Here is a 56,225-nt window from a genome sequence, read left to right as displayed (position 1 = left end):
GATGCCGTTTTGGCGTGGGCATCCGCAAGGCGGATCGCCGGGATCCGCACCCACCAGTCGGTCTGCACGGCCGCGAGAAGCTCTCCGGGAGAAACGCCGGGATAATGGGACCGGTACTCCCGGAGGGCCGTCCCGACCGGGAGCCCGTACACGGCCATCGGCGGAAAGCCGCCAATGCCATCGGAACTCGTCAGGTCGTGTTCCGTGACCTTGTCGATCACCCCGGTGATGGCCAGGAACAGCTTCCAGTCCTCCGTATTGGTGCCGACAATAACGTCGACCTTCGCCCCGGCGCCGGCAGCGATCCGGTCGATAGGGCGCCTGGGGATGACTTCGCCGTCGATTGCCGGTTGCCAGGGCATCAGGCTGGCCGCAACGTCGTGTCCCCACCGCTCCGGGTCCGGGCGGGCGAGGAGATCCGCCTTTAATTCCGCCTGCGCAGCGAGGAGCCGCGGCACGGGGACCGCCGCAATTGCCTCCCGGGTCTGCGGCACCCGCAGCTTCTCCGCGAGGGCCCGCCCGATTCTTTGCGCGGTCTCTGCGGGGATCACGTGGTGGGCGGCCCCGCTTTGCAGGATGGCCCGCCGGAACAAACCCTCGGCGCGGGGGATCGAGAGTAAAACGCCGATGCTCATGGCGCCCGCAGACTCACCAAAGACGGTGACGTTGCCGGGATCACCGCCGAAGGCAGCGATGTTTCCGCGGACCCACTCCAGGGCCGCCACCTGGTCGAGGAGGCCCACGTTGGCATGGCCGTCTCCGAGGTCGAGGAACCCGTCGGCCCCGACGCGCCAGTTGATCACCACACAGACCACGCCGTCCCGCGCGAAGTTCCTGCCGTTGTAGGCCGCCGTCGAGCCGAATTCAAACGCGCCGCCCTGAATCCAGACCATCACGGGAAGGCCGGCGGCACCTGGGTCGGGCGTCCAGACGTTCAGGTTCAGGCAGTCCTCACCGGCCAGTGCAGTGTCCCAATCCGAGCCCGCGCTTTCCGGCGGAGCAACCTGGGGAGGGGACGCGCCGTATCTCGTGGCATCGCGTACCCCGCTCCACGGCTGGACCGGCTGCGGCGGCCGCAGCCGGTTGGCGCCCGAAGTTGTCGCCGCGTAGGGAATGCCCAGGAAGCTGTGTACGCCCTCGGCAACGTTGCCGAGCAGCTGGCCATGCAGGGTCTTGACGAGAGTGTTCATGCCTACCACCTCACGGACGTAGTTGTCCCTGCGGAATACGGGTCCGGCCCTAGGCCCACCTTGCCAGCACGCCGTGGTGCTGCTGAAGGGCCGAAGGTCACCCATTGGCGAAAGGGGGCGTGAATGGCCCGCGGATTGGGCCATCGCCGCCCTCGTCGTCGGCCCGGGAGGAATCCCCCGGCCCCGCGGTCAGGAGCGGGCAACACCGGCAAAGGCCGCGCCAGTCCCTGCCCGCCACATCAAGCCGATGTAGGCGAGGTCGAAGATGCTGCAGAGGGCGCCCACGCCCAGGATGAGCGGCGAGTGGCCGTACCAGCCGAACGCGATCGTGGGAGCCAGGGTTCCGATCCACTTGGCGTTGGCGATCAACAGGGACTGACCGCGGGGACCCCCGCGGGCGACGAACATGGCGATGAACAGTCCGGACATCAGCAGGTTCTGCAGGAACGCCGAGTAGCGCGGCGCGACCTCCCAGCCGAATTCCGTGACAAACAAGAGCTGGACGGCGAAGGCGGTGGCTCCAAGGAGCACCGCCCAGCTCACGAAGAGCTGCCGGGTCACCCAGGCGGGGAGCTCGGCCCGGCCGAACCTGAAGAACGTGTAGAGGATGGCGACGTCCGCCAGCGCCCACACAATGTTGATGACACCCTGGACGGACAGCCGGGTAGCAGCCGAGTGCGACGCGTAGATGGCTTCCCACGCGAAGTTCAGCGCCAGGGCTGCGGCGGGGATGGCGTAGGTCCTGTCCCGGAATCCGCTCCGGATCGCGGCCACGTACACCACCGTCCATGCGATGCCGCTGACGACGGTGAGGAACAGAATCACCCGGAAACTACACCCGGCCCAGGGACTCGATGTCCTCGAGGAAGTCCTGGTGGACCTCCTTGCTGACCGTGGTCCTGGTGTCGGCTATGGCGTCAAGGTAGTCCTGGGTGGAGGGGCCCTTGCGGACCGCCTCGCGGACTGACACGTCGCCCCGGGACGCCGCGCCGCCGTCGTCGTACACCGCCTTTTCCAGCGCGCGCTGGGAGGCGCTCCGGGCCGCGTACTCGATATCTGCGGGAGAGAAGCCCTCGGTGCGGTCCACCAGCAGCTCCACGTCCACGTCGTCCACCACAGGGGCGGGGATGAAGCGCTGCCACATGGCCTCGCGGGCCTGCCTGTCGGGGAGCCCGATGGGGATCACGTAGTCGAACCTCCCATGGCGCAGGAAGGCGGTGTCCAGGGCGCGGATGAAGTTGGTGGCGCAGACCAGGAGCCGGCCGGGCTGTTCGCGGAAGGCCGGGATGATCTTAAGCAACTCGTTGGTGACGCCCTGGAGCGGCGACGGCGGTTCGCCCGAGCGCTGCGAGGCGATCTCTTCCACCTCGTCGATGAACACCACGGCGTGCTCCAGTTCGGCGATCTCCAGGAAGGTCTCGCGCAGCGCGCCGGCCAGGCCCTTGGGGTCGGCGGCCAGCCGCGAGGGGAACACCTCCACGAAGGGCCATTCGAGGCGGGAGGCAATCGCCTTCGCAAAGGTCGTCTTGCCGGTGCCGGGAGGACCAAAGAGGACCACGGCGCGTGGCGGCACCACACCGTATTCATCGGCAAGGTCGGCCTCGGCCAGGGGGAGCACCAGACGGCGTTCCAGGAGTTCCTTCTCGCGCCGCATGCCGGCCACGTTCTCCCAGAGATCGCGCGCCAGGATACGGCCGCCGAGGAGGCTGAGGGGCTCCAGTTCCTGGCGCTGGACGGGGATCTTGCGTTCGAAGTAGCGCAGGTTCTTTTTGAGCACGAAGCCGCGGCTGAGGAACGCCTCCACCCGGGTTTCGGATTCGGGCATCAGCGCGGAGAGCTTGTTGAGCCCGTGCGGGGCCATCCGGTTTTCGACGGCGGCCAGAAGGGAGGTGCCGATCCCGCGGCCACGGTACTCCGGGAGGGTGGCCAGGAACACGATCCAGCCTTGGTCGTGGGCAGCGCGTCCGACGGCGGCCCCCACCACCTGCTCGCCCTGCACCGCCACCACTGCATGGTCCTTTTCGCAGGAGGCGAGCACTTCGGAAAGGGCGTAGACGGGCTCGACATTGGTGGCCTTGAGGGATTCCCAGAGGTGCAGGATGCCGTCAAGGTCGGCCGAATGAAAGTCCCTGATCCGCCAGGTGGTCATGAGGTTTCTCCTGTGTGGTTCGTCGTTGAGCCAGCATGAACGTCTGTGCTGAGCATATGCGAACCGACCCCCGCCGGGGGTTGCGGCGGCGTTGCATTACGGCCGTCGCCTCCCCAACCCGGCGCGAACGGACACTTGCGGCCCGTCAATCCGGGGATTTTCGGGCCGCAAGTGTCGGATCGCGCTTTTGGGTGGGCGCGCGGGCAGCAGCGGGGCAGCCTTCGTTGCGATTAGTCGGCGATCCCGGTGATCGCCATGGCCGCCCCGCTGCAGTCTGTAGGGCTGCGGGTCTGTGCGGCGTCAGCCCACGTAGCCGAAGGTCCGGTTCCAGACGGCCTGGTCCTCCTTGCCATAGCGGGCCAGGTCCTCGGGCAGGCCGCGGTGGGGCAGGCCGGAGTCTATGGCCGGAAGCTGGGTGCCCATCACCTTCGGTGCGGGTGCCGCTGAGTCAGCCGGATATTCGCCGATCTGGGCGAACACGCTGGCGCCGCGCTTACTGAGGTTCCAGTTCATAAACACCTGGGCGGCTGCGGGATGCTGGGCCTTTGGGGTCATGCCCAGGAAGTAGTCGTAGAGCGCGAAACCTTCCTTCGGGACGACGAACTTCACTGGCGCGTTGTTATTCGCCGCGATGTTCACGCTGCTGACCACGGCAGTGGCCACCTGGATTTCGCCGCGGGACAGGCTCTCCTGCTGGGCGCCGGAGGAATCGAAGATCCGTGGCTGCTGGGCGGCGTAGCGCTGTAGGTAATTGTCGCCCAGCGCATCACGCTGGAAGCGGACCAATGATGCGGAGCTTCCGCCGGCTCCAACCTGGGTGGTGCCGATCTTGCCCTTCCACTTGGGGTCCAGCAGGTCCTGCCACGACTTCGGCGCATCGGCCTCGCTGACCAGAGCCGTGTTGTAGGCGAAGGTGAAGGCGGGATCGAACACCCGGTAGAACTTCCCGGCGTCGTATTTCACCGTGTCATCCAGCTGGGCGTAGTTGGGGACCTTGTGCGCGCTGAAGGCGCCCGCCTTGTTCATGGCGGAAACGGAGGAGAACTCGGAGGTCCGGATGACGTCCGCGCCGAGCTTCCCGGCGCCCTGCTCGCTGAGCACCCGCTCCAGCAGCCGGTTGGGCACCAGCCGGACCAGGTTCACCTTGATGCCGGTGTCCTGCGTGAAGGCCTTGATGACTTCCTTTTCGCTGTTCTCCACATAGCCGCTGTAGAGGCTGATGGAGCCCTCCGCCTTCGCCTTGGCGAACAGTTCGCCGTCGGCGACAGTCTGCCCGTCGATCACGAGGCCCGACGCCGTGGAAAGGGAGTCGGCCTTGCTCACCAGCGTGACGGTTTTCGGCGCGCTGCAGGCACCGGCGGTGATTGCCAGCGCGGCGGCGGCGAGGACCGACGTCGCGGTCTTGAGGATGTTTTTCATCGTGCTTCTCCGTTGGTTGCGCGGGCTCCGAGGGCCTTCGCGATCACGACCAGGGCAAGGATGACCAGTATGTAGAGCAGGCTGGTCGAGGCTGCGGAGCGGAGCGCGCCGTTGTCATAGTTGTCGAAGACGACGATCGCCAGCAGCCGGGTGTTCGAGGTGAATAGGAAGAGCGCCGCGGACAGTTCGCGCATGGCCAGCATCAGCAGCAACAGGATGGTGGACATCACGCCGGTCTTCATCAGCGGAAGTGTCACGTAGGAAACCGCGCGGGCCCGGCTGGAGCCCAGCAGCACGGCGCTGTCCTCAAGATCCTTGTCCACCTGCAGGATACTGGCGGTGATGCCCCGGTATCCCTGGGGGAGGTAGATGGCAATGAAGGCGATGATCAGCACCACGATGGTTCCGTAGACCGGCAGCGGCAGGACCAGCCACGTCCACAGCAGGCCCAGGCCCATCACGATGGCGGGAACGGCCAAGGGAAGCATGGCCACGAACTCCAGACTCTTCCGGCCCGGAACCTTCGTCCGGTAGACGAGGTAACTGAGGTAGAAGGCAAGCGCGGCACCCAGGATGGCCACGCACACGGCCACCAGCACGCTGTTCCGGGCGGCGTCCAGGAAGGTCGCCGACTGCAGGGTCTGGAAGAGAGACCAGAAGGACAACGCATCATCTTGGAAGAGCTGACCGAGGTTCGAAACGTAGGGCGACGACTGCAAAGAGGCCAGCAGCAGGGCGAGGACCGGCAGCACGATGGCGAGGGCAAAGTACGCCAGAGCAAACGCCAGGCCCACACCGCGCAGCTTGCCGATGTCCATCAGCCGGGGCTTCATGCCCTTGCCGGACACGGTAGTGAAATTGCGCTTCAACACCACGCGCTGCTGGAGGGCGGTGACGGCGATCAGCACCACGGTGAGCACGACGGCGACCGCCGCGGCCTCGTTGCCCCTCGCCGGGGCGGAGTTCATGAGCCGGTAGATGAAGGTGGGCAGGGTTTCGATCTGGCCCGGGGTTCCGATCATCTGGGCCACTGGAAAGTTCTCCATCGTCAGGGCGAAGATCAGCACGCCGGAGCCGAGGATGGCCGGGGTGACCAGCGGGAACGTCACGGTCCGCAGGATTTTGCCCAGCGAGCCGCCGTGGACACTAGCGGCTTCCTCCAGGTCCGGGTTCATAAGAGTCATGGCGCCGTGGATCAGCAGAAAGGCGTAGGGCGCGTAATACAGCGCCAGCACAAAGATCAGGCCGGGCAACGTGTAGATGTTGAACAGATTGCCCAGGCCGGCGCCGCGGGTCAGCAGGTTCAAATACCCGGTGGCCGGTCCGGCGAGCAGCGACCAGGCGAGGGCGCCCACCAGCGAGGGCAGGAACATCGGGGCTATGCCGATGAAGTAGATGACCGCCTTGCCCCAGATGTTGGTCCGGGCAGCAAGGAAGGCGAGGGTGGCGCCAATGAACATTGCCAGCACGGAGGATGAGGTGGCCACGAGCAGGGAGTTGCCCAGGGCCGTCAGCGACTGGTGCGAGGTGAGGACCCTGAAATTGTCCAGCGTCAGCCCGCTGAGGCCAATGGACCCTGGCCGGGGCGTGGAGCTGCTGAAAGCGGAGAAGAGGATGAGTGCCATGGGCATCAGGATCAGCACGGCCAGCAGGGCAAGCATCAGCCACGTGGGCATCGACCTGCGGAACTGCTGACGGAACTGCTTGCCGAACTCCTGGCCGGACCGCTGCCGCCGCTGTTGTCGGGGGTCGTTGCCGGCAGGGATGTCCAAGCGCGGGGGCCGTTGCGTGGCGGGGGCGGACATCAGGCGACCTCCGCCGGCAGGATCTGGACGTCGGACGGGCTGGCCGTGACCCAGACCTGGTTGCCGGTCCCCGCTGCCGGGCAGTCGCGGCGCGAGACCAGCGCCTCAATGGAGGGCCCGCCGTCGAGCTCTATCAGGTAGCGCACGTTCGAGCCCTGGTAGCTGGCCACCCTGACCTGTCCGGGCCAGTTGTTCTGCCCGGCGGCCGAGCGTTGAGTGGAGATGATGACGTCCTCGGGCCGGATGCAGGCCTTGAGGGCATCGCCGTCCTGCGTGTACTCAGTGGTGGAGAGCTCCAGCCGGTGATCGACCATCTTATAGGTGCCGGGGTGGCCGTTCTTCTGCACGGGGAAGATGTTGGTGACTCCGAGGAAGTCCGCGATCGAGGCGCTCGCCGGGTTCTCGTAGATTTCGCCGGGGCTTCCTACCTGGGCCAGCCTGCCGTTCTGCATCAAGGCAATCCGGTCGGCCAAGGCCAAGGCCTCGCCCTGGTCGTGGGTCACGTAGACGCAGGTCAGGTTGAGCTTTTGCTGCAGGGCGCGCAGTTCAATCCTCAGGTGGTCCCGGAGGCGGGCGTCCAGGTTGGAGAGCGGCTCATCCAGCAGCAGGACACTGGGCCGCATGACAAGGCTGCGGGCCAAGGCAACGCGCTGCATCTGGCCGCCGGAGAGGAGGCTGGCGCCGCGGCTCTGGAAACCGTCCAGACCCACCAGTTGCAGCGCCTCGTCGACGCGTTCGGCGATCTCCTTCTTGCCCAGCTTCTTCATTTCAAGCGGAAAAGCGACGTTCTCGAAGATGGTTCGGTGCGGCCAGACGGCGTAGGACTGGAACACCATGCCCACGTTGCGTTTGTGCGAGGGAATGTTGATGTTTTTCTCGCTGTCGAAGACCACTTGGTCCCCGATGGTGATCCGGCCGCGGACGGGGGTTTCCAGCCCGGCGATGCAGCGCATGGTGCTGGTCTTGCCGCAGCCCGACTTTCCGAGCAGTACAAGGGAGTGGCCGTCCTCAATCTCGGCGTTGACGCCTTTGACGGCGTAATGATCGCCATATTTCAGGTCGATGTTCTCCAGTGTGACTTTCATGTTCGACTCCTTTGTCTGTGTCTATTTTGCGCCGGTCAGGCGCTGGTCCGCGCGGTTGCTGCTTCGCGGCTGAAGATGATGGATTCGCTGATGATCCGGGCGGCGCGTTCGAGTCCGATCCGCATGGTGCCCCCGAAAGGGTCCACCGTGGACGCTGTGCCGATGACGCCCGCGGCCGTGCCAATCCGGAGGTGGGTGACGCCGTCGGCCGCCTGCCGGCTGCCGCCCCGCACCATCGCAGTGTTAACCACGGTTCCGGGGGTGAGCGCCGCCGTTGCGATTCCGACGGCGGACGTGAGTCCGATGGCCGGATGCGGCGTGTGCATCGAGAGTGTGCGGACGGAGACGTCGTAGCTTGAACCGCTGATGTGCTGGCCCCCCGTGGTGACGAAGTCCTTGGGTGGCCCGACAATACCCACTTTGGGCACGGCGTGATCCACGGGGGATCCCGCGGTCCGTAGGCCCATCCGTACCGCCGCGGCGTTCCGGATCGTGGTCAGGAGCGGGACCAATGCGCTGAGCTCCGCCAGGCCTTCTGTGCCGGTGAGGCCAAGACTTCCTGCGTCCACCAGCACCATGGGTGCTCCGGCGTCGATCATCGACACCAGAAAGTGCTGCCCTTCGACGGCCAGTTCCTCCCGGGCGTGCCTGGTGGGAAGCGCGCTGCCGGTGGTGGCGCCCGCTGCGTCGAGGAACGCCAGGGTGACGGGCACCCCGGTGGCCAGGGTTCCGGGAACCCGGGCGTTCCCGAAGGCGGGCAGTTTCCCGCCGGGGGTGGCGACGTCGGCTTCGAGCCGGGTGCCGGTGTTCAGGTTGCGCATCCGCACCAGGGTGGTGCCAGGCGTGGGCTCCACAAAGCCGTGGCTGACGGCGTACAGTGCGATCGCCGTGGCGCAGTTGCCGCAGTTGCTGCCCCATTCGACCCGGCTGTCGCCAATGCCCACCTGGGCGAACAGGTAGTCCACATCGACGTCCTCCGCAGTGGCGGCCGAGACCACCGCAGCTTTGGAGGTGGTGGAGGTGGCGCCGCCCACGCCGTCGATCTGCCGGGGGTCGGCGGCGTTGAAGGTATCGATCAGGATGGCTTCGATCAGGTCCCTCGACGCCGGGACATCCTGGCTGTTGAACAGCCAGCATTTGCTTGTTCCACCCCTGACCAGGGTTGCTGGGATTCTCAATGTTTTCTCGCTTCGAAAATAGTAGTGGTCCGAGGTCCATCACGGCGCCTGTGTGGCCTCGGTCATATCCACTTTCGGGGCTGGAAGAGTTGAGCACAATGTTGGTTTTCTTTGCATGGCTTAACTTGAACTACACTCTTAGCCATGGAACTTGATGTCCGCCGCCTCTTCCTGCTGGCCGAAATTGCCGAATATGGGTCCCTCACCGGGGCCGCGGAGGCGATGATGTACACCACATCCGCAGTGTCGCAGCAGATGCGCCGGCTTGAGGCGGAGGCTGGCCAGACGCTGTTTGAACGGCACGCCCGCGGGGTGGTCCTGACGGATGCGGGGGCGGCCCTGGTGGCACGGGCCCAGGCAATCAGGCGCGAACTTGCCGGCGCCCAGTCCGACCTGGAAGCGCTGAGCGGGCTCCGGGCGGGGAGCCTGCGGATCGGCTCCTTCCCCACGGCGTCAGCGTCCATCCTGCCGCTGGTCCTGACGCAGTTTGCGCGGGAGCACCCCGCCGTTGCCGTGTCCGTCAAGAGCGCCTTGCGGGACCCGCTCCGGGAGTTGCTGCTGATGCGGGAGGTGGAATTGGCGCTCCTGTGGGAGTACGACTGGAGCCCGTTCAAGGACGAAGAGATCAAAACCGAAAAACTGGTGGACGACCCCACAGTGCTGGTGGTGGCCGCCGGTAGCGACGTGGGCCGCGGCGGCCCCGTGGATCTCAGCTCGCTGGCGTCCGCCCGCTGGATCATCCGCGCGGACGGGCACCCGGTGGCCGACGTCCTCACCAGGAGCTGTCATGCCGCCGGCTTCGCACCCGACATTTCCTACGACGCGCACGACTATCAGGAGGCTCAGGCCATGGTGGCCGCGGGCCTGGGTGTGGCCCTGGCGCCGCGGTTGTCGCTGACCAACCTGCGCGACGACGTCAGGCTGGTGCCGCTGGATCCGCGGATACCCGTGCCTGTCCGGCGGATCCTCCTGGGGCAGCTGAAAGGCCGGAAGCCGACGCCGGCCATGCTGGGTTTCCAGCAGACCCTGCGTGAAGCCGCCCGCGCCATGCCCCAGGCGTTCGGACGCCCGGGGCAGCTCGGCTCGGTCAGCTAGCCTCCTGCCGGCCCCCGGTGGCCGCCGCAGTGCAGTTAAACGGCGCGAACGGGCACTTGAGGCCCGTCCAGGAGGGCCCTACGAGGTAAGCGCCGTGGCCACCAGGTTCTTCATGTCCTTGATTTTCGGCATCAGTCTCCTCTCGCGGGTGACCTCAGATCCCCAGCGCAGCCAGGCTGTGCTGCAGGGTCTCCGCGGAATGGTGCAGGGAGGCGATTTCGCCGTCGTCCATGGGGGTGTCCAGCACGCTGCGCACGCCGCCGCGTCCCACGATGCTCGGCAGGGAGAGGGCCACCCCGGAGATGCCGTACTGGCCGTCGAGCACGGTGGAGACGGGAAGCACGGCGTTCTCGTCCCGGAGCAGGGCCTCCACGATCCGGGCCCCGGACAGCCCGATCGCGTAGTTGGTGGCACCCTTGCCCGCGATGACCTTGTAGGCAGCCTGCATCACTTCGCGGGAGGTTTCGGCGAGGTATTCGGCCGTGAAAACCAGTTCGCCATCCGTCTTCCATTGCCGGATGGGCACGGGGCCGAGGGTTGCACCGGACCAGACGGGGAACTCGGTGTCGCCGTGCTCGCCCACCATGCTGGCGTGGACGCTGGCCACGGCCACGCCGGCGCGTCGCGCCAGCAGCCAGCGGAGGCGGGAAGTGTCCAGCACCGTGCCCGAGGAAAAGACGCGCGACGGCGGCAGCCCGGTGATCTTCTGCGCGGCCACGGTCAGCACGTCGCACGGGTTGGTCACGAGCACGTAGACGGCATCGGGTGCTTCCCTGAGCAAATCGGGCATGAGCTGTTCGAGAATACGGACGTTGGTGGAGGCCAGGTCCAGCCGGGTCTGGCCGGGCGCCTGTTTCGCGCCGGCGGTGATCACCACCACGTCAGCGCCTTCCACGGCGGAGATGTGGCCTCCGCCGGTGACTGTGGCTGAGGCGGCCGCGAACTGGGTTCCGTGTGCCAGGTCCAGCACCTCGGCGTCGGCCTTGGCGGCGTTGACATCGAACAAGGCCACGTTGCTGGCCGAACCCCGGATGAGGGCCGCGTAGGCCAGCGACGTTCCTACGCTACCGGCCCCGACGACCGCCAGTTTGGATCCTGACATGAGCTTCCTCTTCCCCGGCCCCGGAGCTCCAAGACCCGCGTTAATGGTGCGCTTGCCGCAATCCCTTTCATGCTACGACGACGGTCTGGCGGGGACCAGAAGAACCGGACCCAAGGTGCCGCCGTCGTGATTTAATTCGCGCGAACGGACACTTAAGCCCCACGCGCGAACGGACACTTAAGCCCCACGCGCGAACGGACACTTAAGACCCATGAATCCGCAGATTTCCTAGGTCTCAAGTGTCCGCTCGCGCTAAATGGAGGGGCTGGCGTGCCCCGGTAACGCTGATGGCAGCTAGTCGCGGGCCTTCGCGCCCGGGCCGGGACGGTTGGCCACCAGCGGGTACGGGCCGGTGAAGCCGTCGCGGACCGCGGCGAGTTCCATGACCCGGTCGCGGCAGAGCCGCCAGCCGAGCATCAACAGCGGGATGATGATCACCAGGGAGCCGATGGTCCACGTGCCCACGGGGGAGTCGAAGGCCATGAGGACGAGCACCGCCAGCAGGAACGCGAGCGTGATCCAGCCCGTGAAAGGGGCACCCGGCATCCGGAAGGCCGGGCGCAGCAGCTCGCCGCGCTTGGCCAGCCGTGCCAGTTGCATCTGGCACATAACGATCACGGCCCAGGTGCTGATAATGCCCAGGGAGGCGACATTCAGCACGATCTCAAACGCCTCGGCGGGCACCAGAGCATTGAGGACGACGCCGAGAACCGCAACGGCCGCGGTCAAGGCGATGCCACCGTACGGCACACCGGCCTTGTTCATCCGCGCAGCGAACTTCGGGGCGGAGCCGGTGACCGACATGGAGCGCATGATGCGGCCCGTGGAGTAAAGGCCTGCATTGAGTGAGGACAGCGCCGCGGTGAGGACCACCAGGTTCATGATGGCGTCCACGCCCTCCACTCCAATGGAGCCGAAGAAGGTCACGAACGGGCTGACCCCGGCCTTGTAGGAAGTGTAGGGGAGCAGCAGGGAAAGCAGCACCAGGGAGCCGACATAGAACACGGCGATCCGCACGATCACGGTGTTGATGGCCTTGGGCATGATCTTTTCCGGATTCTCGGTCTCACCCGCGGCAGTGCCGATCAGTTCGATCGAGGCGTAGGCGAACACCACGCCCTGCATCACCACGACGGCGGGCAGCAGGCCGTTCGGGAACATGCCGCCGTTGTCCGCAATCAGGCTGAATCCGACTTCCTGGCCAGCCACCGGGGTGCCGAAGATGACGAAGTAGATGCCCACGAGCAGGAAGGAGGCCAGCGCCACCACTTTGATGAGCGCGAACCAGAACTCGAGTTCACCGAAGACCTTGACCGAGATCAGGTTCAAGCAGAGCACCAGGACAAGGGCCGTGAGCGCCCAGGTCCACTGCGGCACATCCGCGATGGGGGCCCAGTATTTTTTGAAGAAGTTCATGTAAAGCGCGACGGCGGTGATGTCCACGATTGCCGTCATGGCCCAGTTCAGCCAGTAGAGCCAGCCGGTGACGAACGCGGCCTTCTCGCCGAAGAATTCCCGGGCATAGGAAACGAACGAGCCGGAGGAGGGCCGGTGCATGACCAGTTCACCGAGGGCCCGGAGGATCATGAAGGCGAAGAATCCACAGATGGCATAGCTGATGATGAGGGCCGGGCCTGCCGTGGCGAGGCGGCCGCCGGCACCCATGAAGAGCCCGGTGCCGATGGCGCCGCCGATTGCGATCATCTGGACCTGGCGGGGCTTGAGGCCCTTGTGGTACCCCTCGTCCTCGCGGTGGAGGGTGGCTTCGGAGGCGTGGGCATGCGCCGGAATAGTGTGGTCGGAGATGGCCGGGTGCTGTGTGGCCGCTTGTTGCTGTGACATAGAGGTCCTTACTTGCTCAGGTTGGCCAGGCGTTGGGGGCTGAGGAGGTCTTCGAGTTGCTCGGCGGTGAGCAGGCCGTGTTCGAGGACGAGTTCGGCGACGCCCTTGCCGGTGGCGAGGGCTTCCTGGGCGATGGCGGTTGCAGTGGCGTAGCCAAGGTGCGGGTTCAGTGCGGTGACCAGGCCGATGGATTGTTCCACGGTGAGGCGGAGGTGTTCGGTGTTGGCGGTGATGCCCCGGATGCAGCGTGCGGTGAGGGTGCGGCAGGCGGCTTCGAGGTGGGAGATGCTCTTGTGGAGGCTGTGGACGATGATGGGTTCGAAAGCGTTGAGCTGGAGTTGTCCGGCTTCGGCGGCCATGGTGATGGTGACGTCGTTGCCGATGACTTCGTAGGCGACCTGGCTGACCACTTCGGGGATGACGGGGTTGATCTTCCCGGGCATGATGGAGGAGCCGGACTGCACGGCGGGGAGGTTGATTTCGCCGAAGCCGGCGCGGGGGCCGGAGGAGAGCAGGCGCAGGTCGTTGCAGATCTTGGACAGTTTCACGGCGACGCGTTTGAGGACTCCGGAGAGGTGCACGAACGCGCCGACGTCCTGGGTGGCCTCGATCAGGTCCGCGGCGGTGACCAGCGGCAGGCCGGTGATCTGGGCCAGGTGGCGGCAGGCGGCCTTGGCGTATCCGGCCGGGGCGTTCAGGCCGGTGCCGATCGCGGTGGCGCCGAGGTTGATTTCGTGGATGAGCAGGTCCGCTTCGGCCAGGCGGAGCCGGTCCTCGCCGATGGTGACGGCGTAGGTGCCGAATTCCTGGCCCAGGGTCATGGGCACGGCGTCCTGGAGCTGGGTGCGGCCCATCTTGACCACGGTGCGGAATTCCACGGCCTTGGCCGCGAAGGCTTCTTCGAGTTCGGTGAGTGCCTGGAGCAGTTCCCGGGCGGCGAAGATGGTGCCCAGTTTCACGGCGGTGGGGTAGACGTCGTTGGTGGACTGGCTGAGGTTGACGTGGTCGTTCGGGTGCAGCCGGGTGTACTCGCCCTTGGGGTGGCCCAGGATTTCCAGGGCGCGGTTGGCGATGACCTCGTTGGCGTTCATGTTCGAGGAGGTTCCGGCGCCGCCCTGGATGACGTCCACGACGAAGTGTTCGCTGAGTTTGCCGTTCATGACGTCGGTGCAGGCGTCCTCGATGGCGCGGGCCCGTTCGGGGTCCAGGAGTCCGAGTTCGTGGTTGGTGCGCGCCGCGGCCTGTTTCACGGCGGCCAGGCCGCGGACCAGGTGCATGTTCGAGGAGAGCGGCTGGCCGGTGATGGGGAAGTTTTCCACCGCGCGCAGGGTGTGGACGCCCCAGTAGGCGTCGGCGGGGACATCGCGGTCCCCAAGGAGGTCGTGTTCGGAGCGGAACGCTGCGGGCTGGTCGGGGGCGGTCATGGGGGTCCTCACGGGGCTTCGTTGACGGGCGTGGACAGGAAATTGAGGGCTTGGAAGGCGCCGACGGTCCGGCCTCCGCCGAGCACCGCGCCGCTGGCGATCGACGCCAGCGGCGCGGTATCGACGTCGAGCGCCTCCAATGCACAGACGGTGACGGGCATACGGGCCCGGTCTCCGCCGTCGGAAATCTTGATTGCGACGGCGCGGCCATCCGGCAGGCCCACCAGTTGGACGCCTTCAAAGCCGTCCTTCGCCACCATGCCGGGGGCGAGCCGCATGAGTTCGGTGACGTCGCGGTGCTCGCCTGCCACCATGTCCGGGTGCCGCTGCATGGCCAGTCCGACGGCGGCTTCCGCGGTCATCGTGGCAGCCGGCCCGTCCGCTTCGATGGCCGCAGCCCGGGCGATCAGGCCAAACGCGCGGGCCATGCCCCGCAGTGTCAGGGCGAACAACGGCGTTCCGCAGCCGTCCGTGCTCAGACCCAGGGGCTGTTCGCCGGTGAGCCCCGTGACGGTTTGCGCCACAAGCCGCTGCAGGGGGTGTCCGGGTTCCAGGTAGCCCTTGACCGGCCAACCGTTGATGACGCAGGTGGCAGCCATGGAAGCGTGCTTCCCCGAACAGTTCTGGGTCAGCTGTGTGGCGGTCCCGCCCGCACGGAGCCATTCCTCGCGCTCGGCCGTGCCGTAAGGGAGGTCGGTGCTGTTTTCCAGAACGTCCGGGGCCAGTCCGTGCATTTCCAGGATCCGACGGGCGCCGAGCACATGCCGGTCCGCGCCGGAGTGGCTGGCCGCAGTCAGGGCCAGCAGATCGGCGGGAAGATCGAGCCCGCCCCGCACCATGGCGACGGCCTGCAGCGGCTTAAGCGCCGAGCGCGGGTAGAAGGGGGCCAGCGGATCGCCTGCGGCGAACAGGGTCCGGGTGCCTGTGGCGTCCTGGGCCGTGGCGATCAGCGAGCCGTAATGGATGCTTTCCACCAGTCCGTCGCGGGTCTGCGCGGCGAGGGGAACATGCTGCGGAAGGCTCTGGGTGGCCGGCAGGAGGGCGTTGTCGGCTAGGGCGGGGAAAGGCATGGAGTCCTTGGGTGGTGGTTCGGACGGATTGAGTGCTGAGTAGTGGGGGAGGCCAGGGGCTGTGCTGAGTTAGGGGCTCAGGATGGAATCGAGGGCCGCGCCCACGGCATGGAGGTGCTCCCTCATGGCGGCGCGGGCCTCTTCGGCATTGCCTGCCTCGATGGCGGCCAGGATCCGCTGGTGTTCATGGTCGGAGGCGAACTGTCGGTCCGCCACCATATTGAGGGTTTCGGACTGGTGCGCCAGCGCATCGCGGATATCGGAGACCACGTTTTCGAAGACCTTGTTTCGGCTGGCGCGGGCGATCGCCGCGTGGAAGCTGGAATCCAGGCTGACCCAGGATTCGGGATCGTCCTCGGCGACCATGGCGGCCACGATCTCCCGCAGCGCTTCAAGTTCCTCGGGTGTGCGCCGTTCCGCGGCGAGGCCGGCCGCGGGGACTTCGATGTGCGGACGGGCCTCGGTGAGGTCCAGGGCGGAGTACTGGCCGAGCACCAGGTCCTTGGCCACATGGCTGGCCACAACGAACGTGCCGCGGCCGGTTTTGGTGGTGGTCAGCCCGAGGGCGTTGCAGGAGCGCAGCGCCTCGCGGACCACCGAGCGGCTCACGCCGTAGCGCTGCGCGAGTGTTGCCTCCGAGCTCAGCTTGGCGCCCACCTCCAGGACGCCGCGTTCAATGTCGCCGCGGAGCGCATTGAAGACGGCCTCGGCGGCGCTGAGGCGGGCCAGCGGCATGCGGCCTGCCGAGGGCGGGTTCGCCGGCAGATCCGCCGGCACGCCGGACGGCGCACCCTCAGGAGCGCTCGAAGGCACTGACGGAGCGCTGGCAGGTGCCGAAACATGCTGTCCGGCTGTCCGGCTGTCTGACAGGTTCATTCAAAAAGTATGGCCCGTGTCACACCGCTCTGTCAATGCCGGCCGGTCACTGCGCTTCAAGTGGCGCATTTGAGGGTTGAATTTACGCGGAATCACGCCGCAGGCAGCTCCAGGCTGAGTACCGTCCCGTGCGGTCCGGTTTCGGCAACGGTCACGTCGCCCCCGTATCGGAGGGCCGCGTCCTTGACCAGGGCGAGGCCAATGCCGTAGCTGTGCCGCGCGGCCTCATGACCGGACGGCCTTCCGCGCGCAAACCTTTCGAAGACGCGGTCCGGGTCGATGTCCGTGATGCCGCCGCCCGTATCCCGGACAGTGATGCGCACCTTACGCCCGGGCCGGCCGACGGCGATGCTGATTCGGCCGGCATCGGGAGTGTGCGAGATGGCATTTTCCACCAGGGCGGTGACCATCCGCCGCAGCAGGTGCGCCGGGACCGCGACCATGCCGGGGTCCGTCCCTGAATATTCCAACTCGATTCCCGCCCCGCTGGCCAACAGCCTCAGGTCATCCGTCACGGCAGACACTAGTGGTCCGGCGGAGACTGTCTCCTCGGCGTCCCTGGGTGCGGGCGCGGACATCAGCAGCAGGTCATCGACCAGTTCGGAGAGACCGGCGCTGTCCTCGCGGAGCAGAGCCAGGGTGCTTGCCGCCGGGCTGTCCGGCCCGGCCTTCCGCTGGGCGAGCTGCAACCGGGCATCCAGAACGGCCAGGGGGGTGCGCAGTTCGTGGCTGGCGTCCTGGACAAAGCGCCGCTGGACCGCCAGCGCCTCGCCAAGCGGTTTCACGGCGCTCCTGGCACTGATAAGCCCGGCGCCGGCGGCCAGCAGCACCCCCAGGATGCCGCCAAGGACCAGGGCCAGCAGTCCGTCGGCCTCGTCGATGTAGATCCTGCCGGCGCCCGCGGGGTGTTCGGCGAGTTCGGCAGGCTGGGACCGGTGGACCGCAAACAGCATCAGCGCCAGGATAACCATGGCAACGCTGGCGGCGCACACGGCGGCTATCTGGGCACTGACTTTGCGGGTGGCGGTGCGCAGGATCAACCGGTCGGCGTCGGATGGATTCATGATGGTTCTCCGAGCTGGTAGCCGGTGCCGTGCACCGTGCGGATGATGTCGCGGCCTGCTTTCCTGCGCAGGTAATGCACGTAGATGTCGACGGCGCCGGGCTGGTCGCCCTCGGTGAACGCCTTGCTGATGAGCTCCGCCCGGGAAAAGACACGCTCGGGTTCGGCGGCCAGCACTTGGAGCAGCGCCCCTTCCCGGGGGGAAAGTGACACGCGCTCGCCGTACGGTGAGAGCAGCTGCCGGCTGGCGGCGTCGTACGTCCAGTCGCCCAGCTCCAGGACCTCCGGCGGCGCCGCGTAGGTGCGGGTAAGGGCGCGGAGTCTCGCAGCCAGCTCCGCGGCGTCGAACGGCTTCACCAGGTAGTCGTTGGCTCCGGCGTCGAGGCCGTCCACCTTGTCCTGCACCGTGCCCAGGGCCGTGAGGATGAGAACCGGGGTGCTCACGCCCTTGCCGCGGAGGGCCGTGATAAGCGCCGCGCCGTCCAGGAGCGGCAGCCCGCGGTCGATCACCATGGCGTCCCAGTCCTGCGTCAGGCCCAGATGCAGGCCCTGTTGCCCGTCGCGGGAAAGGGTCACGTCGAAGTCATCCCCGATCAGCTCGACGATGAGGGGGCCGAGCTGCCGGTCATCTTCCACCAGCAGCACGCGCTTTTTCTGGTTCGCGTCCATTCCCTCCATTGTGCCAATAGGAGGGGCCAACAGGAGGGGCCGGCACGGAGGACGCCACCAGGGGGGCCGTCGGTTGGTGTGCCTAGGAAGTCGGTGTGGGAATCGGGCCGAAGCGGGCGAGGATGGGGATCCGGGCCAGGAGCAACAGCCCGTAGTTGTTCCACAGGCCGGTGATCAGCGCGGCCCCGGTGAGGGAGGTGAGGAACGACGCCGCCACGTCGGTGGGGTAGTGGACGCCCAGATAGAGCCGGGAGAGGGCCACCGTCAGGGCAACCACCGTGCCCGCCACGAGCGTCGGCCACTGCCAGCGGGTGCCGCGGGCCAGGAGGAACACTGCGATGGCAAGTGCGACGGCCAGGGCGGTATGCCCGCTGGGGAAACTGTCGGTGCCGGGCTCGGGTGTCAGGGGGTCGAAGAGTGCGGCTGCGTCAGGCCGGTGCCGGGCCACGAGCAATTTGAAGACCTCGCTGCTGACCCACGCGGCGGCCGCCACAGCTCCCGTGGCCACGGCATTGACCGGGCTGCGGCGGACAAACAGGAGGAAGAGGCACAGCGCGGCGATCATCACCACTCCGCCAACCGGGCTGAACACCGTGTTGATAAAGAGTGCGAGTCCGGTCAATGCCGGTGTGTGGTCATGGCTCAACGCTGCGTCCACGGTGAAATCGGCGGCCGTGAGCGCGGGCATGGATGCCAGTGTCAGCCCCGCGGCAACAATCAGGGCGGCGGAGAGCAGCGGGAGCATGATCCAGTGGCGAAGCTGCGGGAGCCTGGCCATGCGGGTGCGGCCCGTTGTGCCCTCTAGTCCTGGTTCCGTCCTGATCACAGGCTGTTCCTCCACATTCGTCTTTTTGCGGCGCCGTCCATGCGGCGCCTGATTTAAGTTTGGAAGACGGAGGTCAAGAATTCTCTAAGAATTTATTCAGGGGGAACCCGCAGCCGAAAACTTCCGGTACGTTCGTGCCGAAATTGGCTCTGGTTACGGGCTGGATCATGGGAATAGACTGGCAGGGAGCATGAAGCGGCACGATCGTGCCTCTTCGTGGATTCGCCACCGTGGCCGGGCCCGCCGGGCTTGTCCGCACAAGGACCGGGAGGGTGCCATGGCTGACGCGTTTGCTGACCGGGCGGCCGCCGCCGTCCGCGCCCGCCGCCGCTCCCTGCAGCTGAGCCAGCGGGACTTGGCGGAACTGGCCGGGGTGTCCGAGCGCTTTGTGCGGTTCGTGGAGCAGGGAAAGCGCAGCATCCAGTTGGACTCCCTGATCGCCGTACTGGAAACACTGGGACTGGAGCTGCAACTGGCAACACGGACGCGTCCGTCGCCCCGCAACCTGGACGGCAGCCCCGGGCCCGGACCTGCGCCCGGACCTGCGCCAGGCGCCCTGCCAGGGCCGGTGCCAGGGCCGGATGCCGGACAGCCGCGGAGCCGGACATGAGGCACCGGGTGGCGGACATCTACAAGGCCGGGGTGCTTGCCGCACGGCTGGAGCGGCACGACGGCGGCACCAAATTCAGTTACTTGCCCAGCTATCTGGCGGCGGGCGGTCCGGCGGTGGCAAGTTCCCTGCCGCTGACCGCCGAACCGGTGCTGTCCGCGGCCGGGGCCGCACCGCCCTATTTCACCGGGCTGTTGCCCGAGGGCCGAAGGCTGAACGCGTTGCGCCGCACGGTGAAAACCAGCGTCGATGATGAGCTGTCGCTGTTGATTGCCGCTGGCGCGAACCCGGTGGGCGATGTGCAGATTGTGGGCCACGGCGAAAAACTCGATCCGGACGAGCATGCCGTGGAGCTGGATCCTGGAACGCCAGTGGACTTCGACGCGCTGCTCGGCGATACCGGGCTGATCGACCCCGTGGCGCTGGCGGGCGTGCAGGACAAGATGTCTGCGGGCATGATTTCCATGCCCGTGGCCAGCGCCGGGCGGCGGTTCATCCTCAAGCTCAATGCGCCGGAATTCCCCCATGTGGTGGAGAACGAGTTCGTGATGTTCCGGTATGCGGCCAGGCTGCGGATCCCGCTGAGCCGGGTTCAGCTGATCCGTGATGTGGAGGGCCGGCCGGGACTGCTGGTGGAGCGCTTCGACCGCGTGCCACTGGCCGGAGATGCCGCGGCCAGCCTTCCTCCGCACGCGGTTCGGCGCCTGGCTGTCGAGGACGGCGCGCAGGTGCTGGGATTGTATCCGGCGGACAAATACAACGTGAGCTACGGGCAGGTGTGCCACGCGTTGGCGGATTACTGTGCGGCGCAGCTGCCGGCGCTGCGGAACCTGGCCATCCAGGCCGCCTATGCGTGGCTCAGCGGCAATGGCGATCTGCATGCGAAGAACGTCTCCATGGTCCAGCAGCCCTCGGGGGAGTGGAGCATCGCCCCGGTCTACGACATCCCCTCCACCGTGGTCTACGGCGACAAAACGCTCGCCCTCACGCTGGACGGCAAGCGCACAGGGATTTCGCGCCGCCATTTCCTGGGCTGGGCCATGGGCCTGGGGCTGACGGAGCGTGCTGCCGTCCAACTCCTGGAGCTGGCGCTGAAGGCGACGGGCCCGCTGGTGGCGGATTTGGAGGCGGGAACGGCCTTTGCATCGACCACCATGTCCGCTTCAACCAGGACCGGTTCAAGGAACGACGACGGCGCCTCGCCGTTTTCGGCGATGGTCACCAGGTCCTGGCTCAAGGAACTCAGGCACCGGCGCAGGCTGCTCGAGGGTTAAATTCCGGGGCGGCGGCCGGCGCTCCCGTGTGCGGACGGCACTGTGGTGGGATCCGCCGTCGGGCGTTACCTGGTGTTGGTGCTAGCTGAGGTGCTGGATACCCGCGCGCTGCATGGCGTCCTTGTAGATCTCCACGCTCTTGCTTAGCAGTTCTTCCTGCTTGTTGGCAGAGACGGCGAAGGCACGGCCGCCGAGTGCGCTTGCCTTGTAGACCTTGATGCCGTGGTTTTTCAAGGACTGATGGTAGGTCTTCTCGAAAAGAGTCAGGAAAGTTTGCGCGTCGGCGCCATGGGCGATGATCGCCGATACGCGGCGGTTGATCTTCAGGAACTGGCGGAAGGGCCGGAGCCCGTCGGTCTTCTCCTGGACGTTCAGGGCGGAGGGCAGTTCCGGATCGCGCACCCACGGGTAGGCGTTCCACGGCATAACGTAGCGGGGGTCGAGCTCCACGATCTCGTAGATGGACGTGGCCCGGCGCGCGGCCTCATCATCGTTGAAGTGCGAGACGAAGCCCGATTCGGTGCCCTTCCCGGGGCTGACATGGAGGCTGACGATGCGGCACTCGTCCTCATCATGGACGGGGTCGATGTAGGGGACAACGGACCCCGGCTTCTTCTCCATGAGTTCGTCGCAAAGCCTGGTTACAGCAGCGATGTTCGGTTCCTGCAGCAGGGCCTTTTTTTCGTCCCAGTCAATCGTCACGATTTCTCCCTCAGCGCACGGCGTCCAGAATCAGGCGTCTGGTTCCACTCTACGCTTTTGACGCGTGTGGTGTTTCGGAGGGACTCTCGCGGAACGGTGTTCCGGCGTGGTGGCAAGAGGCTCCGGACCCCTAGCGGCGGCGCAGGTCCGGGCGTACGCTTAAAGCGCCTGCAGGTAACCATCAGATGACGCCGGGTTGTTCAGGACATGAGAATGTCCGAGCCTTCTCTTAGCGAGATCGCGAAGGTACCTGCAGGTTCTGCGTTTAACGGCCGACGTTTGACGGCCGGGGATAACGTCCCGCCGGTGCGGCCGTGAAGGGAAGATTCCGGCCGCCGCGGTCCGCATTGGATGCACCCCGGGACGCCCGCCTCCACGGAAGAAATTACCGAAGAAATACGGAAGAAATTGGCCCTTGCGGGACCGGAAGACTAGGCGTATTAGTAGTTATACGTTCTTCGAAAGAAGGACGGGAACGAACAACAGGGGAGACCCGGAACACACCGTGGATCTGATCCAGGGTGGCCTGTCGGTGACGAGGCAGGAAGCGCCGGGGTTCCCGCAAGTTCGGGAGATGATGTTCGTCATAACGGAATCAAAAAGTCGAAGCCCCTCCAGCTTTTGCTGATGGGGCTTCCCCTTTGCCGCCGCTGAACCGCGCGTTGCCGTCCGCGTGGAAGCGCCGCCGCCCTTGGCACGCGAAAATAGGGTTGTCAGAGTCTAAGCAACCCAAGGAACCCATTGCCGTTCAACATGACCTCACTCAAAGACGACGGATTCACCGGATTCCGGACTTTCGCTGCCCTTGAGATCAACCGGATCCCGCAGCGTCCGGGGATCTTCGCGGTACTGCGGCCCGACGGCTTCGAGCCACGGTTCCTTGCCCGCAGCACGGCGGGGATCTTCAAGAAAAAAGTGCCCACGCTGGCCCCGGAGGCCCTGGCGGCCGAATGGGTGGAGGGCGCCGATGTCCTCTACATCGGCAAGGCCGGCCCCGGAAGCAAAGGCAACCGGGGGCTCCGCCGGCAGATCCAGGAGTTTTTCGACTTCGGTCAAGGCAAGCCCCCGGGCCACTGGGACGGGCGGCTGATCTGGCAGCTGGCGGATGCCGATTTTCTCATTGTGGCGTGGAAAGAGCTGCCCGCCGAGCAGCTGACCCTGGCCGAGGCCAGCTACCACGCCGGGTTCCGCCAGGAGTACGGCCGGCTGCCGTTCGCCAACCTGGTGCAGGCCCGAACCAAGGGCAACTGAGCCATCCGAGGGGAACCCGGGGCCAGGGAAGGGGCCGGGTAACCATTGGTTGGCCGGCCGTCCTCGTCAGATGGTGCGCGGGGCGCGGGCCAGGTTCTCCGTGAGCTCGGCCGCGTTCTGGCGGACGACGTAGGCCGGCCGGTCCCGCTCCACACGCCAGCTCTCGGACAGGGGTCCGATGTTCACCGTGTCGAAGCCGAACTCGTCGTACAGCTTGGCCACCAGCTGGCTTGCCTCGGCATAGTTGCTGGCCGTGGCAAGCGCCCGTCGGTTGGGGGTGCCTGCGGGGGTTCCGTCGGAGGTGATCTGCGCGGCCATGATGTGGTTGAAGCCTTTGGCCACCTTGGACTCTGGCAGGTGCTCCTGCAGCAGCCCCGAAGTGGTGGCTTCCCCGCTGTCCAGGGCCGGGAAGTGGCCGTCGCGCTCCCAGTAGTAGTTGTTCGTGTCGATCACGATCTTGCCGGCGAGCGGCTCCACGGGAATGTCCCCTATGCTCCGGAGCGGGACGGCGACGACGGCGAAATCACCGGCCGCTGCCGCTTCGGCCGGAGTGGCGGCCCGCGCCTTTGGGCCCAGTTCCGCCACGAGCCCCGCCAGCGTTTCCGGTCCCCGGGAGTTGCTGATGACGACCTCGTAGCCGAGCTGCACCGCCTTACGGGCTACTTGGCTTCCAATGTGTCCTGCACCGATGATTCCAATTGTTGTCATATCCGCCCCAACACCATCGCGGCCCGGGATATTTCGCCGGCCCTCGTCCATGCGGAAACAGCCGGGAGCAGCGCCGCCGTCGTCATTCCTTATTCGGCCCGGGACAATGCCGGGTCCGTGTGCCGGAAACGGCCCGCAACAAGGGTGGCGGCAACAGGCATGCTGGCAAAGACGGCATCCGGCACCGCCAACGGATCGCCGTCCAGGACCACGATGTCCGCGGGGTCCCCGATCTTGATACGGGTGCGTCCGCGGGCCGAGGCCGTCAGCGCCTCCGCCCGCGTGATCGCCTGCTCCGGGTGCCACGGGCCCCGGCCATCGGCGCCGGCCCTGGTGGTGGCCGCCGACATAGCGGTCCAAGGGTCCAGCTGGGCTACCGGTGCGTCCGACCCCAGCGCGAGAGTGGCTCCGGCGTCCAGCAAAGAGCGCAGGGCGAACGCCCTGGTGGTGCGTCCGCTCCAGTTGGCTTCGGCTGCATCACGGTCATCGAGCGCATGGGCGGGCTGGACACTTGCGGTCACTCCCAGCTGGCCGAAGCGTGCAAAGTCCTCCTCCCGCACGAACTGGGCATGTTCGATCCGCCCTCGGATACCGGCGGCGGCGAACGCATCCAGCGCAACCCGGTTGGCGGCGTCGCCGATGGCGTGGACCGCTGGGACCAACCCACCCTGCTTGGCTTCGGCCAGCAGTGCCAGCAGTTCCGCCTCACTGACTGTGAGCAGTCCCCTTCCTCCGTCCGGATAGGGACTGACGCAAAATGCCGTCCGGGTGTTGAGGGATCCATCGATGAGCACCTTCAGCGGGCCCACCTTCAGGAGCCCCTCGCCGCCGGGCACGTCCTGTCCGGTCCGCAGGCCCAGCACCCGCGCGCGCCCGAGGTCCTGCGCATAGATGCCGGCGTCCACCCGAAAGGAGCGGAATCCCCCGGCAATCCGCCGAAGCCAGGGATCCCTGTTCCAGCTCATCTCGAAATCGACGATGCCGACGATTCCGCGGGCTGCCGCGTCCTTGGCTGCCGCGAGGACCTTCGCATCAACGATGTCCTCCGGCAGTTGGCCCAGCTCGCGGGTAAGGTCAAACGCCGCCTCCTCCTTGAGTAGGCCGCTCGCGTCCAGGCGCACGCCGTAGCGCTCGCCTGCGGCGCTGTTGAGCCACACACAGTGAAGGTCGTGGCTGATGAGCGCGGCGGGAAGGCCCTGCGTTGCGTCGTCGAGCATTTCAAGGGTGGGCTGGTCTACCCAGACAGCGTCCCGGAACCCCACGCCCACCAGGGTGCCGGCGCACTCGGTGGCGGCGCCTGCCTCGGTGCCGGCAATCCGGGCGCGCACCGCCGCGGCGGCCTCCCGCGCCGACCGGGCCGCCGAGAGGTCCATCCTGCTGGCCGTCAACGCCCACTGCGTCATGTGCACATGCTCGTCCCAGAGACCCGGAATGACGTGGCGCCCCTCCAGATGAACCACGTCCCCGTTACGGGCAGGGCCGGCGGCGCTTATCGCCACAATGCGGCCGTCCCTGATGTGGATGTTTGAGCATGCGGCATCGCCCGGCTGCCTGACTGAGGCGAGCACGACGTCGGATGGGGCGGGATCAGCCGCGGCGTTGAACATACGAAACAGGCTAGGGGCGGAACGGCGAAGCAACAATTCGCCAAGTCGGCACCCGCCCCCGGCCGACACGGGTCTTAGGCGTCGCTAGGGCAGGACCTGGCAGAGATCAATAACGGTCTCTTCGGGCGGCGACGAGAACCCGCCCTCAATCCCTGCCTGCATCCGTGGAAGGAGGATGCCGTCGCGGAATTTCTCCCAACTCTCCTTCGAATCATGGACGGCCATGACGGTCCAACCACCGGCGGACGGGCCTGCGGCGTGGAAGATCTGCCCCTCCGGTAGGAGCCCTTTCCCCGGGTGAACCGCGGCAAGTGAGGCCTCGTATTGCTCCTTTGTGCCTCCCGGAAGAAGTGCACAATTCCGTAGGCTGTGGAATCCATTTCTGCTCCTTGGACAGTGGGACGTGGCTAGTCCTAGGCTCCGTGCCCTGCCATGTCAAGAGCGCGCGCAATCGGCCACCGCCCCAGCCGGGAGCAAATCCACACACGGGACTTTGGTCCCTTACCCCTGCTGCCGGCACCCGTCATTCTTGATGTGAGGCGTTTCACTCATGCGATTGGCGCATGCTCCTTGGGGGAGGGAAAAGCCCGCAGCAACACCACTGGTCTCGCTAAACCTTTGGGGAAGGGGAAGGCGCTAGGTGCTTCCCTGACTAGGCAGGAGATCCCGGACCGCATGAATCACCACTATCGAACCGTTCTGACTACACGTAACCCGGTCCTCTCCCATCATGGGGCCCGCACCCTTCCAGCCCGTGAAATTACGGATCACCGCCTCAAAGTGGTGGTCCGTATCGATGCGGACCTGGAAACAGCGCGCATTGAAGTGCGCGGAGTGCTTACCGGTGCCAACCTCCGCGCGCTGTACGTGATCGCACGGCGCACGATCTCGCTCATGCACGACATGGAAATCATCATCGATCTGGGCCGTGCCCGGGTAACGGATGCCGCCCTGGAGCAGCTCCGAGAGTGCGCCCGCCTTTCCAAGCTGGCATCCGGCGTCGACTCAACAGAAGTGCCGTGCCGCCTAAGCATCGTGGACCCGGCCATGACCCACAGACTCAAGGAGTCCGCATGAAAGCACTCGTGTACGGCGGTCCCGGCGAAAAGTCCTGGACAGACGTTCCGGATCCCAAGATCCAGAATCCCAGCGACGTCCTTGTCAAAGTGGACACCACCACCATCTGCGGGACCGACCTGCACATTCTCAAGGGCGACGTTCCCGCCGTCCAGAAGGGCCGGATCCTGGGCCATGAAGGAGTGGGGACCATCACGGAGGTCGGCTCCTCGGTGACCAGCCTCCACGTGGGCGACCGCGTGATCATCTCCTGCATCAAGTCATGCGGACACTGCGCCAACTGCAAGACCGGCCTCTACTCACACTGCATGGGGGACGAGGGCCAGGCCGGAATCGGCTGGGTCTTCGGCCATCTGATTGACGGCACTCAGGCCGAATATGTCCGGGTTCCCTACGCCGAAAACTCGCTGCATCTACTCCCCGAGGGCGTCAGCGACGACCAGGCTGTCATGCTTTCGGACATCCTGCCCACCGGCTTCGAGATCGGCGTGCAGTACGGACGGGTCAAGCCCGGCGACACCGTGGCCGTGATCGGGGCGGGCCCGGTGGGGCTGGCCGCCATAACCACGGCCGGGCTGTACGGCGCAGCCACCATTGTTGCCGTGGACCTGGACGCCAACCGCCTGGAGAAGGCCAAGGAATTCGGCGCAACCAATGTTGTCCTTTCGGGCGACGCCGACTGGAAGGAGCAGGTGCTGGCGCTGACCGACGGTCAGGGCGTGGACGTCGCCATTGAGGCCGTGGGGATACCCGCCACCTTCAACATGTGCACGGCCATTGTCCGGCCCGGTGGGAATGTGGCCAACGTGGGAGTGCACGGAAAATCCGTGGAACTTCACGTGGAAGACCTCTGGATCCAGAACATCAACATCAGCATGGGCCTGGTCAACGCCAACACCACGCCGATGCTGCTCAAGCTGGTGGCGCAGAAGAAGGTGCCGGCGGAGAAGTTCGCCACCCATCACTTCACCTTCGACCAGATCCTGGACGCCTATGACACTTTCTCGCGCGCGGCGGAAACCAAGGCACTGAAGGTTGTGATCACGGCGTGAAAGCCCTGGTGGTCTATGACTCCGCCTACGGGAACACCCGTTCGGTGGCCGAAGCGATCGCCGGCTCCCTCGGGCCGCTACAGGCAGAGGCCGTTCCCGTCACGGAGTTCAAGCTGCCCGACCTCGCGGAGAATGACCTGCTGGTGGTGGGAAGTCCCATTAATGGCTGGCGCCCGACGCCGAAGATCACCGAACTGCTATCGGCCCTCGCTGATGGCCGTCTCAAGGGTGTCAGGGCCGCTGCGTTCGACACCCGCGTGAAGCTCTTCATCCACGGCGACGCCGCGAAAAAAATGACCGCGTCGCTCAAAGCCGGTGGCGCCGAAATCGTCTCGAAGCCGATGGCGTTCTACGTGAAGGGCACTGAGGGGCCGCTGCGCAGCGGCGAACTCGATAAGGCCGCCACTTGGGCCAAGGACCTGCTCGCGAGGGTGGGCGCGTAGGTCAGGACGGCACCTGCTGGCACCCGGCAAGCAAGAAGAAAGGACTGCGGCCATGAAGCCAGGCCGGATAGTCATGCTGGTGCTTGGCACTCTTGCTGCCCTCGCGGGGCTGGGGCTGCTCACCGGCGCCGGCGCCGTGGGCTGGGCAAACTTCCAGCAGCGCGACAACGGGTATTTCACAACACCCACGGAACGCTACGACGTGGACTCCCACGCCATCACCTCGGCCGGCATGAACGTCATGGTGGACAAGGAACTGCCGTCCGGTCTTCCCGCCGACAGCGCCGCCAGGATCCTGCTTCGAGGAACGTCGGCGTCGGGCAAGGACCTTTTTATCGGCATCGGTCCCCAGGCCGACGTGGCCAAGTATCTTACAGACGTCCGCCACTCCGAGCTCACGGCCGTGGACTTCACCCCCTTCCGGGCCACCTACCTGGAAATGCCCGGAACCAAGGTGCCAGGAAAGCCCGCCGATCAGACCTTCTGGTCAGCCTCGGCTCAGGGGCCCGGAACCCAGCAGATTGAGTGGGACCTGCGGCCGGGAACGTGGAGCATTGTGGTGATGAACGCCGACGCCGGGACCCCGGTTGCGGTGGACCTGCAGGCGGGCGTCCGCTCGGATCTGCTGTTGCCGGTTTTCGTGGGGCTGCTGATTGGCGGCGTTGCCCTCCTGGTCATTGGTGTTCCTCTGATCGTGGCCGGTGCCGCGGGGCTGGGCCGCCATGGGCCTCCGCCGCATTACCCCGCCGGTTTGCCCCCTCCCCCGCCTGCGCCGCCGGCAACAGCTTGGACGGCCGGTCCACCGCCGGCCGCAGACCGGTCCCCATACCCGGTGAGACTTACTGGCTACCTCGACCCCGGGCTGTCGCGCGGCATGTGGCTGGTCAAGTGGTTCCTGGCGATTCCGCACTACATCGTCCTGCTGTTCCTCTGGTTCGCCCTCATCGTGACCACCATCGTTGCCGGCTTCGCGATCCTGTTTACGGGACGCTACCCGCGCTCGCTGTTCAACTTCAATGTGGGCGTGATTCGCTGGAACTGGCGGGTGGCCTTCTATGCACTCGCGGCGATCGGGACAGACCGGTATCCGCCGTTCACGCTCGCCCGCACGGACTATCCGGCCGACTTCGATGTCGACTACCCGGAGCAGTTGTCCCGTGGGCTGGTGCTGGTCAAATCGTGGCTTCTGGCCATCCCGCATCTCTTGATCGTTGCCGCATTCACGGGCTCGGCACGTACTTGGGGAACCAGCGGCGGCCGATGGGTGGATGACACGTGGGTGGCCTACCGGGACAACGGGGGAATCTCGCTGATCGGGCTGCTGGTGATCATTGCCGGATTCATCCTGCTCTTCACGGGCCGCTTCAACGCAGGCCTTTTCGACCTGCTCATGGGCCTGAACCGCTGGACCCACCGCGTCATCGCCTACGTGGCCCTGATGCGGGACGAATACCCGCCGTTCCGGCTCGATATGGGGCCGGCGGATCCGGGAGATGCCCTGCCCGTACCCTACCCTCCGCCGCCGGTGAGCCCGGGGCCGGAGCAAGGAATGACCGGGCCGCCTCTTTCCTAGCCGGCGCCGCCGGCCGCGGAACTCTTGCCACCTGCCGGGCACAAGAACATCATGGAGGGAACTCACCACTCCAGGGCAGGAGGCCCGGAATGCTACTGGAAGACGGAACCGTGGGCAGGGCAGCCGGGGAGACCGGTCTGCTGCGAGGACGAACCGCCCTGGTTTACGGCGCCGGCGGACCGATCGGCGGAGCGGTCGCGAGAGCGTTTGCGGAGGAAGGCGCCGCGGTATACCTGGCCGGCCGGAGTCAGGACCCGCTCGAAAAGGTAGCGCGGGACATCCGGGACGCGGGCGGGGCCGCGGAGACTGCCGTCGTTGACGCCCTGGACGAGGCCCAAGTCAACGCCTTCGTGGACCATGTGGCGAAAAAGACCCGTCGAATCGATATCTCCTTCAACCTGATCTCCTACGGAGACGTCCAGCAGCCGCTAATGGAAATCGCCGTGGAGGACTTCTCGAGGCCCGTCAACAACGCCACTCTTACCCACTTCCTCACCACCCGCGCGGCGGCGCGGCATATGATCAAGCAGCGCGCGGGCGTCGTGCTGATGTTTGGCGGCTCCGGACCGCAAACGCTGCCCGGGCTGGGCGGCTTCAAGATTGCCTTGGACGCAATGGAGGGCCAACGCCGGCAATGGGCTCTTGAACTGGGCAAGCAGGGCGTCCGTGTGGTCACCATGGTGACGGGCGGCATTATCGAAACCATTCCGTGGCAGACCGAGGGGCGTGACGAAATTGTGCAGGAAATCAACCGATCCGCCCATCTGAACAGGACGGCCACCCTCGCCGACGTGGGCAATGTTGCCGTGTTCGTCGCCTCCGACCGGGCCGGCGCCATCACCGACGCCACCGTCAACATCTCCTGCGGCGCCATTGTGGATTACTGAACGGACCGCGTCTGGATGGTGCGTCTGCGGCCGGCCGCCGGAAACACCGGAGAAACACGCGCGGGGGAGAATGGCAGGAAGGGTGCCGGATCCGGCGCCCGCGACGCAGGAGCAGAAGGCAGCAAACATGTCCACAGGCCCGCTGCCCCATAAACACCGTGGCTGGCTCGCCGCGGTGGGGGCCCTGATCTTCGTTGTGCCCGCGGCCGCTGCCCCTGCCGCCCTCCACCCCGGCGCTTCGGCACCGTCCGTCCGCGTGGTGGTGGTGGGCGACTCGCTGAGCACCGGCCACGGGACCTCGCCGTTGCAGGCATGGCCGGCCCTGATCAGGGAAGATCCCCTTCTCAGCGGCTACCAGGTCCTCAACGCCGCCGAGAACGGCAGCGGTTACGTTACCCCGGGTGATGTGGACGGCACGTTCGGCACCCAGGTGCACGAGTTTGTCACCCCGGATACGGGCGTGGTGGTCTTTTTCGGATCCGAGAACGACCTTGGCCAGGCTCCCCGGGCCGTGGCGGGCGCGGCGTCAGTGGCCATTGCCGAGGCCCACGCGCTCGCTCCGGCCGCGAAGATCATCGTGGTGGGTCCGCCGTCCTACTCGCCCGATCCCGATCCGGGGCTCCTGGACATCAGCGAGCAGCTCAAGACAGCGGCCCTGTGGACGGGCGCCGAGTTCGTTGACCCGATCGCAGAGGGCTGGATCAGGGGCGACGTCGATGATCTCATCGGGCCCGACGGCGACCACCCCACCGTTGCCGGGCAGCATTACCTCCTCGAGCACATTGCCCCGATTATCGAGCAGTCATCGCCGGAAGCGCTGTCCGGGCCCGGGGCCGCCGCGGGCTGAACCGCCCGCCGGCGCCCCTCGCGGGTGCCATCCACGGTCATCCCCGCAAGGGCGTCCTCCAAGGAAGCACAGCTATCATGGACCCGTGCCGCCCCTTGACGTAGTTGTTTCCGCCTGGCAGATCGACTGGACTGCTTTGGCGATGATCGTTGCCTCCGCCGTCCTCTACGCCCTCGGCCTCAGGTCCGCAGCTGCCCACGGGCACCGCTGGCCGCTGTGGCGGACTCTCGCGTTCTACATCCTCGGCCTAGGCTCCCTGGCCGCGCTGACCTGCGGGTTCCCGGGTGTCTACAGTGAACAGCTGCGCTGGGCCTTCACCCTCAAGATCTCGCTGATGCTCTTCGTGGTGCCGCTGCTGATCGGCCTTGGCCGGCCCGTCTCGCTGGCCCGGTCGGCGCTCCCGCCACGAGGCATCGCCCGGCTCGAATCCGTGTTGTCCAGCCGCCCTGTGCGGTTGGTGAGCAACTCGATGGTGGCTCCCCTCCTCGGGCTTGTCCTGTTTTCCACGTTCCTCACCCCTGCCTTCTACACGCTGCGCGCAAATCCCGCGGCCGAGGCCCTCCTGACCATCGCGATTCCGGTGGTCGGCCTTTTGATGGCGCTCCCCATCATCGAAGAGGCGGACTTCCACCGTTCCAGCGCATTCATCACCCTGGAACTGCTCTTCGTCTTTATTGAACTGCTGATCGACGCGGTCCCCGGGATCCTGCTGCGGCTCAATGGGCAGGTGCTTGACCACGTCCTGGTCACGCGCGCACCGCTGGGCTGGTTTCCGGATGCCCTGCGTGACCAGCAGCTGGCCGGTGACATTCTGTGGTTCATCTGCGAAATCGTCGACCTTCCGCTGATCATCCTGATGTTCATGCGGTTCGCCCGGAGCGACAAGCGGGAAGCCCGCAGTTTTGATGACCTGACGGACCAGGAACTCGACGAACTGAATGCGGAGCACCTCAGGCGCGGCCGCTAGGCGCACCGTCAGGCAAGTTCGGTGCACTGAACGGAACTGAAACGGAACTGAACTGCCGGGGGATCTACTGGACGCTGACCTTGACCCGTTGCACCGCGTTGTTGCTCATGCCTTGGTAGTTCCAGGCCTGTTCCAGCGGCTGCACCGCGCCCGTGGCATCGGTTGCACGGCAGGCCAGCTCGTGCTCACCTGGATCCGCCACCCAGGGCAGGGTCCATTCGCACCACGCAAACGGCGCCGAAGGCTGCTCGAGGTGGGCGGGCAACCATTTGCCATCGATCCCCACCTCCACGCGCTTCACGGCGCCCTCACCGGACCACGCCCGGCCCCTCAGCAGGACCGGCCCCGGCGGAAGAACCCGGCTGCGGGTGAAGAAGTCCGGGATCCCCGGCGGAATCATCAGCGAACGTACCCTGATGTGCGTGACCGGTGTGCCGGCGTCGTTCGCGTCCCGTTGGTAAAGATAGGCCACCGACTGCTGGAACCCCTCAAACGGGTGGGTCACCACCTGGATCGACTCGAGCCACTTCACGCTCGCCATGCCGTACCAGCCGGGAACCACCAGCCGTAGCGGAAACCCGTGCTGTGGCGGCAGTGCGCTGCCGTTCATCTCGTACGCAAGTACGACGTCGGGTCGCATCGCTTCTTTGATCGGCAGGCTCCGCGCGTACTGGTGGGTGACGCCGCCCTGGACCCCGGCGTCGGCTCCGGTGAACACCACTTCCACGGCGTCGTCCTCCAAGCCCGCGTGCGCCAGCAGATATGCCAGCGGAACGCCGGTCCACACCGCGGTGCCCACGGCCTCGAGGCGCCACGGCTGGCTCAGCGGGCGCGGCCGCAGCAGGGAGCGGCCGTTACCGGCGCACTCCAGCGTCACGGGAACGCTGATCACGGGGTCCCTGCGGAGGGCCTTGAGATTGATCTCCAGTGACCGCCGCACGGCGCCGCCGATCCGGAGATGCCACGCATCCTCGTCGATATACGGGATATCGAAGTGAGTCAGGATGTAGTGCAGGCCGGGTGGTGTGATCTCGCTCCGGAGCGCTTCCAGGGGCATTGAATGGTTCCGGACGGCAAGCTGGAGCTCCTCAGCCGTCAATGGGCCGTTGGTGGGTTCGCCTGAATGCGCCGTGGGCCTCACGGTCTGACGGCGCCGGTAAATCTGCTTCGTCATGGCACTGCGATTCTGCCGCTGGGGTGCTTGTGTTGACAGGTCTACGCCGCCGCCGCGGGGGCGTCAAGCCCTCGCCCCGGACGTGATCCGCCTACAGGTGGTGGGCTTCCTCGAGGAACTGCGTCAGGCTGAGCGGATCCTGTCCGGTCAGCCCGTGCACGTCCGTTGTCGGTCCGGCCAGCGCGCCGGTGGCTATCGCGGTGTAGGTGCTCACCCAGGCGTCCACCTGCCAGTCCGGCGCACCGTAGGAGGCCCGCGAGGCGTAGGCCTCCTCAAGGGTTTCGTTGTGGAAGCTGACGGTCCGGCCGGTGCCTTCGGTGAGGAGCTCGGCAGCGCGGGCCAGGGAAATATCCTCCGGCCCGGTGAGGTGGTACCTCTTGCCCGCGTGGATCACGGGGTCCCGCAGCACGGCCACAGCACACCGTGCAATGTCCGCGCGGGCCACCGCCGCCATCACGCCGTCGCCGGCCGGCCCCCGGATCACGCCGTCCTCGCCGACGAGCAGAGGCAGGAAATCGAGGTAGAAGTTGTCCCTGAGGAAGGTGTAGTTCATGCCGGAGGCCTTGATCCGCTCCTCCGTGGCGAAGTGGTCCCGGGCCAGGGTGAAAGCAGCGTCCGGCGCAGCACCGTAGAACGAGGTGTAGACCACGTGCTGAACCCCGGCCTCCGCCGCTGCATCAACGAACGCGTAGTGCTGCTGGAGCCTGTCCTCGGCCTCGGCGGCGGACACCATAAAGAGCGTTTTCACGCCTTCCAGTGACGCCCTTGCCAGCACCGGATCCCCGTAGGAGGTCACCACCGGAACCGCGCCGGGAAGGTCCGGGGCCCTGCCGACCTCCCGCACCAGCAGCCGCTGGGGGAGGCCGGCGTCGGCAAGCATCCGAGCCACCATGCCGCCCAGCTGCCCGGTGGATCCGGTGACCGCGAGTTCGGGCCAGGTGGTCATGGACTATGCCTCGCGGGAAGCCGGGGACTTGGTTTGGGCCGGATCCCGTTCGGCGAGCGAGCCGATGGCCGCGTCGATCTTGTCCATGATGACCTCATCCAGCTTCACGCCCGCGGCGGCCACGTTTCCGGCGATCTGCTCCGGGCGGGACGCGCCCATGATGGCGGAGGCAACGTTCTTGTTCTGGAGCACCCAGGCGATGCTCAGCTGAGCCATGGTGAGCCCGGCCTCGTCGGCGATCGGCTTGAGCTGCTGCACGCCGTTGAGGACCTCATCGGACATCCAGCGCTCGATCATCTTGGCGCCGCCCTTCTGGTCCGTGGCGCGGCTGCCCTCCGGGGCGGGCCTGCCCGGCCGGTACTTTCCGCTCAGCACACCCTGGGCCATGGGCGACCACACGATCTGGGAAAGTCCCAGCTCCTCGGACGCCGGAATTACCTCGGCCTCGATGACCCGCCACAGCATGGAGTACTGGGGCTGGTTGGAGATCAGCTGAAAGCCCAGGTCCCGGGCCAGGGCGTGGCCGGCCCGGATCTGCTCCGCGGTCCACTCGCTGACGCCGATGTACAGTGCCTTGCCCTGGCGGACGATGTCCGCGAAGGCCTGCATGGTTTCTTCCAGCGGCGTTTCAAAGTCGTAGCGGTGCGCCTGGTACAGGTCCACATAGTCGGTCTGCAGGCGGCTGAGGGACCCGTCGATGGATTCCATGATGTGCTTGCGCGAGAGGCCCAGGTCGTTCTTGCCCTTGGGACCGGTGGGGCCGAAGACCTTGGTGAAGATTTCCAGGGACTGGCGCCGCTCGCCTTTCAGGGCTTCGCCCAGGACCGACTCGGCTTTCGTGTTCGCGTAGACGTCAGCGGTGTCAAAAGTGCTGATGCCGGCGTCCAGGGCCGCCCGGACGCACTGGGTAGCGACCTCGTTCTCCACCTGCGAGCCGTGCGTGAGCCAGTTGCCGAACGTGATCTCAGAGATTTTGAAGCCACTGTTTCCAAGGTATCTAAATTCCATGGGTTTCACCGTAGCCCACTTAGTTGCTCAGGGTAAGGGCCTGCCGTGCACCCCGTGGGGCCGTCGCGCCAGGACTGCGGGGTTCCGGCTCAGCTGGCTGGTGGCGAGTGTGAGGCGGATCAGCCCGCGCGTCGCCGTTCCACCGGCAGTTGGCCCTTCAGGATGCCGGCGTGCCCGGACAAGGACACCAGGGAGCCGGTGTCCAGCATGGCCAGCGGCCCTGTCGCTGGAGGTTTCTCGAAGGAACGCGGCATAGGGCTGATCACGGCGTCGCGGACCAGCGCATTGCGGTCCATGGCGGATTCCACCAGGGGTGCCACCGCGGTGACCTCGTTAACCGGGACGTCAGGGCCAGGCAGATCGCGCACGGAGACTTTGATCTCCGGGGCTGCCTCAGCCTTGGCCCGGTCCGTGGCGCGGGCATCCGCACGGGCAACCGCGGCGGCCCAGTCCTCGGACATGGCTGCGGGGTCATGGCGGTTGACCGCCAGCGGGGGATGTTTGACGGCGGTGCGCACCGTGGGTTTGATCGCTGTCAGTTTGAGGCGCTTCTTCGGGTCGCGCTCCGGGCGCGCCTTGCGGGCGGAAGCCCCGCGCGTGACGGCGGCGCGCCGGCCGAAGAGCGCCATGACGATGACGGCCACCAGTCGTCCAATGCCAGCCAGCACCAGTGTGGCCACGATGACCAGAAAGAGGCCGATGAACATGACAAACGCCACGCCAAGCGTGCCGAAAAAGGTCAGATTCAGGGCAATGGTGGTGGGATCTTCCATTTACCGCTCCTATATCGGGCCTGCGATGCGCACTTGCCGGCGGCGTTCACGCCGGCCAGGGACCCCCGTTAACAATACGGTCAATCGGGGGCGGGAATGTTCGCCCGCGCCGCGTCGCTGGGGTTGTGTCGAAGCTGTTATCGGATATGACAAGCCGGCTTTTCATCTTCTGCGCCTATAGTCGGACAGCAGACGCCGAAAGCGGATTCCCGGCTCCCCGGCGACCGTCCCCGAAAGGAAGATCCGTGCCCCACCACGAAGCGCAACGCCCGAAATCCGGAGGCAGCAGCACCGGGGCCGCGCCTCCCGCCGCCAGGACCTGCCCATGTCTTTCCGGCGAGCAATACGCGGACTGCTGCGGCCGATTTCACCGCGGCGAGGCGGAAGCTCCGACGGCGGAGCAGTTGATGCGATCCAGGTACAGCGCCTTTGTGGTTCAGGATGCCGATTACCTGCTTCGCACGTGGCATCCGGACACGCGGCCCAAGGAACTGGAGTTGGACCCGGCCATGGAGTGGCGGCGGCTGGATATCGTGTCCACCAGCCGCGGCGGCCCCCTCGACTCGGAGGGGACCGTTGAGTTCAAAGCCCATTTCAGGCACGACGGCGAACGCGGAGTCCACCACGAGACCAGCCGTTTCCTGCGCCGCAACAAGCGCTGGTTCTACCTGGATGCGGTCACGGTCACGCCCACGTAAGGTCCCGCTGGTCGGCGTGGTCAGCGTTCCAGGTCCGCTTCCACGGGGGTGAAGCCGGCCCGGTCCACCTTGCGGTGGAAGTGCATTCCGGCCAGGCCGCCCAGGACGGCGCCGACCAGGGCCACGATGGCCACCACGATGGCCGCGATGATACTCATGGTGTTGAGCTGGCCCTCGTTGACCGGGATGCGGGGGAAGCTGTTCAGGTTCGCCAGGATGTTGAACCGTTGCCCGGCGATCAGGGCCAGCAGGGCCACAACGACGGCGGCGATCACTGCCCACACCCACACCATGAATCCCTGCTTGGCGCCGTTGAAGCGCGCCATGCGTCCGGCCACGTATCCGCCGCAGTAGTAGGCCACGAACAGGATGACCAGGAGGACGATAATGCCCACGAGCCCCACCGTCTGGTTGGACGATGCCTGGTTCACTGCAGTGTTGACATCAGTGCTCGTGGCGAGGCCCACAGCCGTGCCGGCGGCGGCCACGAGGGCGGTCAGCAGCACGGCCGTTCCGGTGGCGGCCAGCCAGCCGAAGAAGGCGGAACCGACCTTAATGCCGCCGAACTGCTCTTTCTGCCGCGCCACAGCCGTTTCCCGGTTGGCAAGGCTGGGATCCGCGATCGGGGCCGTCGCTTCGGCGGGCGTGTAGGAGCGCGTGTCGTCGTCGTAGTCCCGGCTGGCGAGCGGAGCGTCAGCGTAGCCGCGCCGGCCCTCAAGCCTGTCCTCCACGCGCGTCCCGCTCACGGTGTCATTGCCGGCACCATCGTGTGGGACAGTGCTGTCGGCGTCGTGGCGGGGGGCGTCCGCGGAATCGCGGGACCTGACGCCCTCGAGGCGGGTGGTTTCGTTGGTCCGGGCGTCGTGGATGCGGTTGGTCCGGGGGTCTTCGTCCCGGAGGCTTTCTTCCCGTGCCAGAAGCGGATCCTCGCTGCGTGCGCGTCGGGGCTGTCTGTCGTCGTGACCTGCTGAGCTGCTCATCGCACGTTCTCGCTTTCAATCATTGAACCGACTCATGATGTGAGCCGGCCACCGAAATGCGGAGACTCCAAGGAGATCTCATCTCCACCTAACCACGGCACACCACAGGTAGCAAGGGTGCTTAGTATTTTTGGCGAGGCGCAGCGGGCCCCGAATCAGCGGTAACGCCGGTGCAGGTCGGGCTTCTCCGACGCCCTGGGAGTGGCGTCCGCGATCCACGGACCGGTGTCTTCCGACTGGTCGAGGACGCCCTGTTCGAGCCAGGTGTAGTCGCCGGCGAGGACCTTCCTGGACAAGTCACGGTCGCCGTCGTCGGTGTTCCTCCACAGCTGGTCGAAATATTCGTCCACCCGGACCCGCGCCTGTTCACAATAGGCCTCTGCGAGCTCGTACGCGGCGGCGGCCTGTTCGGGCGCGGTGTGGAGCATCATCTCCGCCCGCGAGCAGCAGGCAGCCATCGCGAACAGTTCAGCGCCGATGTCCACGATCCGGCCCAGGAAGGCCTGCTTGTGTTCGAGCTTGGCCTGCCATCGGCCCATGCCGTAGAAGGTCTGCCGGGCCAGCCGGCGGGAGGTCCGCTCCACGAACCGCAGCTGCTTGGCGAGCCGGCCGAAGTCTGCGTAGGACCGCGGGTCCATGCCGGCGCCCGCCACCAGCTTGGGCAGCCACTTCGCGTAGAAGCCGGACGCGCCGACGGCGGCCTTCGCCTTATCTGACAGGCTCGCCTCCGCCGACGCAAGATCCCCGGCGGCGGCCAGGTGTGCGTCCACGGCCTCCCGGGCGATGAGGAGCTTCATGATTTCCGAGGATCCTTCGAAGATCCGATTGATCCTGAGATCCCTGAGCTGCTGTTCGGCCGGGACAGCCCGCTCACCACGGGCCTCTAGGGAATCGGCCGTTTCAAAACCGCGGCCGCCGCGGATCTGCACCAGCTCGTCCGCGATCCGGTAGCTGATTTCCGTGGACCACAGCTTGGCCAGGGCCGCCTCGATGCGGACGTCCTTCTGCCCGGCGTCGGCCATCTCGGCGGACAGCTCAAACACGGCATCGAGGGCGAAGGCCGTGGCCGCGATGAAGGCGATTTTCTTGCCCACGGCCTCGTGCTCGCCCACCGGCCGGCCCCACTGGGTGCGTGCGTTGGACCACTCGCGGGCGATCTTCAGGCTCCAACGGCCGGTGGCGACGCAGAGCGCCGGGAGCGACAGTCTTCCGGTATTAAGGGTGGTGAGCGCAATCTTCAAGCCCTGCCCCTCGCGGCCCAGCCGGTTCGCCGCCGGAACCCTGACCTGATGGAAGCGCGTCACGCCGTTCTCGATGCCGCGCAGCCCCATGAACTGATTGCGGTTCTCCACCGTGATGCCCGGGGAGTCCATCTCCACCACAAACGCGGTGATGCCCCCCTTGTGAACGGTGCCATCGGTGCCGGTGTGCCGGGGGACAAGCGCCATCACCACCACAATCTCGGCAATCACGCCATTGGTGGTCCACAGTTTCACGCCGTCCAGGACGTACGACTCGCCGTCGTCCGTGGGAACGGCGGTGCTTCCCATCCGCGCGGGGTCACTGCCGACGTCCGGCTCCGTCAAAAGGAACGCCGTGATGGCGCCGGCGGCGCAGCGTGGCAGATACTCGCGCTTTTGTTCGGAGGTGCCGAACACCTTCACCGGCTCAGGCACCCCGATTGACTGGTGGGCGGACAGCAGGGCTCCGAGGCTTGGATGCACCGAACCCAACAGGGCAAGCGCCCTGCCGTAGTACACGAGGGAAAGTCCCAGGCCGCCATACTCCAGCGGGATCTTCATGCCGAAGACCCCCCGCTCCGCCAGGCCGGCGATGTAGTCATCGGGGATTTTCGCCTCGCGCTCGATCAGCCGGCCGGACATGGTCCTGCAGAATTCCGTCAGCTCCGCCATGAATGCCTCGCCGCGCTCAACGTCGTCCGCGTTGGCTTCAGGCCACGGGTGAATCAGGCTGAGGTCGAAGTTGCCAAGGTACAGGCCCTTGGCAAAGCTGGGCCGTTCCCATTCCGTCTCTCGGGCGGCCTCGGCAATGGCTCGGGCATCGGCGGCGGTGGCCTCGGGCCCGATCTTTTCCGGAGCGACTGGGACGTCGGTTGCAGGACTGTCAGTGGCGGAGCTCACGGGGCATCTCCTCTAACCGGGGGCAACCGGTCCGAGCCCTGGGTCCGCCGGGGGTGGAGAACCCTTCAGCTATCCCTCAATGCTACCCGCGGGTAGGTTCCGGTGCTAGGGGATGGCTGCCCTGGAAAGTCCGCCGGAAGCTCCACCGTGGAGGCGTGGTGCACCAGGCGGCCCCAAGCGTGGTTGATGCCGTGGATGAGACCAAGGAGGACGCCCGCAATGATGAACCAGGCCAGCCTGCCCACCCCCACGAGTGCCATGGCGATAAAGGCCGCCGCCATCACAAAGACCGCGATGACAAGGGCAAACACCAAGGTGCCGATAAACACCATGGTGGCCGTTTCCACTGCACTGAGATCAAACTCCATGTTTCCCCCTGCATCATTGCGCTGGTTCCATCAAGTTGGCTGCATCAAGTAGCACGAGCGTAGGGTGCCGGTGGCTCCTGAACCAGAGTCGCGCGGCCGTGGCGGGGCTGTTGATATGGGATCGAAATGCTACCGGCGCGTAGGTCACGTTGTGGTCGCGGAAACCTCACCTGTCACATGCGTAACACGCTTGGGCGGCAATCCGGGGTCGTTACCGCCCCACGGTTCGCTCGCGTAACTGCGGCCGCAATCCTTCGCAGGGCTCTACGTTAACCTTGTAGTTGGCAGTTTCCGGGTTTTCCGCTGCCCAACATTCCCAAAGCAGCTGAAGGAGAGTGCGTGCCCCGCTCCGCCCTGTCCTCCGCGGACGCCATCAGCGCCCGGCTCCGAGATCTCGAACTGCTCACCAAGGGGCCCGCCTGGTCGCTTACGCGGTCCGCTCCCTGGGTCATTGCCGTGCTCCAGGCCTCGTTCACCCGAACACGGCCGCAGCTGCCGCTGGAGGAATTCCACGCCGACGTCGATGCCTTCCTCGAGCAGCTCCGCCGTCAGGAGCCAGGGCTGGGCGGTTCGGCCAACGGAAAAAGCTTTGGTGATGAGTGGACCCGCAAAAGCTTCCTGACCCGCCGCAACCACTCCGGCCAGATCGTCTACGAAGTCACCGAGCCTGCCGCCCGCGTCCTCGCCTTCCTGGACAGCCTCTCCAGCGAACGCTCCACTCTCAACGGCTCCAGGCTCGGTACGCTGCTGGGCGACGTTGAGAAGCTTGCCAACGAGACCAACCCGGACCAGAGCGCCCGGCTCGAGTCCTTGGAAGAGGAGATCGACGAGCGCCGGCGGCTGATCCAGGACATCAGCTCCGGGGATTTTGACGGACTCCTGGACGACGACCAAGCGGTTGAGGCCGCCGGCAACATCCTGGACCTCGCCGCAAGCCTGCCGGCCGATTACAAGAAAATGCGTGACCGAATAGAAGACCTGGTGGGCGAGCTCCGTAACCAGATCATCGAGGAATCCCTCAGCAAGGGTGCCACCATGGCGCAGGTGCTGGAGGCGGACAAACGACTGCGGCAGAGCCCCGAGGGCAGGACCTTCCGTTCTTTCGCCGCATTTCTGGAGGACCCCCAGCAGCAGCTGCGTTTCCGTTCCGCGATCGGCGAGGTGCTTGGCCGCCAGTTCGCGGACGACCTCAGCCAGGAGGACCGCGAGACATTAAAGAACCTCGTGGCCGAGCTGCGGACCCAACACAGCCAGATCCAGAGGATTTACGGCAAGCTCAGTGAAAGCCTGAACACCTATGTCCAGAGCGATGACTTCCGTCAGTCGGTGCGGCTCCGCAAGGTACTGCGGGAGGCCGAGCAAGCCATCCGTGGGCTCCCTTACGAGCGCGAGCGCCCCGGCCTGGTCCACGGTCCCGTGCTCTTCAACGCCGGCTTTGAGTCCCTTGCCATGGTCAAGCTCTTCGATCCCGACGAGTTCGCCGCCCCGCCTAAACTGGCCGACCCCATTGCCTTCAGCGACTCGGACCGCGTGCGCTCGCCGCGGACCGGGAAGGCGAAACCCGAGGCCATCCGCGCCGCGGCAGCCGGGGCCTCCACCCTCGGGGAGGCGTGGAGCCAGCTTCCTCCGGAGGAACGCCACATCAACTCGATCCGTGCCCTGCTGACGCACGCGCTCCACGACGGGGCCGGCTTCGACCGGGACGGCTGGGAAGCCGTGGACTTCGAACAGATAGACGGAACCACCCGCACGGCGTACCTGCCGGTGGTCACGCTCAAGAAGGACTGAAGATGACTGAAGAGATTACGACGACGACCGATCCAGTGACCGCTGCCCCGGGGTCGGCGTCCGGTGCTGGGCGTCCCCTTGCAGTCACACCGCGGGACACCTTCGTGGACGGCGCGGCGTTGTTTCCCGGAGATACCGGGGTGCTGTCCATGAAGGTCCGCCAGGCCCTCGTGAAACTGCTCAAGGGCCCGTACATCGACGGTGGCCGCGACGAAAAGCTCTGGACCACGCTGCTGGACAATCAAATAATCCTGCGCAGCCGCCTCTCCGAGCTTTTCCTGACGCTGCAGCTGGACCACGAACGAAAGATTGCGGTGCTGCGCCCGGTGGACCCCGAGTCCATCGGCGGGAGTACCCGCTCCAGCATCCTGCGCCAACAGCGGGCCTTGAGCCGGGTCGAAACCATCGTGCTTCTGCGCCTGAGGCTGCTTCTGGACCGTCACGTCACTGCCCAGACCGACCCCACCATCACGCGCGAGGAAATCGCGGAACTCGTGGCCCACTACCAGCCGTCCGGCCAGCAGGACGCCTTGCGGGATTCCGACGTCGTGAACCGTGCCATCACCAAGCTCCTGGCCCGTCAACTCCTCCTCGCCACCGGCCTGGACGACGTCTACACCGTTTCGAACGCGCTCCCGCTGGCCCTCCCCTTTGACAACATCGGTGATATCCCGGCCCAGATCGAAGCCCTTGTGGCAGCAACCGCGGACCAGTCCGGCACGGAACCCCTGATCGAACTCGACGGCGAGGACACCGTTCGCTCCGATGACGACAGTGAAGACGATGATTCGGTGACCGACAGCAGCGGTGGCGCCGCGGAAGGCGACCAAACTGACGAAGTGGAGGCAACCAAGTGAGCATCGCAACCATGCTGCCGATAGGCGAGCTGACCAACCCGGGCCAGATGCGCCTTGCGCTCGTCCAAGTGGTCAACTGGGGCACCTTCCACGGCGCCCACACCATGCGTGTGGACCGAAACGGCACGCTCCTGACGGGCAATTCGGGCGTCGGCAAGTCCACGCTCTTTGACGCGATGCTGCGCGTTTTCGACGCGCGCCCCCGTTCCAACGAAGCGGCGGCCCAACGCTCCGGCGGCGCCGTGGAGGACAAGCGGACCACGTTCACGTACATGCGCGGCAAGGTGGGTGACAAAGCCGTAGGCGAGGGCTCGGCGAGTGCCTTCCAGCGCCCCGGTGCCACCTGGTCCGCCGTTGCGCTGACCTTCGACAACGCCGCCGGCACCAAGGTGACTGTCTCGGCGCTGTTCGACCTGCCGAAGAACGGCACGGAATCCAGCGTGGGCCGTTTCTACATGATCGACAACCGGCCGCTGGACCTGGCGGCCATTGAAGGCATCGCCGAGAAGCGCTTCACCAAGGCCGCCCTGGATGACATCTTCCCGGACGCCCAGATCTTCGACGTCCACAAGGCGTTCGCCGAGCGGTTCCGCCGGTTGCTGGGGATCAACTCGGACCAGGCGCTGCCGCTGCTTCGCGTGATCCAGGCCGGCAAGGGTCTGGGGGGAAGCGTCAACACGTTCTTTCGCGACCAGGTGCTGGATGCCCCGGCCACCCTGTCCGCCGCGGACGATGTCGTCGAGGAATTCAGCAACCTCATGTCCATCCGGCAACGCCTTGAGGACGTCAGGCAGCAGCGCGATCAGCTTGCTCCGGTCCCCGGCCTGAACAAGGAGTATGCCCAGTCCCTGCTGGATGCGAACCTGCTGCGGGAGCTTGCCGGCGAGGAGTTCGAGGCCTACCGCCAGCAGTTGGCCGTCACGGTCCACACAAAGACCCTGGCGCGAATCAAGGACCTTGCCCAGGCAAAGGCCAAGGAACTCGGTGCCGAACGGGCGGTCCGGGACGGGCTGGCCAAGGAACTGCGCCAGCTCGAGGCGGACTACAACAACCAGGGCGGCAACGCGATCTCCGCGATTGAGCAGTCGCTCGAGAATGCCCGGGTGGGGCTCAAGCTGCGCCAGCAGGTGGAGGCATCAGCCCACGAGGCCCTGTCCGACGCCGGATTGGAGCTCGAATGGACGGCCGCAGGGTGGGAGCAGGCCCACGAGCAGGCCGCTGCCCGGTCCGCAGAGCTGAAGGACGATTCCGAGGCGCTGCAGGAGCTCCGCTTCGAGGCGTTCGACGGCCACGCCACCCGCAAACGCGAGCTCGCCGCCGCCCAGCAGGAGCTTGTTTCGCTGAAGACCCGCAAGTCCCTGCTGCCGCCGTCGAGCATTGAAAACCGTGCGGCCATCTGCGCCGCGACGGGTGTCCCCGAAGAGCGGATGCCCTTTGGCGGGGAACTGATCGACCTCGCGGAGGGTGCGGAACAGTGGCGGCCGGCCGCCGAGCGCGCGCTGCGAAACCTGGCCACCACGCTGCTGGTTCCCGCGGAGCACTTCCGCGCGGTCACCCGCTACCTCAATGACAACACCATCCGCGGAGCCCTCCGCGCGGTGGACGTGTCCAAACCCCTCTCGGGCGGTGCGCTGGCCCTGCAGGACGTGGCCGACGGCGACCTGCTGACCAAGCTGGAGATTCTCGCCTCCGGGCCGGTGGCCGAGGCCGGGGAGTGGATCCGCGAGCGGATCGCCCTGGATTTCGCCTACCCCTGCGTGGAGGATCCTGACGAGCTGGCGCGGCTGGACAAAGGACTGAGCCTGGGCGGGGTGGTCAAGCGCAACCGCCACACCGTGGAGAAGGATGACCGCTTCACCAGCGGCCAGGATTACATCCTTGGCTTTGACAACGCCGCCAAGCTGGACCTCGTGGCCGCCCAGGTGGAGGAACTCCAACGGGAGCTGGCCAAGGCAGCCGAACTGGCGCAGTCCCGGGAGGAATCGCACCAGGGGATGACCCGGCAGCTTGAGGCCCTGCGCCGGATCGCCGAGGACCACCGGCCCTGGGAACAGGTCTCGGCCGTGGTGGCGGCGGACGAGCTCGCCAGGATCGAGCGGCGGCTCGAGGACGCCCTCGCAGCGCAGAAGGACCTTGAACCGCTGCGGACGAACATCGAGGTTGTTCGGCAGAAGCACCAGTCCAGCACCGAGGCCGCCGCCGTTCTGCAGAGCGAGTACAAGACGCTGGACGCCAGGCTGACGGCAGCCGGCTCGCTGCTGGATGCCGCGCGCACACGGCTCAGCCAGGCGCCGCCGTCGGACTCCACGGTCTCCGCATTGGCGCCATACTTCACCGGGTTCGGCGAGGTCCTGGAGATGCACGAGCTGGACAACCTTGCGAACCAGGTGCGGACCCGGCTGCTCGGCGAGCTGCACGCGGCTGAATCGCGAGGACAGGCCACTTCGGAGCGGCTCACCCGCATTTTCGAGGGTTTCGTGAGGGAGTGGGGGGCCGGCGTTTCCGCGGACCACGGCACGTCCATCGGCGCGGCTGGCGAGTTCGAGGCCCGGTACCACGCGATCGTCAGCGACGGACTGCCGGCGCAGGAAGCGGAGTTCCGGCAGTTCTTCAACCAGCGGACCCACGAGTCCTTCAGTACCCTGCTGCACCTCCTGGACGAGGAACGCCGCACCATCACGAGTAGGATCCTGCCGTTGAACGGCATCTTGTCCGACGTCAATTTCCACGAGGGAAGCTTCTTGGAACTGGACATCAAACAGACGCTGACTCCCACTGCCAAGCAGTTCAAGGACGCCATCCAGAATGCGCTCAAACCCAGGCATTCCCGGGCGGGCAAGGCGTCCGCGTCCAACGCGCCGGAGACCGACGACGACGCGGAGCTCACCAACCGCTACAAGTCGCTCGAGACGCTAGTCAAGCGTTTGGGTTCACAGACGCCGGAGGACCGGCGCTGGCGCGCCGAGGTGCTGGACGTCCGCGGGCACCTGTTCATCCAGTGCAAGGAGCACCGCAAGGTGGTTGACCCGGTCCCGGGCAAGGAAAGCCGCAACCGGACCGAGGTCTTTATGCACGCGGACACGGGTTCCATGTCCGGCGGTGAGCGGCAGCGGTTCACGGCGTTCATCATGGCCGCGGCACTCAGCTACCAGCTGGGCATCGCGGAGCAGGGCTTCACCACCTACGGGACTGTGATGATGGACGAGGCGTTCGTCCTGGCCTCGGAGGAATTTGCGGGTGCGGGCATCAAGGCGCTGCACGAGTTCGGCTTCCAACTGCTCCTGGCGGCGCCGGAGAACGTGATCGACCTGTCCCGGCACCTCGGCTCCGTCACGGAGATACTGCGGGACAAGCGCACCAACCGTTCCGGCGTGCTCACGTCCCCCGTGATCGGGCCCAGGCCCGGCATCCAGGGCGCGTGGCGGTCCGAGGCAAACCCGGTGGACATCGTGCTGCGCTAGCTATCAGCGGCGCACACGTTGATCTGGGCCTGGACAATCGCCCCGTAGCGCGCCACCAGTTGGTCAAAATCCCAGCCCTCGAACAAGCCGAGCGTGCGGACGGCCTCGCCGAAGCCGGTCATCAACGCCACCACCATGGACGCGTGGCGTCGATCCGGCGTGGTGTCCTTGATCAGGCCAGCAATGCTGGCGAGGTAGCGTTCGCGCGTCTCGGCGCGCGCTGATTCCGGCGCAGGGGAGTCCTGGATGGCGAACGGGAGCATGGCCCAGGGCTCTTTCAACCCGCGTTCCCGCCGCATCAGCACCCGGAAGACCAGCGTTGCGCCCAGTTCGGACGCCGGCACGTCGAGTTCGCCCAGTAGCGATTCGTCCGGCTGGGCGGCGGCGAAGAGCTTTTCCTTGCTGCCGTAGAGCTTCATGACCAGTGCCGCCGAGACGCCGGCGCCGGCGGCGATGTCACGGACGGTCACGGCACGGTAGCCCCGCTCCCCGAACAGCCGTCCGGCGGAATCCAGGACGGCCTCGCGGCTGGGGCTGCTCACGCGCCCACCAGCCTGCCGGCGCGGGTGTCCAGCTCCAGGTCCACCATCAGCGGCCGGTTGTCCACCGTTAGTTTCCGCGCCACGGCCTGATGCGTGGTCGGGTGCAGCAACGTCACAATGTAGCGGCCCGCCACGGGCAACGGCAGCGAGTACCGGCCGTCCAGGCCCGTCCGGGTGGTGGCCACATGCTCCCCGGACGTCTGTAGCAGCGTGACCACGGCACCCGGAAGGGGTATGCCGTCCGCGGTGGCCACGCCGCCCAGCTCGAGCCGGGTGTCCAGGTGGAAGTTCTGCTGGAGCGTTCGGCCGTCGAAATCGAACACCTCCGCCATCGGTGCCCAGCCCGCGGCGTTGGCCACCATCAGGTATTTTCCTGCGCCGGGCAGCGCCACAGAGTAGCTGCCGTCGCTCTCCACCCGGCTCCAATCGACCGGCTCGCCGGTAGTCTGCAGGACGGTGACGACGGCGGGAGTCAGGGGTCGATGATCCGCCGTCAGAACGCGGCCCTGCACCACGAGCTCGTTGGCGGCCGGCGCGGTGACGGGCGCTTCGCGGACGACGGCCGCGCGCGGAATGAAGACGGCAGCCAGAATGGATGCGGACGAGGCGAGGGCGGCCATCCAGAAAACGTCCTTGAACGCCTCGAAGGAGGGCAGGTGCGCGCTTCCCAGCGTTACCGTCACCGATGTGAGGACGGCGGCCACCGCGGCGCTCGACGTGGAGGTTCCGATCGAGCGCACCAGGCTGTTGAGGCCGTTGGCGGACGCCGTCTCGGTGATGGGCACCGCGCCCATGATCAGTGTGGGCATGGCGGCGTACGCGATAGCCGTGCCGATGCTCACCACCGTGGAACCGATGATGACTGCGGCGATCGAATCCCAAAAGAAAACGCGCCCCACGTATCCGGCAATCATGACTGCGGCTCCCGCTATCAACGCAGGTTTTCCACCGAAGCGGCGGATGATGCCGCCGGAGACGGGGGCGAACACCACCATGGCCAGTCCGGACGGGACCATGCACAGGCCGGCGGTGATGACGCTCAGCTGGAATCCGTATCCCGTGGACGTGGGCAGCTGGAGCTGTTGGGTGGTGAGGAGCATGTTGGCGAACATGGCAAAGCCGATCAGCAGCGAGGCCAGGTTGGTCAGGAGTACGGGCCGGCGCGCGGAGGTGCGCAGGTCCACCATGGGCTGGCGGACCTTGAGCTCGTACGGCACCCAGGCGGCGAGGAGCAGCCCGGCGGCCAGGAACAGCAACAGGACCTGTTCGGACCCCCAGCCCCAGGAGCCGCCCTTCGAAATGGCGAGCAGCAGGGATCCCAGCGCGGCGGAAAGGACAACGGCGCCGAGGTAGTCGAATCGGCCCGGGGTGCGCACCTTGGACTCCGGCACCACGAGCACCACGGCCAGAAGCAGCACGGCGCCGGCGCCGGCGGCGACCCAGAAGATCGATTCCCAGCCCAGGCTTTCGTAAAGGACTCCGGCCAGCGGCAGTCCCAGTGCGCTGCCGATGCCCAGCGTGGCACTCATCAGCGCCACGGCGGAGCCCATCTTTTCCTTGGGCAGCTCGTCCCGCATGATGCTGATGCCCACGGGAATCAGGGCCGAGGAGAAGCCCTGCATGGCCCGCCCGATGATCAGCCAGAGAAAGCTGCCGCCCAGGGCCGCCAGAACGGAGCCGGCCACCATGATGGCCAGGCACACCACCATCATCTTCCGTTTCCCGTACATGTCAGCGCTGCGGGAAACGATTGGCGTGGCAACGGCGCTGGAGAGCAGGGTCGCGGTCACCAGCCAGGAGGCGTCGTCGGGCGTGACGCCGAGAATCTTCGGGAAGTCCGGCAGCAGGGGGACCACGAGGGTCTGCATGAGCGCCACGACGGTGCCGCTGAGCGCCAAGACCGCGGTGATGGCGCCGGGGGAAGGGGAACTGGTGGTTTTATGGGTCACTGGGGTGCCTTCTGACAGCGGGGCGGGCGCTCCACACGGAGGTGAACGCGTGTTTACTCTCGAAGAAGTGAACCACTGTTCACCCCCGCGCGGCAAGAATCGCCGCGGTGTTGATGGTCACTGCGGCACCGCTCCGGTTGTTGGCTCCTGTTCACCGGTCCGTTCCCTGCCGGCCTCCTGGACTGGGTAGCCTCGCCGGGATGGGTGATCTTCCTTTGCTTCCGGGCCGCAATGGGCGACGGCGCTATGTCGCCTTAGGGGATTCGTTCACCGAAGGAGTGGGGGACCGAAGTAAAAACCTGCCCAACGGGGTGCGCGGATGGGCGGACCGGGTGGCCGAGAAGCTGGCCAAGGCCCAACCCGGCTGGGAGTACGCCAACCTCGCCATCCGCAGCAAGAGACTGCGCCACATCATTGACGAGCAGCTGGAGCCGGCGGTCGCCATGGAACCCGCGCTGATCACGCTGTACGCCGGCGGCAACGACATTCTCGACTTCGGGACCGATACGGGCGCCCTGATGGCTGAATACGAAGCGCTTGTGGCGCGGCTGGCCGCAACCGGCGCCACGCTGGTGCTGTTCACCGGGTTCGACGTCAAGGTGTCTGCGGTCCTGGAGCCGCTGAAAAAGCGCAACACCCTCTACAACCGCCGGGTCCGCATGATTGCCGAGAAATACGGCGCCGTACTGGTGGACTACTGGGCTCTCGATGCATTCCATGACCGCCGCATGTGGGATGCGGACAGGCTGCACATGTCCAAGGCCGGACACAAGTACCTTGCCAGCCAGGTCCTGGATCAACTGGGCGTTCCGCACAAGATCAGTCCCCTGGACTGGGAACCGCCCGCAAAACTGAGTCTGCGCGAGTGGGAGCGCAAGCAACGCCGCTGGGTGCACGACTGGGTCCTGCCGCTTTTCGGGCGCAAGTTGCGCGGCGTCACGCTGGGGGACGCGCTCACACCGCGCTGGCCGGAGCCTGTGAAGGTGCCGCGGAAGGGCGGCTTGAAGAAGCTGGTGAAAAAGTCCTCCGCGGTACGGGGGAACCGCCCCGGCTCCGGAGGTTCCTAGCTGGTTGTCAGAGCGTCAGCTGTCCAACAGATTTTCGTAGCCCGGTGCCACCCGGTTGGCATGGAATTCCATGACCTCGAATTCGGCCACGCCGTTGACGTAGAACGGGTCCTTGACCAACGCCGCATCCAGCAGTGCACGGTCCGCGTTCGACAGCAGCAGGGCACCAGTGCGCGGGATCTTGCGTCCGGCAACGATGAAGACACCCTGGTCAAAGGCATCCTGCAGCCAGGCGACGTGCGCTTTGAGGTGGAAATCCACAATCTCTTCGGGAACCTTGTAGGTCAGGGAGACTACGTACATACGGTCAGCCTACCGCCTGGCCGGTCTAGCGGTCCGGCTTCCTGTACGCCGTTTCAGGAACAGACTTTGGCCGCATGGCTTGAAATATCAAGCATTTCTTCTCCTAGGATGTAGTCATGACCGAACCGCGCTGGCTCAACGCCGACGAACGCCGTGCCTGGCTGGCCCAGCTGAGCATCAACACGCTGTTGCCTGCGGCGCTGGACACCAAGCTGTATGCCGCCGGGAAGCTTTCGCTTTTCGACTACAACGTGCTGGCCATGCTCTCCGAGGCCGAGGGGCGGTTCCTGCCCATGAGCGAACTTGCTGCGCGGACCAGCGCCTCGCTTTCCCGGTTGTCTCACGTGGTGACCAAACTGCAGAACAGGGGGTGGGTGGAGCGCCGCCCGCATCCCCGGGATGCGCGGGTCACCACCGCGCATCTCACGGACGCCGGGATGGCGATGATCGTGGAGTTGGCTCCGGGCCATGTGCAGGCTGTCCGCTCGCTGCTCCTTGACGGCCTGTCCGAGCGTGACGTCGCCGACCTGGCCCGCATCGGCGAGAAGATTGTGGGCCGTCTGGATCCTGATCACTGGATCCTTCGCGAACACTGAGCCGCTTTGTTGCTTCCGGCAACAGGTGACAGACTATGGCCATGGATTTTGCGGCCCGCTATGTTGCTCTGGGAGATTCGTTTACGGAAGGCGTCGGCGACGATGATCCGGCCCGTCCCAACGGTGTGCGGGGCTGGGCCGACCGGGTAGCTGAACAGCTCGGCGCAGCGGACCCCGCCTTCGGCTACGCCAACCTCGCCATCCGCGGCAGAAAACTGCGCCAGATCATGGCAGAGCAGGTGGATGCCGCCGTCGAGCTCAAACCCACGCTGGTGACCATCTACGCCGGAGCAAACGATATATTCCGCCCCAAGGTGGACATCGATGATCTATTGGTGGAGTACGACGCGGGCATCCGCAAGCTCAGGGCCACCGGCGCCACCGTGGTGATGTTCACGGGCTTTGACGCGCGCGGCTCCAAGGTGTTCGGCACCATGCGTGGACGCACCGCCATCTACAACGAGCTGGTGCGCGGCATCGCGGGAGACCACGGTGCGCTCCTCGTGGACTACTGGCGCTTCAGCGAATATTACGACTGGGGAATGTGGGCCAAGGACCGCATGCACATGTCCGCCGCCGGCCACGCGAATATGGCCAAGCGGGTACTTACGGTGCTGGAACATGACCACTCGATCGAGCTCCCGCCCATGACCCCCGTGCCCGAACTCAGCCGCCGCGAGGCCATGCGCGCCAACGCACGCTGGGTGAAGGATTTCGCGGGACCGTGGGTGGTTCGCCGTGTCACCGGCAAGTCCTCGGGGGACGGCCTCAAGCCGCGGTTCGCCCAGCTCACCCGGCTCTGAGCCGGGACGCGGCTTCGGTAACTGCCGCCCAACTAGTGCCGGAAGCCAGGCGTCGCGAGCAATTCGCCACCCGACCGCACTGCCAGAACGTCAATATCCCAGCCGTCCGCGGCCCGGTCCAGCATAGTCAGTCCGCCGGCCACAATCGCGGTCGCCAACACATCCGCGGTGACAATGTCCGCAGCGGCCACCGATACCTGGGTGAACTCCACGGCGGGCAATGCGCCGCCGGATCGGGCGGCCCAAATGTGGTCTCCGCGCTCCGCTGATCCTGAGGTGGCCAGCGCCCTCCTGCTGGACGGTCCTCCGATGGGGTGGCCCGCAATGAGGGTGCGCCGATCGCCCGGATCCACAATCCCGGCCTGCCAGGAACTCCCGGTGCCCGGGAGCGGTGAGCCGTTCACCAGCACGTCCCCGCCGGCGTTCAGGCACCAGTCGTCCAGCCCAAGGGCCAGCAACGACGTGCCCGCCTCCTGGATGGCGTACCCCTTGACGATTCCGGAGAGGTCCAAGACGCCGTCGGGCCGTTCGGGGTTGAAGGCCCCCTCGGTCTCAAGCCGCCAATTGGCGGCCTCGGCGTAGAGGCGGCGCATTACCGCCGACGCGTCCCTCAAGGTGATCTCGCCGCGCGCCAGCCGGCTCGCCTCGGACTCCGGACGGTAGAGACTGAAGATTTCGTCCAGCCCGGCGAAAAGCTGTTCGACGACGGCCGTGGCGGCACGATGTTCGTCCTCCACCGGACGGTGTCCGCCCGCCTGGAGCGGAAGGGTCAGGCTGATGACCGTGCCCATGCACGTGAAGGTCCGGGCATGAAGCGCGGGCCGCGGAAGCTCAGAGATGGGCTGCATCTATGGCTGCCTGGAGTGAACTCAGGTACGCGTCACTTGTGATCGTGGCGCCGCTGATGGTCTGAACATTGGCGGACTGGGCCTGCAACACTTCCGATCGCAGCAGTGGGGCCGCCCGGTTGCTGATGGCAACGGACCGGCGGTCTTCATCCGTGAGCTGGAGGGCGGTCACTTCGGTGATTTTTCCGCCACTGACGGAGATCTGCACCTGGACATTGCCGAATCGGGTCTGCGCCACGGAGCCGGAGAAGGTCCCGCTCCCAGTCGCGGCGGAGGCTGTGGAGTCAGTGGTTCCTGTTGAACCGGTGGTTCCCGAGGTCCCGCTACCAGAAGCCGATCCCGAGGTGCTTCCGCCGGAGGCGTTCCCGGACGTGCTTCCTGCGGCGCCCGAACCGCCGGCGGTCCCGGCAGAGGTCCCGATGGACGTACTTGCCGTCTCGGTCACGTGGCTCCCGGACTGCCATCCCACCAGGAGGATCCCTGCGGAGGCCAAAGTTGCTGAAACTGCTGCGCGAATTCTCACCAGTCAAACCTTTCGTAGTGAAGCTGTTCTTCCCGCACGCCCGCTGAACGTGCGTCTGCAAGGACGTTTTGGGCCCAGGTCGCCGGTCCACAGACATAGACGTCGGCCTCGGTGATATTTGGCGCGTAGCTCGCCAGCCGGTATCCGGAACGGGCGGCCTCGGCAGGCAACCAGGTCTGCACGCCTTCCGGGCGTCGTCCGGTGAGGTGGAATAACGTCGCTCCCCGGCGCCGGCAGAGGTCCATGACCTCCTGGCCCAGGTAGAGCTCCTTTTCGCTGTGGCCCCGAAGGATCACGGTGGCGTCGCCGGGGCCGAAGGGGGTGCTTTCCAGCAGGGCCCGGATAGGGGTGATCCCGATGCCGGCGCCGATCATCACCACCTGCTTGCGGCTCCGGGCCGCGGTGCTGAAGAGGCCGTAAGGGCCCTCGACGGCAACCTTTGTGCCGCGTTTCAGCCGGGCCAACTGGGCCGATCCCTTGCCGAGGTTGCGGACGGTGACCCGCAAGGAGCCGCCGGCGCCGAGCTGGACGGGCTCCGCTGAGAGGCTGAACGGGTGCGGGTGCCACCACATTCCAGGGGCGAGGAACCGCCAGATGAAGAATCTGCCGCCGGCGCCCGTGAGTTCGTTCAGGTGGCGCCCGGTCATTTCGATGCTGACCACGCCCGGGGCTTCCCGCACCACTCGGCTGACGGTCAACTTGTGCCGGGTCGTGGCCACGATGGGCTCGATAACCCGGTAGTGAAGGAGTGCTGCTCCGGTGCCGATGCAGGCGGCCAGCCAGTACCACCGCTGCCACGTGCCGGCGGCGAAGAGGCCTCCCACGCTGAACTGGTGCGGAATCGAAGTCAGCACTGCGGCATAGGTGAGGAGGTGGACGGCGTACCAGAACTCATAGGGAAAACGACGCCGGACTGCCACCAGGGATGTAACGACGACGGCGATGAACAATGCCATTCCCACATAGGCCAACCACATATCGGGGACCTGGACCCACAGGTTGACGGCCTCGCTGACGGGGTCCAGCCCGTCGTTCATTCCGTAGCCGATCGCGATGAGCACCCCGTGGGCCAGCAGGAGGTAAAGGGAGGGCTTCCCCAGTTTCCGGTGGAACTCCAAGGCACGGTCATGCCCGACGGCACCGTCGATGAACGGAAGGCGGGCGGCCAGCAGCAGCATAAGGAGCACGAGGTCCATGCCCGTCAGCCCGGCGACGATTCCCAGTGCCGTAAGCGATCCAGCCAACGTCGAGAAGCCGCTGGCGCCGCCGTCGGCCAGCCACAGCGCCACGGCCGCGGCCACCGACGCCCACGCAATTACCGTGAGGAGGTCGGCCCGTAAGAGTCGTTTGAGGTGCTGTCCCCTGAATGGGTTCTTGGCGTCGGGGAGTTGACGCTGGCCAGGGGGTAAGGCCGTCAGGAGTTGTGTGTTCATGGGTCCAGTGTCCGGGCGCTCCCTTTCATTCTGCTGTGAAAAGACTTCAGCGCCGTTGTGACTTCAGGGGGACTGCAGCTTCGCCGGTGAGGGGCGCTTATACACCCCCGGGCAGGGTTGCCGGCTAAAGGATTGGCCTTTAATTGCCCAAGCTCGTAGACTTGGGAGGCGCTAGGTGGCGCGGAGCGTGCGCAATTGCTCCGGTTGGCAGGATTTGTCTGAGAAATCGACGGTCGCGCCGGCCGGTAGTTAGGGGCTCAAGTTGCGTGCACTCCTGTATTCGCCCAGCATCCCGGTACTTTGCAGTGGACTTCCGAAAGGTTGACGCCGCACGTACCCGTGGCCAACAGTCTTCGCCGCAGTGCGGAAAATAGCCGGCTTTTCGTCGCCTCTTTTCAGCCTGCGGACCTACCGGACACTGACGGTGGCTGGATGCGGACGCCGCCTGTCGCACGGTATGCGGGAACTCCGCCAACCGTTTCATTTATTTTTAGAGGAGAGTCGTCATGGCAGCACACTGCCAGGTGACCGGAGCCGAGCCGGGCTTTGGACACAGCATTTCGCACTCGCACCGCCGCAACAAGCGCCGGTTCGACCCGAACATTCAGAAGAAGCGCTACTGGGTTCCGTCCCTGCGCCGTAACGTCACCCTGCAGGTCTCTGCACGTGGCATCAAGACCATCGACGTACGCGGTATCGACGTAGTCGTAGCCGCCATCCTGGCACGAGGAGTGAAGCTCTAATGGCTAAGGACAAAGACGTACGTCCGATCATCAAGCTCAAGTCGACCGCGGGCACGGGTTACACCTACGTGACGCGCAAGAACCGTCGTAACGACCCGGACCGTATGGTTCTGAAGAAGTACGACCCCCGCATCCGCAAGCACGTCGAATTCCGAGAGGAGCGCTAAACACATGGCTAAGAAGTCAATGATCGCTAAGAACGAAGAGCGTAAAGTCATCGTCGAGCGTTATGCTGCAAAGCGCCTCGAACTGAAGAAGGCGCTGGTTGATCCCAACTCCACCGACGAAGCCCGCGAAGCTGCCCGCCTTGGCCTGCAGAAGCTTCCCCGCAACGCCTCCCCGGTACGTCTGCGTAACCGCGACATCATCGACGGCCGTCCCCGCGGTACCTTCCAGAAGTTCGGTATCTCCCGTGTTCGCTTCCGCGACATGGCTCACCGCGGTGAGCTCCCGGGCATCACGAAGTCTTCCTGGTAATTCAGCGCTGCAGTTAGTTATGCACAGCTGATTCCAGCGGCTTGAAAGGGCTGGCAACCATTGGTTGCCGGCCCTTTTTTCGTCTCCGTATGAATCCAGATTCTCCTTGGCGCCCGCGCACGGGGAGTCTGCCGCGGGTCGCCGCTCGGTGACGCAGCGCACAAAGGTCGCGTTTCGGAGCCGGCGTGGGTTGCGGGCTGTCCGGACGTGATTTTGCCCGGGCTGGCGCGGTCTTTGGCTGTTGGGGACGGGTGTTCGGTTCGATTTGCGCGGGGTGCTGGGAGTGTGTAAAGTAATTCGAGTCGCCGCCGCTGAAGCGGAAAGATAGCGACCGACCCCCTTGCTGAACAGCCTGAAAAACGGCGCACTTTGTGTGTGCCGAAACCGGGTGGGGGCCCTCTTGTTGAGTTGGGAATCGACGGAAACGCCGGTTTGCAAAGGCTGGATGAGTCGGGTAAGTTTGGGAAGTTGCTCCGGAGCGATCCGCGACCGTGTGGTTGTGGTGGTGCCGGGTGTGTCTGTTGTTTGAGAACTCAATAGTGTGCCAAGTTTGTTGATACCAATTTATTTATATGGATTGGTTGAATTGACTGGATCCGCCACCCCGTGGTGTGGTCTGGTTTTTACAGCTGGTTTCAAATTTTGCAGCCGTTTTCTCCCGTTTTCCCGGGGGTTGGTGGTTGTGTTCGTTTTTGTTTTACTTCAACGGAGAGTTTGATCCTGGCTCAGGATGAACGCTGGCGGCGTGCTTAACACATGCAAGTCGAACGATGAACCTCACTTGTGGGGGGATTAGTGGCGAACGGGTGAGTAACACGTGAGTAACCTGCCCTTAACTCTGGGATAAGCCTGGGAAACTGGGTCTAATACCGGATATGACTCCTCATCGCATGGTGGGGGGTGGAAAGCTTTTTGTGGTTTTGGATGGACTCGCGGCCTATCAGCTTGTTGGTGAG

General features: G+C 65.9%; 53 protein-coding genes and 1 other annotated feature (1 of these 54 running past the window's edge). Of the genes, 21 read left to right on the top strand and 32 right to left on the bottom strand.

All coding sequences use genetic code 11. The features are described 5' to 3' along the window. From ACP4XC_RS00265 to ACP4XC_RS00235, 7 genes are all read right to left on the bottom strand, one after another. A protein-coding gene (locus tag ACP4XC_RS00265) for a carboxylesterase/lipase family protein (RefSeq protein WP_427172886.1) crosses the window boundary here: on the bottom strand, positions 1-1,190 show its 5' portion. 322 nt of this gene lie to the left of the window's left edge; the window shows 1,190 of its 1,512 coding nt (coding positions 1-1,190); the start codon lies at positions 1,188-1,190; its stop codon lies beyond the left edge, outside the window. 189 nt (positions 1,191-1,379) lie between these two features. Then, positions 1,380-2,015: a hypothetical protein gene (locus ACP4XC_RS00260; RefSeq protein WP_427172884.1), complete on the bottom strand. Its 636-nt coding sequence runs from the start codon at positions 2,013-2,015 to the stop codon at positions 1,380-1,382. 7 nt (positions 2,016-2,022) lie between these two features. After that, the gene (locus ACP4XC_RS00255; protein WP_427172883.1) at positions 2,023-3,339 is read right to left on the bottom strand and encodes an ATP-binding protein; all 1,317 of its coding nucleotides are present in this window, start codon (positions 3,337-3,339) and stop codon (positions 2,023-2,025) included. A gap of 300 nt (positions 3,340-3,639) precedes the next feature. After that, entirely contained in the window at positions 3,640-4,758 is a 1,119-nt protein-coding gene (locus ACP4XC_RS00250; RefSeq protein ID WP_427172882.1) for an ABC transporter substrate-binding protein, read from the bottom strand. Further along, complete coding sequence (locus tag ACP4XC_RS00245) at positions 4,755-6,563, bottom strand: ABC transporter permease (RefSeq protein WP_427172881.1); 1,809 nt, start codon at positions 6,561-6,563, stop codon at positions 4,755-4,757. Before ACP4XC_RS00245 ends, ACP4XC_RS00250 begins: the two co-directional genes overlap by 4 nt. Beyond that, on the bottom strand, positions 6,563-7,648 hold the full coding sequence (locus tag ACP4XC_RS00240) for an ABC transporter ATP-binding protein (protein ID WP_427172880.1): 1,086 nt from the start codon (positions 7,646-7,648) through the stop codon (positions 6,563-6,565). The genes ACP4XC_RS00245 and ACP4XC_RS00240 overlap by 1 nt, the downstream gene beginning before the upstream one ends. A 35-nt stretch (positions 7,649-7,683) precedes the next feature. Beyond that, positions 7,684-8,826 (bottom strand): PrpF domain-containing protein, encoded by a 1,143-nt coding sequence (locus ACP4XC_RS00235; RefSeq protein ID WP_427172879.1) that lies wholly within the window; start codon positions 8,824-8,826, stop codon positions 7,684-7,686. A 144-nt stretch (positions 8,827-8,970) separates the two neighbouring features. Here ACP4XC_RS00235 and ACP4XC_RS00230 point away from each other — a divergent pair, with 144 nt between their 5' ends. After that, a complete protein-coding gene (locus ACP4XC_RS00230; protein WP_427172878.1) occupies positions 8,971-9,921 on the top strand; it encodes a LysR family transcriptional regulator in 951 nt (316 codons plus the stop codon). A 154-nt stretch (positions 9,922-10,075) separates the two neighbouring features. Here ACP4XC_RS00230 and ACP4XC_RS00225 read toward each other — a convergent pair whose 3' ends face one another. The 8 genes from ACP4XC_RS00225 to ACP4XC_RS00190 all read right to left on the bottom strand — a co-directional run bounded on the left by ACP4XC_RS00225 (position 10,076) and on the right by ACP4XC_RS00190 (position 18,793). Next, entirely contained in the window at positions 10,076-11,023 is a 948-nt protein-coding gene (locus ACP4XC_RS00225) for an L-lactate dehydrogenase (RefSeq protein WP_427172877.1), read from the bottom strand. 294 nt (positions 11,024-11,317) lie between these two features. After that, the gene (locus tag ACP4XC_RS00220; protein WP_427172876.1) at positions 11,318-12,865 is read right to left on the bottom strand and encodes an amino acid permease; all 1,548 of its coding nucleotides are present in this window, start codon (positions 12,863-12,865) and stop codon (positions 11,318-11,320) included. Positions 12,866-12,873: 8 nt separating this feature from the next. Beyond that, complete coding sequence (locus tag ACP4XC_RS00215; RefSeq protein ID WP_427172875.1) at positions 12,874-14,289, bottom strand: aspartate ammonia-lyase; 1,416 nt, start codon at positions 14,287-14,289, stop codon at positions 12,874-12,876. Between the two features lie 8 nt (positions 14,290-14,297). Then, positions 14,298-15,359 (bottom strand): asparaginase, encoded by a 1,062-nt coding sequence (locus ACP4XC_RS00210; protein ID WP_427172874.1) that lies wholly within the window; start codon positions 15,357-15,359, stop codon positions 14,298-14,300. A 69-nt stretch (positions 15,360-15,428) separates the two neighbouring features. After that, complete coding sequence (locus ACP4XC_RS00205) at positions 15,429-16,235, bottom strand: FadR/GntR family transcriptional regulator (RefSeq protein WP_427172873.1); 807 nt, start codon at positions 16,233-16,235, stop codon at positions 15,429-15,431. A gap of 92 nt (positions 16,236-16,327) precedes the next feature. Further along, positions 16,328-17,299 (bottom strand): sensor histidine kinase, encoded by a 972-nt coding sequence (locus ACP4XC_RS00200; RefSeq protein WP_427172872.1) that lies wholly within the window; start codon positions 17,297-17,299, stop codon positions 16,328-16,330. Beyond that, the gene (locus tag ACP4XC_RS00195; RefSeq protein WP_427172871.1) at positions 17,296-17,967 is read right to left on the bottom strand and encodes a response regulator transcription factor; all 672 of its coding nucleotides are present in this window, start codon (positions 17,965-17,967) and stop codon (positions 17,296-17,298) included. The genes ACP4XC_RS00200 and ACP4XC_RS00195 overlap by 4 nt, the downstream gene beginning before the upstream one ends. An 82-nt stretch (positions 17,968-18,049) precedes the next feature. Continuing rightward, positions 18,050-18,793, bottom strand: coding sequence for a phosphatase PAP2 family protein (locus tag ACP4XC_RS00190; protein ID WP_427172870.1), 744 nt, complete (start codon positions 18,791-18,793; stop codon positions 18,050-18,052). 277 nt (positions 18,794-19,070) lie between these two features. Here ACP4XC_RS00190 and ACP4XC_RS00185 point away from each other — a divergent pair, with 277 nt between their 5' ends. Then, a complete protein-coding gene (locus ACP4XC_RS00185) occupies positions 19,071-19,403 on the top strand; it encodes a type II toxin-antitoxin system Y4mF family antitoxin (protein ID WP_427172869.1) in 333 nt (110 codons plus the stop codon). Then, positions 19,400-20,677: a type II toxin-antitoxin system HipA family toxin gene (locus ACP4XC_RS00180; RefSeq protein ID WP_427172868.1), complete on the top strand. Its 1,278-nt coding sequence runs from the start codon at positions 19,400-19,402 to the stop codon at positions 20,675-20,677. The genes ACP4XC_RS00185 and ACP4XC_RS00180 overlap by 4 nt, the downstream gene beginning before the upstream one ends. Before the next feature lie 81 nt (positions 20,678-20,758). Here the strand turns inward: ACP4XC_RS00180 and ACP4XC_RS00175 are convergent, their stop codons facing one another. After that, complete coding sequence (locus ACP4XC_RS00175) at positions 20,759-21,379, bottom strand: uracil-DNA glycosylase (protein WP_427172867.1); 621 nt, start codon at positions 21,377-21,379, stop codon at positions 20,759-20,761. 753 nt (positions 21,380-22,132) lie between these two features. Between ACP4XC_RS00175 and ACP4XC_RS00170 the strand changes: the two genes are divergently transcribed. Continuing rightward, positions 22,133-22,630 (top strand): hypothetical protein, encoded by a 498-nt coding sequence (locus ACP4XC_RS00170; protein WP_427172866.1) that lies wholly within the window; start codon positions 22,133-22,135, stop codon positions 22,628-22,630. Positions 22,631-22,696: 66 nt separating this feature from the next. Here the strand turns inward: ACP4XC_RS00170 and ACP4XC_RS00165 are convergent, their stop codons facing one another. From ACP4XC_RS00165 to ACP4XC_RS00155, 3 genes are all read right to left on the bottom strand, one after another. Continuing rightward, positions 22,697-23,338, bottom strand: a complete 642-nt coding sequence (locus ACP4XC_RS00165) for an NADPH-dependent F420 reductase (RefSeq protein WP_427172865.1) — start codon at positions 23,336-23,338, stop codon at positions 22,697-22,699. 89 nt (positions 23,339-23,427) lie between these two features. Continuing rightward, positions 23,428-24,945, bottom strand: coding sequence for an amidohydrolase (locus ACP4XC_RS00160; RefSeq protein WP_427172864.1), 1,518 nt, complete (start codon positions 24,943-24,945; stop codon positions 23,428-23,430). Between the two features lie 84 nt (positions 24,946-25,029). Then, a complete protein-coding gene (locus ACP4XC_RS00155; RefSeq protein WP_427172863.1) occupies positions 25,030-25,170 on the bottom strand; it encodes a hypothetical protein in 141 nt (46 codons plus the stop codon). Between the two features lie 450 nt (positions 25,171-25,620). Here ACP4XC_RS00155 and ACP4XC_RS00150 point away from each other — a divergent pair, with 450 nt between their 5' ends. The 7 genes from ACP4XC_RS00150 to ACP4XC_RS00120 all read left to right on the top strand — a co-directional run bounded on the left by ACP4XC_RS00150 (position 25,621) and on the right by ACP4XC_RS00120 (position 31,791). Beyond that, a complete protein-coding gene (locus ACP4XC_RS00150) occupies positions 25,621-26,022 on the top strand; it encodes a hypothetical protein (RefSeq protein ID WP_427172862.1) in 402 nt (133 codons plus the stop codon). After that, positions 26,019-27,074, top strand: coding sequence for a zinc-dependent alcohol dehydrogenase family protein (locus tag ACP4XC_RS00145; protein WP_427172861.1), 1,056 nt, complete (start codon positions 26,019-26,021; stop codon positions 27,072-27,074). Before ACP4XC_RS00150 ends, ACP4XC_RS00145 begins: the two co-directional genes overlap by 4 nt. Further along, positions 27,071-27,517, top strand: a complete 447-nt coding sequence (locus tag ACP4XC_RS00140) for a flavodoxin family protein (protein ID WP_427172860.1) — start codon at positions 27,071-27,073, stop codon at positions 27,515-27,517. The genes ACP4XC_RS00145 and ACP4XC_RS00140 overlap by 4 nt, the downstream gene beginning before the upstream one ends. Before the next feature lie 52 nt (positions 27,518-27,569). Beyond that, positions 27,570-29,090 (top strand): DUF4389 domain-containing protein, encoded by a 1,521-nt coding sequence (locus ACP4XC_RS00135; RefSeq protein WP_427172859.1) that lies wholly within the window; start codon positions 27,570-27,572, stop codon positions 29,088-29,090. Positions 29,091-29,179: 89 nt separating this feature from the next. Continuing rightward, the gene (locus ACP4XC_RS00130) at positions 29,180-29,977 is read left to right on the top strand and encodes an SDR family NAD(P)-dependent oxidoreductase (protein ID WP_427172858.1); all 798 of its coding nucleotides are present in this window, start codon (positions 29,180-29,182) and stop codon (positions 29,975-29,977) included. 127 nt (positions 29,978-30,104) lie between these two features. Further along, positions 30,105-30,824, top strand: coding sequence for an SGNH/GDSL hydrolase family protein (locus ACP4XC_RS00125; RefSeq protein WP_427172857.1), 720 nt, complete (start codon positions 30,105-30,107; stop codon positions 30,822-30,824). An 85-nt stretch (positions 30,825-30,909) separates the two neighbouring features. Then, entirely contained in the window at positions 30,910-31,791 is an 882-nt protein-coding gene (locus tag ACP4XC_RS00120) for a cytochrome c oxidase assembly protein (protein WP_427172856.1), read from the top strand. A gap of 64 nt (positions 31,792-31,855) precedes the next feature. Here ACP4XC_RS00120 and ACP4XC_RS00115 read toward each other — a convergent pair whose 3' ends face one another. The 4 genes from ACP4XC_RS00115 to ACP4XC_RS00100 form a co-directional block, all read right to left on the bottom strand. Continuing rightward, positions 31,856-32,965 (bottom strand): sulfite oxidase, encoded by a 1,110-nt coding sequence (locus ACP4XC_RS00115; protein WP_427172855.1) that lies wholly within the window; start codon positions 32,963-32,965, stop codon positions 31,856-31,858. Between the two features lie 91 nt (positions 32,966-33,056). Beyond that, positions 33,057-33,911 (bottom strand): SDR family oxidoreductase, encoded by an 855-nt coding sequence (locus ACP4XC_RS00110; RefSeq protein ID WP_427172854.1) that lies wholly within the window; start codon positions 33,909-33,911, stop codon positions 33,057-33,059. Positions 33,912-33,914: 3 nt separating this feature from the next. After that, entirely contained in the window at positions 33,915-34,919 is a 1,005-nt protein-coding gene (locus ACP4XC_RS00105; protein ID WP_427172852.1) for an aldo/keto reductase family protein, read from the bottom strand. 119 nt (positions 34,920-35,038) lie between these two features. Next, the gene (locus tag ACP4XC_RS00100; protein WP_427172851.1) at positions 35,039-35,692 is read right to left on the bottom strand and encodes a hypothetical protein; all 654 of its coding nucleotides are present in this window, start codon (positions 35,690-35,692) and stop codon (positions 35,039-35,041) included. A 245-nt stretch (positions 35,693-35,937) separates the two neighbouring features. On the opposite strand from ACP4XC_RS00100, the gene ACP4XC_RS00095 reads away from it, so the two are divergent. Then, the gene (locus ACP4XC_RS00095; RefSeq protein WP_427172850.1) at positions 35,938-36,390 is read left to right on the top strand and encodes a YchJ family protein; all 453 of its coding nucleotides are present in this window, start codon (positions 35,938-35,940) and stop codon (positions 36,388-36,390) included. Between the two features lie 20 nt (positions 36,391-36,410). Here ACP4XC_RS00095 and ACP4XC_RS00090 read toward each other — a convergent pair whose 3' ends face one another. The 3 genes from ACP4XC_RS00090 to ACP4XC_RS00080 form a co-directional block, all read right to left on the bottom strand. Beyond that, complete coding sequence (locus ACP4XC_RS00090) at positions 36,411-37,370, bottom strand: hypothetical protein (protein ID WP_427172849.1); 960 nt, start codon at positions 37,368-37,370, stop codon at positions 36,411-36,413. Positions 37,371-37,525: 155 nt separating this feature from the next. Continuing rightward, positions 37,526-39,511, bottom strand: coding sequence for an acyl-CoA dehydrogenase family protein (locus ACP4XC_RS00085; RefSeq protein WP_427172848.1), 1,986 nt, complete (start codon positions 39,509-39,511; stop codon positions 37,526-37,528). A gap of 65 nt (positions 39,512-39,576) precedes the next feature. Further along, positions 39,577-39,879, bottom strand: a complete 303-nt coding sequence (locus tag ACP4XC_RS00080) for a hypothetical protein (protein WP_427172847.1) — start codon at positions 39,877-39,879, stop codon at positions 39,577-39,579. 339 nt (positions 39,880-40,218) lie between these two features. On the opposite strand from ACP4XC_RS00080, the gene ACP4XC_RS00075 reads away from it, so the two are divergent. From ACP4XC_RS00075 to ACP4XC_RS00065, 3 genes are read left to right on the top strand one after another with little or no spacing between them, the layout of a single operon-like run. Further along, positions 40,219-41,667, top strand: a complete 1,449-nt coding sequence (locus tag ACP4XC_RS00075; RefSeq protein WP_427172846.1) for a DUF3375 family protein — start codon at positions 40,219-40,221, stop codon at positions 41,665-41,667. A gap of 2 nt (positions 41,668-41,669) precedes the next feature. After that, the gene (locus ACP4XC_RS00070; RefSeq protein ID WP_427172845.1) at positions 41,670-42,524 is read left to right on the top strand and encodes a DUF4194 domain-containing protein; all 855 of its coding nucleotides are present in this window, start codon (positions 41,670-41,672) and stop codon (positions 42,522-42,524) included. Next, the gene (locus tag ACP4XC_RS00065; RefSeq protein WP_427172844.1) at positions 42,521-45,985 is read left to right on the top strand and encodes an ATP-binding protein; all 3,465 of its coding nucleotides are present in this window, start codon (positions 42,521-42,523) and stop codon (positions 45,983-45,985) included. Before ACP4XC_RS00070 ends, ACP4XC_RS00065 begins: the two co-directional genes overlap by 4 nt. On the opposite strand, the gene ACP4XC_RS00060 is transcribed toward ACP4XC_RS00065, so the two are convergent. Continuing rightward, a complete protein-coding gene (locus ACP4XC_RS00060; protein WP_427172843.1) occupies positions 45,982-46,527 on the bottom strand; it encodes a TetR/AcrR family transcriptional regulator in 546 nt (181 codons plus the stop codon). The genes ACP4XC_RS00065 and ACP4XC_RS00060 overlap by 4 nt on opposite strands. Continuing rightward, entirely contained in the window at positions 46,524-48,476 is a 1,953-nt protein-coding gene (locus ACP4XC_RS00055) for an MFS transporter (protein ID WP_427172842.1), read from the bottom strand. Before ACP4XC_RS00055 ends, ACP4XC_RS00060 begins: the two co-directional genes overlap by 4 nt. Before the next feature lie 200 nt (positions 48,477-48,676). On the opposite strand from ACP4XC_RS00055, the gene ACP4XC_RS00050 reads away from it, so the two are divergent. Beyond that, the gene (locus tag ACP4XC_RS00050) at positions 48,677-49,543 is read left to right on the top strand and encodes an SGNH/GDSL hydrolase family protein (protein ID WP_427172841.1); all 867 of its coding nucleotides are present in this window, start codon (positions 48,677-48,679) and stop codon (positions 49,541-49,543) included. Positions 49,544-49,558: 15 nt separating this feature from the next. On the opposite strand, the gene ACP4XC_RS00045 is transcribed toward ACP4XC_RS00050, so the two are convergent. Continuing rightward, positions 49,559-49,846 carry a YciI family protein gene (locus ACP4XC_RS00045; protein WP_427172840.1) on the bottom strand — a complete coding sequence of 96 codons (288 nt, stop codon included), beginning with the start codon at positions 49,844-49,846 and terminating at the stop codon, positions 49,559-49,561. A 116-nt stretch (positions 49,847-49,962) separates the two neighbouring features. On the opposite strand from ACP4XC_RS00045, the gene ACP4XC_RS00040 reads away from it, so the two are divergent. Both ACP4XC_RS00040 and ACP4XC_RS00035 read left to right on the top strand, forming a co-directional pair. After that, positions 49,963-50,442, top strand: a complete 480-nt coding sequence (locus ACP4XC_RS00040) for a MarR family winged helix-turn-helix transcriptional regulator (RefSeq protein WP_427172839.1) — start codon at positions 49,963-49,965, stop codon at positions 50,440-50,442. Positions 50,443-50,483: 41 nt separating this feature from the next. Beyond that, positions 50,484-51,245 carry an SGNH/GDSL hydrolase family protein gene (locus ACP4XC_RS00035; RefSeq protein ID WP_427172838.1) on the top strand — a complete coding sequence of 254 codons (762 nt, stop codon included), beginning with the start codon at positions 50,484-50,486 and terminating at the stop codon, positions 51,243-51,245. A 32-nt stretch (positions 51,246-51,277) separates the two neighbouring features. Here the strand turns inward: ACP4XC_RS00035 and ACP4XC_RS00030 are convergent, their stop codons facing one another. The 3 genes from ACP4XC_RS00030 to ACP4XC_RS00020 are packed head-to-tail and all read right to left on the bottom strand — an operon-like array spanning position 51,278 to position 54,049. After that, entirely contained in the window at positions 51,278-52,036 is a 759-nt protein-coding gene (locus tag ACP4XC_RS00030; protein WP_427174968.1) for an FAD:protein FMN transferase, read from the bottom strand. Between the two features lie 40 nt (positions 52,037-52,076). Further along, the gene (locus tag ACP4XC_RS00025) at positions 52,077-52,616 is read right to left on the bottom strand and encodes an FMN-binding protein (RefSeq protein ID WP_427172837.1); all 540 of its coding nucleotides are present in this window, start codon (positions 52,614-52,616) and stop codon (positions 52,077-52,079) included. Next, positions 52,613-54,049: a ferredoxin reductase family protein gene (locus ACP4XC_RS00020; RefSeq protein ID WP_427172836.1), complete on the bottom strand. Its 1,437-nt coding sequence runs from the start codon at positions 54,047-54,049 to the stop codon at positions 52,613-52,615. The genes ACP4XC_RS00025 and ACP4XC_RS00020 overlap by 4 nt, the downstream gene beginning before the upstream one ends. A 506-nt stretch (positions 54,050-54,555) precedes the next feature. Here ACP4XC_RS00020 and rpmB point away from each other — a divergent pair. From rpmB to rpsN, 3 genes are read left to right on the top strand one after another with little or no spacing between them, the layout of a single operon-like run. Then, the gene (gene rpmB, locus ACP4XC_RS00015; protein WP_011693744.1) at positions 54,556-54,792 is read left to right on the top strand and encodes a 50S ribosomal protein L28; all 237 of its coding nucleotides are present in this window, start codon (positions 54,556-54,558) and stop codon (positions 54,790-54,792) included. Next, on the top strand, positions 54,792-54,959 hold the full coding sequence (gene rpmG, locus ACP4XC_RS00010; RefSeq protein ID WP_011693743.1) for a 50S ribosomal protein L33: 168 nt from the start codon (positions 54,792-54,794) through the stop codon (positions 54,957-54,959). The genes rpmB and rpmG overlap by 1 nt, the downstream gene beginning before the upstream one ends. A 4-nt stretch (positions 54,960-54,963) precedes the next feature. Further along, positions 54,964-55,269, top strand: a complete 306-nt coding sequence (rpsN, locus tag ACP4XC_RS00005; RefSeq protein ID WP_427172835.1) for a 30S ribosomal protein S14 — start codon at positions 54,964-54,966, stop codon at positions 55,267-55,269. A gap of 702 nt (positions 55,270-55,971) precedes the next feature. Then, positions 55,972-56,225 (top strand) — a sequence feature (16S ribosomal RNA rRNA prediction is too short).

Origin of the sequence: Arthrobacter sp. 92 (assembly GCF_050260325.1) — a bacterium.
Classification (GTDB): Bacteria; Actinomycetota; Actinomycetes; order Actinomycetales; family Micrococcaceae; genus Arthrobacter.
This window is presented reverse-complemented; position numbering and strand designations above follow the sequence as displayed.

Bases quoted from the DNA above. Each gene is read 5' to 3' on its own strand.
- ACP4XC_RS00130 (WP_427172858.1), top strand. From the start codon at position 29,180: ATGCTACTGGAAGACGGAACCGTGGGCAGGGCAGCCGGGGAGACCGGT.
- ACP4XC_RS00250 (WP_427172882.1), bottom strand. From the start codon at position 4,758: ATGAAAAACATCCTCAAGACCGCGACGTCGGTCCTCGCCGCCGCCGCG.
- ACP4XC_RS00045 (WP_427172840.1), bottom strand. From the start codon at position 49,846: ATGTACGTAGTCTCCCTGACCTACAAGGTTCCCGAAGAGATTGTGGAT.
- ACP4XC_RS00240 (WP_427172880.1), bottom strand. From the start codon at position 7,648: ATGAAAGTCACACTGGAGAACATCGACCTGAAATATGGCGATCATTAC.
- rpmG (WP_011693743.1), top strand. From the start codon at position 54,792: ATGGCTAAGGACAAAGACGTACGTCCGATCATCAAGCTCAAGTCGACC.
- ACP4XC_RS00230 (WP_427172878.1), top strand. From the start codon at position 8,971: ATGGAACTTGATGTCCGCCGCCTCTTCCTGCTGGCCGAAATTGCCGAA.
- ACP4XC_RS00180 (WP_427172868.1), top strand. From the start codon at position 19,400: ATGAGGCACCGGGTGGCGGACATCTACAAGGCCGGGGTGCTTGCCGCA.
- ACP4XC_RS00020 (WP_427172836.1), bottom strand. From the start codon at position 54,049: ATGAACACACAACTCCTGACGGCCTTACCCCCTGGCCAGCGTCAACTC.
- ACP4XC_RS00195 (WP_427172871.1), bottom strand. From the start codon at position 17,967: ATGGACGCGAACCAGAAAAAGCGCGTGCTGCTGGTGGAAGATGACCGG.
- ACP4XC_RS00200 (WP_427172872.1), bottom strand. From the start codon at position 17,299: ATGAATCCATCCGACGCCGACCGGTTGATCCTGCGCACCGCCACCCGC.
- ACP4XC_RS00125 (WP_427172857.1), top strand. From the start codon at position 30,105: ATGTCCACAGGCCCGCTGCCCCATAAACACCGTGGCTGGCTCGCCGCG.
- ACP4XC_RS00165 (WP_427172865.1), bottom strand. From the start codon at position 23,338: ATGACAACAATTGGAATCATCGGTGCAGGACACATTGGAAGCCAAGTA.
- ACP4XC_RS00040 (WP_427172839.1), top strand. From the start codon at position 49,963: ATGACCGAACCGCGCTGGCTCAACGCCGACGAACGCCGTGCCTGGCTG.
- rpsN (WP_427172835.1), top strand. From the start codon at position 54,964: ATGGCTAAGAAGTCAATGATCGCTAAGAACGAAGAGCGTAAAGTCATC.
- ACP4XC_RS00100 (WP_427172851.1), bottom strand. From the start codon at position 35,692: ATGGAAGATCCCACCACCATTGCCCTGAATCTGACCTTTTTCGGCACG.
- ACP4XC_RS00255 (WP_427172883.1), bottom strand. From the start codon at position 3,339: ATGACCACCTGGCGGATCAGGGACTTTCATTCGGCCGACCTTGACGGC.
- ACP4XC_RS00115 (WP_427172855.1), bottom strand. From the start codon at position 32,965: ATGACGAAGCAGATTTACCGGCGCCGTCAGACCGTGAGGCCCACGGCG.
- ACP4XC_RS00145 (WP_427172861.1), top strand. From the start codon at position 26,019: ATGAAAGCACTCGTGTACGGCGGTCCCGGCGAAAAGTCCTGGACAGAC.
- ACP4XC_RS00215 (WP_427172875.1), bottom strand. From the start codon at position 14,289: ATGACCGCCCCCGACCAGCCCGCAGCGTTCCGCTCCGAACACGACCTC.
- ACP4XC_RS00080 (WP_427172847.1), bottom strand. From the start codon at position 39,879: ATGGAGTTTGATCTCAGTGCAGTGGAAACGGCCACCATGGTGTTTATC.
- ACP4XC_RS00245 (WP_427172881.1), bottom strand. From the start codon at position 6,563: ATGTCCGCCCCCGCCACGCAACGGCCCCCGCGCTTGGACATCCCTGCC.
- rpmB (WP_011693744.1), top strand. From the start codon at position 54,556: ATGGCAGCACACTGCCAGGTGACCGGAGCCGAGCCGGGCTTTGGACAC.
- ACP4XC_RS00050 (WP_427172841.1), top strand. From the start codon at position 48,677: ATGGGTGATCTTCCTTTGCTTCCGGGCCGCAATGGGCGACGGCGCTAT.
- ACP4XC_RS00170 (WP_427172866.1), top strand. From the start codon at position 22,133: ATGACCTCACTCAAAGACGACGGATTCACCGGATTCCGGACTTTCGCT.
- ACP4XC_RS00210 (WP_427172874.1), bottom strand. From the start codon at position 15,359: ATGCCTTTCCCCGCCCTAGCCGACAACGCCCTCCTGCCGGCCACCCAG.
- ACP4XC_RS00105 (WP_427172852.1), bottom strand. From the start codon at position 34,919: ATGGAATTTAGATACCTTGGAAACAGTGGCTTCAAAATCTCTGAGATC.
- ACP4XC_RS00090 (WP_427172849.1), bottom strand. From the start codon at position 37,370: ATGAGCAGCTCAGCAGGTCACGACGACAGACAGCCCCGACGCGCACGC.
- ACP4XC_RS00035 (WP_427172838.1), top strand. From the start codon at position 50,484: ATGGATTTTGCGGCCCGCTATGTTGCTCTGGGAGATTCGTTTACGGAA.
- ACP4XC_RS00220 (WP_427172876.1), bottom strand. From the start codon at position 12,865: ATGTCACAGCAACAAGCGGCCACACAGCACCCGGCCATCTCCGACCAC.
- ACP4XC_RS00185 (WP_427172869.1), top strand. From the start codon at position 19,071: ATGGCTGACGCGTTTGCTGACCGGGCGGCCGCCGCCGTCCGCGCCCGC.
- ACP4XC_RS00160 (WP_427172864.1), bottom strand. From the start codon at position 24,945: ATGTTCAACGCCGCGGCTGATCCCGCCCCATCCGACGTCGTGCTCGCC.
- ACP4XC_RS00205 (WP_427172873.1), bottom strand. From the start codon at position 16,235: ATGAACCTGTCAGACAGCCGGACAGCCGGACAGCATGTTTCGGCACCT.
- ACP4XC_RS00150 (WP_427172862.1), top strand. From the start codon at position 25,621: ATGAATCACCACTATCGAACCGTTCTGACTACACGTAACCCGGTCCTC.
- ACP4XC_RS00225 (WP_427172877.1), bottom strand. From the start codon at position 11,023: ATGTCAGGATCCAAACTGGCGGTCGTCGGGGCCGGTAGCGTAGGAACG.
- ACP4XC_RS00110 (WP_427172854.1), bottom strand. From the start codon at position 33,911: ATGACCACCTGGCCCGAACTCGCGGTCACCGGATCCACCGGGCAGCTG.
- ACP4XC_RS00070 (WP_427172845.1), top strand. From the start codon at position 41,670: ATGACTGAAGAGATTACGACGACGACCGATCCAGTGACCGCTGCCCCG.
- ACP4XC_RS00030 (WP_427174968.1), bottom strand. From the start codon at position 52,036: ATGGGCACGGTCATCAGCCTGACCCTTCCGCTCCAGGCGGGCGGACAC.
- ACP4XC_RS00155 (WP_427172863.1), bottom strand. From the start codon at position 25,170: ATGGCCGTCCATGATTCGAAGGAGAGTTGGGAGAAATTCCGCGACGGC.
- ACP4XC_RS00135 (WP_427172859.1), top strand. From the start codon at position 27,570: ATGAAGCCAGGCCGGATAGTCATGCTGGTGCTTGGCACTCTTGCTGCC.